At 60.4% G+C, this 57,671-nt stretch carries 43 protein-coding genes; 25 read left to right on the top strand and 18 right to left on the bottom strand.

Annotated features, from left to right (window positions below):
- Nucleotides 1-173 precede the first annotated feature (173 nt).
- From G5221_RS02250 to G5221_RS02285, 8 genes are all read left to right on the top strand, one after another.
- Nucleotides 174-623, top strand: coding sequence for a hypothetical protein (locus G5221_RS02250; RefSeq protein WP_064336286.1), 450 nt, complete (start codon nt 174-176; stop codon nt 621-623).
- A 4-nt stretch (nt 624-627) separates the two neighbouring features.
- Nucleotides 628-3,618 carry a YncE family protein gene (locus G5221_RS02255; RefSeq protein WP_421262728.1) on the top strand — a complete coding sequence of 997 codons (2,991 nt, stop codon included), beginning with the start codon at nt 628-630 and terminating at the stop codon, nt 3,616-3,618.
- Nucleotides 3,618-4,457 (top strand): FTR1 family iron permease, encoded by an 840-nt coding sequence (locus G5221_RS02260; RefSeq protein WP_421262729.1) that lies wholly within the window; start codon nt 3,618-3,620, stop codon nt 4,455-4,457. The genes G5221_RS02255 and G5221_RS02260 overlap by 1 nt, the downstream gene beginning before the upstream one ends.
- A 102-nt stretch (nt 4,458-4,559) precedes the next feature.
- Entirely contained in the window at nt 4,560-5,984 is a 1,425-nt protein-coding gene (locus tag G5221_RS02265; RefSeq protein WP_421262730.1) for an FAD-dependent oxidoreductase, read from the top strand.
- A gap of 34 nt (nt 5,985-6,018) precedes the next feature.
- Entirely contained in the window at nt 6,019-6,579 is a 561-nt protein-coding gene (locus G5221_RS02270; protein ID WP_421262731.1) for a hypothetical protein, read from the top strand.
- Nucleotides 6,580-6,779: 200 nt separating this feature from the next.
- A complete protein-coding gene (locus tag G5221_RS02275) occupies nt 6,780-8,108 on the top strand; it encodes a hypothetical protein (protein WP_421262812.1) in 1,329 nt (442 codons plus the stop codon).
- Between the two features lie 58 nt (nt 8,109-8,166).
- Nucleotides 8,167-9,861 carry a hypothetical protein gene (locus G5221_RS02280; protein WP_421262732.1) on the top strand — a complete coding sequence of 565 codons (1,695 nt, stop codon included), beginning with the start codon at nt 8,167-8,169 and terminating at the stop codon, nt 9,859-9,861.
- A gap of 116 nt (nt 9,862-9,977) precedes the next feature.
- Nucleotides 9,978-11,189, top strand: coding sequence for a Bcr/CflA family multidrug efflux MFS transporter (locus G5221_RS02285; RefSeq protein WP_201936403.1), 1,212 nt, complete (start codon nt 9,978-9,980; stop codon nt 11,187-11,189).
- Between the two features lie 76 nt (nt 11,190-11,265).
- Here the strand turns inward: G5221_RS02285 and nhaD are convergent, their stop codons facing one another.
- Together nhaD and G5221_RS02295 are read right to left on the bottom strand one after the other, a co-directional pair.
- On the bottom strand, nt 11,266-12,690 hold the full coding sequence (nhaD, locus tag G5221_RS02290; RefSeq protein ID WP_319920031.1) for a sodium:proton antiporter NhaD: 1,425 nt from the start codon (nt 12,688-12,690) through the stop codon (nt 11,266-11,268).
- A gap of 107 nt (nt 12,691-12,797) precedes the next feature.
- A complete protein-coding gene (locus G5221_RS02295; protein WP_005333716.1) occupies nt 12,798-13,265 on the bottom strand; it encodes a DUF4357 domain-containing protein in 468 nt (155 codons plus the stop codon).
- Nucleotides 13,266-13,462: 197 nt separating this feature from the next.
- Between G5221_RS02295 and G5221_RS02300 the strand changes: the two genes are divergently transcribed.
- From G5221_RS02300 to G5221_RS02325, 6 genes are all read left to right on the top strand, one after another.
- Complete coding sequence (locus tag G5221_RS02300; RefSeq protein ID WP_245094692.1) at nt 13,463-14,143, top strand: ABC transporter ATP-binding protein; 681 nt, start codon at nt 13,463-13,465, stop codon at nt 14,141-14,143.
- Nucleotides 14,144-14,173: 30 nt separating this feature from the next.
- Nucleotides 14,174-16,603: an FtsX-like permease family protein gene (locus tag G5221_RS02305; RefSeq protein WP_421262733.1), complete on the top strand. Its 2,430-nt coding sequence runs from the start codon at nt 14,174-14,176 to the stop codon at nt 16,601-16,603.
- Between the two features lie 185 nt (nt 16,604-16,788).
- Nucleotides 16,789-17,829, top strand: coding sequence for a lipocalin-like domain-containing protein (locus G5221_RS02310; protein WP_421262813.1), 1,041 nt, complete (start codon nt 16,789-16,791; stop codon nt 17,827-17,829).
- A 385-nt stretch (nt 17,830-18,214) separates the two neighbouring features.
- The gene (locus G5221_RS02315) at nt 18,215-18,979 is read left to right on the top strand and encodes an SDR family oxidoreductase (RefSeq protein ID WP_421262734.1); all 765 of its coding nucleotides are present in this window, start codon (nt 18,215-18,217) and stop codon (nt 18,977-18,979) included.
- 51 nt (nt 18,980-19,030) lie between these two features.
- Complete coding sequence (locus G5221_RS02320) at nt 19,031-19,858, top strand: bifunctional transcriptional activator/DNA repair enzyme AdaA (RefSeq protein WP_421262735.1); 828 nt, start codon at nt 19,031-19,033, stop codon at nt 19,856-19,858.
- Nucleotides 19,859-20,290: 432 nt separating this feature from the next.
- On the top strand, nt 20,291-20,854 hold the full coding sequence (locus G5221_RS02325; protein WP_288727628.1) for a hypothetical protein: 564 nt from the start codon (nt 20,291-20,293) through the stop codon (nt 20,852-20,854).
- A gap of 28 nt (nt 20,855-20,882) precedes the next feature.
- Here the strand turns inward: G5221_RS02325 and G5221_RS02330 are convergent, their stop codons facing one another.
- From G5221_RS02330 to G5221_RS02355, 6 genes are all read right to left on the bottom strand, one after another.
- Nucleotides 20,883-22,316, bottom strand: a complete 1,434-nt coding sequence (locus G5221_RS02330) for a nucleotide-binding domain-containing protein (protein ID WP_421262736.1) — start codon at nt 22,314-22,316, stop codon at nt 20,883-20,885.
- A 252-nt stretch (nt 22,317-22,568) separates the two neighbouring features.
- A complete protein-coding gene (locus tag G5221_RS02335; protein WP_005337011.1) occupies nt 22,569-22,841 on the bottom strand; it encodes a hypothetical protein in 273 nt (90 codons plus the stop codon).
- 379 nt (nt 22,842-23,220) lie between these two features.
- A complete protein-coding gene (gene guaA, locus G5221_RS02340; RefSeq protein ID WP_149153088.1) occupies nt 23,221-24,810 on the bottom strand; it encodes a glutamine-hydrolyzing GMP synthase in 1,590 nt (529 codons plus the stop codon).
- A gap of 84 nt (nt 24,811-24,894) precedes the next feature.
- A complete protein-coding gene (gene guaB / locus G5221_RS02345; RefSeq protein WP_005345006.1) occupies nt 24,895-26,358 on the bottom strand; it encodes an IMP dehydrogenase in 1,464 nt (487 codons plus the stop codon).
- Between the two features lie 264 nt (nt 26,359-26,622).
- On the bottom strand, nt 26,623-27,246 hold the full coding sequence (locus G5221_RS02350; protein WP_100654792.1) for a YitT family protein: 624 nt from the start codon (nt 27,244-27,246) through the stop codon (nt 26,623-26,625).
- Between the two features lie 622 nt (nt 27,247-27,868).
- Nucleotides 27,869-31,075, bottom strand: a complete 3,207-nt coding sequence (locus G5221_RS02355) for an alpha-amylase family glycosyl hydrolase (RefSeq protein WP_421262737.1) — start codon at nt 31,073-31,075, stop codon at nt 27,869-27,871.
- A 330-nt stretch (nt 31,076-31,405) separates the two neighbouring features.
- Between G5221_RS02355 and xseA the strand changes: the two genes are divergently transcribed.
- Nucleotides 31,406-32,779 carry an exodeoxyribonuclease VII large subunit gene (gene xseA / locus G5221_RS02360; RefSeq protein ID WP_421262814.1) on the top strand — a complete coding sequence of 458 codons (1,374 nt, stop codon included), beginning with the start codon at nt 31,406-31,408 and terminating at the stop codon, nt 32,777-32,779.
- Between the two features lie 103 nt (nt 32,780-32,882).
- On the opposite strand, the gene G5221_RS02365 is transcribed toward xseA, so the two are convergent.
- The gene (locus G5221_RS02365) at nt 32,883-33,602 is read right to left on the bottom strand and encodes a GntR family transcriptional regulator (RefSeq protein ID WP_005337027.1); all 720 of its coding nucleotides are present in this window, start codon (nt 33,600-33,602) and stop codon (nt 32,883-32,885) included.
- Nucleotides 33,603-33,849: 247 nt separating this feature from the next.
- On the opposite strand from G5221_RS02365, the gene mngA reads away from it, so the two are divergent.
- Nucleotides 33,850-35,796, top strand: a complete 1,947-nt coding sequence (gene mngA / locus G5221_RS02370; protein WP_421262738.1) for a PTS 2-O-a-mannosyl-D-glycerate transporter subunit IIABC — start codon at nt 33,850-33,852, stop codon at nt 35,794-35,796.
- An 86-nt stretch (nt 35,797-35,882) separates the two neighbouring features.
- Complete coding sequence (mngB, locus tag G5221_RS02375) at nt 35,883-38,537, top strand: mannosylglycerate hydrolase (protein WP_421262739.1); 2,655 nt, start codon at nt 35,883-35,885, stop codon at nt 38,535-38,537.
- A 163-nt stretch (nt 38,538-38,700) separates the two neighbouring features.
- On the opposite strand, the gene G5221_RS02380 is transcribed toward mngB, so the two are convergent.
- Both G5221_RS02380 and G5221_RS02385 read right to left on the bottom strand, forming a co-directional pair.
- Nucleotides 38,701-39,690, bottom strand: coding sequence for a D-alanine--D-alanine ligase (locus G5221_RS02380; RefSeq protein WP_167556622.1), 990 nt, complete (start codon nt 39,688-39,690; stop codon nt 38,701-38,703).
- A gap of 204 nt (nt 39,691-39,894) precedes the next feature.
- Nucleotides 39,895-40,503: a 2OG-Fe(II) oxygenase gene (locus G5221_RS02385; protein WP_019445550.1), complete on the bottom strand. Its 609-nt coding sequence runs from the start codon at nt 40,501-40,503 to the stop codon at nt 39,895-39,897.
- A gap of 350 nt (nt 40,504-40,853) precedes the next feature.
- On the opposite strand from G5221_RS02385, the gene G5221_RS02390 reads away from it, so the two are divergent.
- The gene (locus G5221_RS02390; protein ID WP_042080383.1) at nt 40,854-41,330 is read left to right on the top strand and encodes a glutathione peroxidase; all 477 of its coding nucleotides are present in this window, start codon (nt 40,854-40,856) and stop codon (nt 41,328-41,330) included.
- A 182-nt stretch (nt 41,331-41,512) separates the two neighbouring features.
- A complete protein-coding gene (locus G5221_RS02395) occupies nt 41,513-42,916 on the top strand; it encodes a DEAD/DEAH box helicase (RefSeq protein ID WP_021230569.1) in 1,404 nt (467 codons plus the stop codon).
- 111 nt (nt 42,917-43,027) lie between these two features.
- On the opposite strand, the gene hutW is transcribed toward G5221_RS02395, so the two are convergent.
- Complete coding sequence (gene hutW / locus G5221_RS02400) at nt 43,028-44,389, bottom strand: heme anaerobic degradation radical SAM methyltransferase ChuW/HutW (RefSeq protein WP_421262740.1); 1,362 nt, start codon at nt 44,387-44,389, stop codon at nt 43,028-43,030.
- A 256-nt stretch (nt 44,390-44,645) separates the two neighbouring features.
- Between hutW and G5221_RS02405 the strand changes: the two genes are divergently transcribed.
- Nucleotides 44,646-46,241 (top strand): methyl-accepting chemotaxis protein, encoded by a 1,596-nt coding sequence (locus tag G5221_RS02405; RefSeq protein ID WP_421262741.1) that lies wholly within the window; start codon nt 44,646-44,648, stop codon nt 46,239-46,241.
- A gap of 134 nt (nt 46,242-46,375) precedes the next feature.
- Here the strand turns inward: G5221_RS02405 and G5221_RS02410 are convergent, their stop codons facing one another.
- Nucleotides 46,376-47,392, bottom strand: coding sequence for a S66 family peptidase (locus tag G5221_RS02410; RefSeq protein ID WP_421262742.1), 1,017 nt, complete (start codon nt 47,390-47,392; stop codon nt 46,376-46,378).
- Nucleotides 47,393-47,657: 265 nt separating this feature from the next.
- Here G5221_RS02410 and G5221_RS02415 point away from each other — a divergent pair, with 265 nt between their 5' ends.
- From G5221_RS02415 to cysG, 5 genes are all read left to right on the top strand, one after another.
- Nucleotides 47,658-48,500 carry a patatin-like phospholipase family protein gene (locus G5221_RS02415; RefSeq protein ID WP_042053080.1) on the top strand — a complete coding sequence of 281 codons (843 nt, stop codon included), beginning with the start codon at nt 47,658-47,660 and terminating at the stop codon, nt 48,498-48,500.
- Between the two features lie 200 nt (nt 48,501-48,700).
- Complete coding sequence (asrA, locus tag G5221_RS02420; protein ID WP_421262743.1) at nt 48,701-49,759, top strand: anaerobic sulfite reductase subunit AsrA; 1,059 nt, start codon at nt 48,701-48,703, stop codon at nt 49,757-49,759.
- Nucleotide 49,760: 1 nt separating this feature from the next.
- Entirely contained in the window at nt 49,761-50,600 is an 840-nt protein-coding gene (gene asrB, locus G5221_RS02425; RefSeq protein WP_421262744.1) for an anaerobic sulfite reductase subunit AsrB, read from the top strand.
- A gap of 11 nt (nt 50,601-50,611) precedes the next feature.
- Nucleotides 50,612-51,601 carry a sulfite reductase subunit C gene (gene asrC / locus G5221_RS02430; protein ID WP_421262745.1) on the top strand — a complete coding sequence of 330 codons (990 nt, stop codon included), beginning with the start codon at nt 50,612-50,614 and terminating at the stop codon, nt 51,599-51,601.
- 197 nt (nt 51,602-51,798) lie between these two features.
- Nucleotides 51,799-53,190: a siroheme synthase CysG gene (gene cysG / locus G5221_RS02435; RefSeq protein ID WP_421262746.1), complete on the top strand. Its 1,392-nt coding sequence runs from the start codon at nt 51,799-51,801 to the stop codon at nt 53,188-53,190.
- Between the two features lie 99 nt (nt 53,191-53,289).
- Here cysG and G5221_RS02440 read toward each other — a convergent pair whose 3' ends face one another.
- The 5 genes from G5221_RS02440 to accD all read right to left on the bottom strand — a co-directional run bounded on the left by G5221_RS02440 (nt 53,290) and on the right by accD (nt 57,633).
- Nucleotides 53,290-53,892: a hypothetical protein gene (locus tag G5221_RS02440; RefSeq protein WP_421262747.1), complete on the bottom strand. Its 603-nt coding sequence runs from the start codon at nt 53,890-53,892 to the stop codon at nt 53,290-53,292.
- Nucleotides 53,893-54,143: 251 nt separating this feature from the next.
- Nucleotides 54,144-54,461 carry a heavy metal-binding domain-containing protein gene (locus G5221_RS02445; RefSeq protein WP_005333757.1) on the bottom strand — a complete coding sequence of 106 codons (318 nt, stop codon included), beginning with the start codon at nt 54,459-54,461 and terminating at the stop codon, nt 54,144-54,146.
- A 171-nt stretch (nt 54,462-54,632) separates the two neighbouring features.
- Nucleotides 54,633-55,433, bottom strand: coding sequence for a cell division protein DedD (dedD, locus tag G5221_RS02450; protein ID WP_279489274.1), 801 nt, complete (start codon nt 55,431-55,433; stop codon nt 54,633-54,635).
- A gap of 74 nt (nt 55,434-55,507) precedes the next feature.
- On the bottom strand, nt 55,508-56,767 hold the full coding sequence (gene folC, locus G5221_RS02455) for a bifunctional tetrahydrofolate synthase/dihydrofolate synthase (protein WP_421262748.1): 1,260 nt from the start codon (nt 56,765-56,767) through the stop codon (nt 55,508-55,510).
- A 2-nt stretch (nt 56,768-56,769) separates the two neighbouring features.
- Nucleotides 56,770-57,633 (bottom strand): acetyl-CoA carboxylase, carboxyltransferase subunit beta, encoded by an 864-nt coding sequence (gene accD, locus G5221_RS02460; RefSeq protein WP_042053089.1) that lies wholly within the window; start codon nt 57,631-57,633, stop codon nt 56,770-56,772.
- Between the last annotated feature and the right edge of the window lie 38 nt (nt 57,634-57,671).

The following is a 57,671-nucleotide window of genomic DNA, read 5'->3' on the forward strand; positions in this document are numbered from 1 at the left end:
CTCGCCCCATAGGTGGCGGCCAAGCGGATAAGGAATTATCAATCGTCGTGTTAGGTCACCCCGTTCATTCAGGCTTGATTCATTATCAATGGAATTGATAACACTTTTCATTACTCTTACTGCGTTATAAACTTGCTCCCCCCGGGCGGCCCCACCCGGGTGCTGGAGCCTTTATGACAAGCCTTTCTCTCTCACCCCGACAATTCTGGCAGTGGCTGGCCTACCACCATCAGGCCGCCGAGGGCACCCTCTATCTGATGTTCTTCTCCGGCCTGCTGCTGTGGGAGCCGCTGACTCCGCTCTGGTCGCTGGCACGCTGGAATCTGTTTTTCCATGTGATGCTCTCGCTCACCCTGTTTCCGCTGCTGTTTGGCGCCTTCTGGTTCTCCCACCGCAGCTTGTTGAACCGCAGCAACAAACCCTTTTTGCGCACCACGGGGCGAATTATTGAAGCCCTGCTGCTGATCTGTCTGGCCAGCGGCCTGCTGCTGGTGCTGCACGGCACCCCGGGCGATGCCATGGGCAACCTCGCCAGCTGGGCCCACTGGTTGAGCGCGTTGGCGTTAACTCCTCTGGTGCTGCGCCACGCCTGGCGCTGGACCATCTTGAAATGGCGCTCCTGATCCCATGTTGAAGTCATCGTTCTCTGCATATTTGTCACCCCTGCTGGCCTTCGTCCTGCTGCTGGCCAGCCCCTTCGCATTGGCCCAGCAGATGGGCGCCGGGATGCTTGCCTATGAGGAGGGAAGCGCCCCGCGCCTCGTCACCGCCAACCTGAGCGCAGGCTCGGTCACCCTGCTTGAGCGCGATAGCGGCAAGCGGCTCAAAGAGGTGCAGCTGGGTGGCGATCTGCGCCAGCTGGCCCGCGCCGATGACGGTACCCTGCTGGTCACCGACTACAGCGGTGATCGCCTGTTGCTGCTGGATGATGACCTCGATCTGGAAAAGGCGCTCCCCACCGGCCACCGCCCCTATGGGGTCATCTTCGATGCCAAGCGGCAGTGGTTCTGGGTCACGCTGTTCGAATCCGCTCGCCTGCAGGCCTACGACACCGCCGGCAACCTCCAGCTGGATGCAGAAACCGCCGAGACTCCCCGTGGACTGGCTCTGACCGACAACGATCGCCTGCTGCTGACCCACGCCATGACCGGCCAGCTCGCCATCTATGATCTCGCCAAGCTTGAGAAGGACGCGAAGAATGCTGCCCTGCCCAAGCCCAGACTCATCACCCTGACCGAGACCCATAGCGACACGCCGAGCGACTCCCAGGGCTTGCCGCGCCTGCTCGACGGCATCGCCCTCTCCCCAGATGGCAGCGAAGCCTGGCTGCCCCATGTACTGTGGAGTTTCGACCACCCCTTCCAGTTTCAAAGCACCGTCTTTCCGGCCGTCTCCATCATCGATCTCGATGAGGAGAAAGAGCGGGTCGATGAAAGAAAACAGCTCTTTTTGCAGATCAACCTGCCAAGCGTCGGCAACCGCAGCCAGATCGTCTCCAACCCGTTCGCTGCGCGCTTCGCCGCTGACGGCAAGCGGGTCTATCTGACCCTGGCGGGCTCGGAAGATCTGCTGGTGTTTGACCTCTCCCGCAGCGGCAAGTCCAACAACAACCGTCACCGCCGCAAGAAGTTTCAGGGGGGCGCCAAGGCGACCCAGCTCTTGCGTCACCTGCCGGGCCAGAATCCGCGGGATCTGCTGATCGATGGCAACCATATTCTGGTGCACAACGCCATGGGGCAGGATCTTACCCGCCTCAATAGTGGCGGCAGCGGCCCGTTTGCCCGAGTCACCGTCGATGCGCCCCACTTCGCCAAACTGGTAGAGACAGATCCGCGCCCCGAACCGCTCAAACGCGGCGAGCGGCTGTTCAACCTAGGTAACACAGCGTCCAACTCACGCTTCCCCATGGCGGGAGACAACTGGATGAGCTGCAACTCCTGCCATCTGGACGGGTTCCACTTCACCAACCGCTATCTGATGGCGGCCCATCGCCAGAAGAGCGGCGACAACGCCATCAACGGCCACGCCAACCTCACCAACATGGTGGCGGGGGATTTTGTCGGCGAATACCTGCGCATGACCCAGCAGACCCAGGGTGGCATGGGCCATGACACCCGCGATGGGGCCGAAGCGGTTGACCCCGCCAAGCCCCAGCCCGAAGTGAAGGCGATGATGGAAGATCTGCACGCCTTCGTCACCGCCGATGGCAACCTCCCCTATCTCGCCAACTGGCTGCGACTCGATGCCCCGCGCACGGATCCCGCCAAGGCGCCGACTACCCACCCGAAGGAGTGGCTCAACTCCGCCTCCTGCCAGAACTGCCACCAACAGGCGTTCAAGGACTGGAGCGAGAGCAACCACCGACTGATGGGCAACTCCCACCCCTACTACAAGGTGGTGCAGGCGCTGGCCCGCGAAACCGAAGGGGAAGCGTTCGGTCAGTGGTGCCAGGGCTGCCATATGCCCCAGCAGGTAATGACCGGCCAGCTGGATCTACCCAAGGGCTCCCATATGTTCGAGCAGGGTGGCGCCTCGCTGATTGCCGCTCACAAGGCGGGCGAACCTGTGGTGGAGGAAGGGACCGGCTGCGTGCTCTGTCATCGCATCACCAAGGTAGAAGACGCGGGCGGCAACAGCGCCTTTACCGTGAATTTGAAAGACCGCGAGAGCTATGTGTTCGAGGATGCCGCGGGCGGCAGCCTCCAGCACTGGCTGGCCGAGCGGCAGATCAACGCCCGTCCGGCGGCCCACAAAGCCTCCTATCAGAAGGATTTCTACCGCGATGCGGCCCTGTGCAAGTCGTGCCACAACGAGTTTGCCCCGGGCACCGGCGCCAACATCGTCAACACCTGGGACGAGTGGGAAAAGTCCAGCTTCGCCAAGGCCGAGGATCCTGCCAAACGGCGCACCTGTATCGACTGCCATATGAACCCGGAGCCGGGCAATGGCGGTGCGCCGGTGGCGGGCGAGTCCACCGAAAACGGCACCATGAAGGCGCGGCTCTATCGCCACAACTTTACCGGCGCCCAGCACCAGCTGGTGGGGCTGCGCAATCCAGAACTCGAGCAGGAGAGCCTGGCGCTCTTGCGCTCCAGCGCGACCCTCTCCGCCCGTATCGAACAGGCTACCGATAGTCAGCAGCTGGTGGTGCGGGTCGCCAATACCGGCGCGGGCCATGCCCTGCCCACCGGGGTGGCCGATTTTCGTGAACTCTGGCTGGAGCTGACCGTCACCGACGCCAGCGGCAAGGTGGTGCTTGCCAGCGGCCAACCGGTGGATGGTGCTGTCCCTGAGGATGCGAGACTGTTTCGCAAAGTGTTCGGCGATGCCGAGGGCAAGCCGGTGGGGCTCAAGTTCTGGCGCTACGCCAAACTGCTGGAAGATACCCGCATTCCGGCCGATGGCTGGCGCGATGAAGCCTGGTCGCTGCCCGCAGAAGCCCAAGGGCCCTTCAAGGCCGATATCAAACTCAATTTCCGCACCTACCCCAAGTGGGTCAATGATGCGGTGCGCGCCGCCGAGCCGAGCTTGCCGGAGCCACCCATAGTGCAACTCAATCGGCTGCAACTGACCCTGCAGCCTCTCTCCATCACGCCCGCTACGGAGCCTCAATCCTGATGTTTGCAAGTTTTCTGATTACCCTGCGCGAGGGGCTGGAAGCCTTCCTGCTGGTCGGCATCTGCCTCTCCTACCTCGCCAAGCTGGGGGCGAGCCGCTACAACAAGTTCATCTATCTGGGGGTGGCGCTCGGCCTTGTCGCCTCCCTTGTGGTCGCCTTCCTGTTCCAGGTGGTGGTGAGCCAGTTCGAGAGCGAGCGCTACAACCACCTGTTGATGGCGGGGATCCTCATCTTCGCCACTCTGGTGCTCACCTATATGGCGATCTGGATGCAAAAACAGGCCAAATCCCAGGTGGGGGCCATGACGGCGCGCATCGATGCAGCCATCGATGGCGGCAACCTGTTTGGTCTGGTGCTGCTCGCCTTCCTGGCGGTGATGCGCGAAGGGTTTGAAACCGTGCTCTTCTTCTCCGCCCTGCTCTACTCGGGCCAAGGGGTGGATCTGCAATCGGGCCTGATGGGCGCGCTGGCGGGGCTGCTGGTCTCCATCGCGCTGGTGTGGGGGCTGCTGCGCTCCACCCGCAAGGTGGCGCTGGCCCCCTTCTTCCGCTGGACCGGCCTGCTTATCATCATCATCGCCGCAGGTCTGCTATCGTCTGCCGTCAACATGTTGCAAGCGGCAGATATCATCACTTTCTGGACCACGCCGGTATTCGACATCAGCCACATTCTCGACGATCAGGGGGTATTTGGTACCTTCCTGCGCGCCCTGTTTGGCTACAATGCCTCACCCGCTGGCTTGCAGCTGCTGACCTGGGCCCTCTATCTGGCGATCTTCGTTACCCTCTGGCAGCGCAGCTATCGCCCGCAGGTGAGTGCCGCGACTGGCAAGGTCTGAGCCAACTCGCCCTGTGGCAACAAGGGCACGGGGTAACAACACTATTCAGGAGCCGCGCCTTGGCGCGGTTCCCTTATCTATCAAGCAGTTTCGGAATAGGTCATGAGCGATAACAACAAGAAAAGCATTGCGGTGCTGGGCGCCGGCCCCGCCGGTCTGATGGCTGCCTGGCGCCTGCGCAGCGCCGGTTTTGCAGTCACCCTGTTCGAGCAGGAGCCGGTGGTCGGCGGCATGTGCGCCACCCAGACCTTCAAGGGGCGCGATGGGGAGTATCGCTTCGACTACGGCGGACACCGCTTTATCACCAAGAACCCCGAGCTGCTCGCCTTTATCGACGAGCTGATGGGGGACGACCTGCTCCACGCCGAGCGCAAGAGCGTGATCCGCTTTGGCGGGCGCACCTATGACTACCCCCTGAACCTGCCCAACTTGCTCAAGACGGCGCCGCTGGCCCTGATGGCCGGTGCGGTAAAAGACTTGCTGCTGTTGCCCTTTAGCAAGAAGCCGGCTGATTTTGCCAAGGCGAGCTTTGCCGAGTGGATCCAGAGTCACTTCGGCCGCACCCTCTACCGCCAGTTTTTCGAGGGCTACACCGGCAAGCTCTGGGGCATCAACCCGGACAAGCTCTCCGCCGACTGGGCCGGTCAGCGCATCAGCCTGATCGATCTCAAAGACGTGGCCCGCCGCCTGCTGCCAAGACGCAACGGCAGTATCTCGGTGCGCACCTATGCCCGCAAATACCGCTACCCGAAATATGGCTTCGGCCAAATTTTCACTACTCTGGGGGCGCGACTGGTGGCAGAGGGCGTTGAGCTGAAAACCGGCGCCACCATCACCCGCCTTGAGCAGGCCGATGGCCGCATCGAACAGGTGTATTGGAAACAAGATGACGTGGAGCAGAGCGAACGCTTTGATCAGGTGATCTCCACCCTGCCGCTGCCGCTCACCTGCCAGCATCTGGGCTTGCCGTGCGATCTCCAATACCGGTCGCTTCGCTTCGTCAATATGCCCCTCAAGCAGGAGAACCTGTCGGACAACACCTGGCAGTACCTCTCAGACCCCCACATTCTGGCCACCCGCCTGCAGGAGCCGCGCCGCCGCAGCCCCTTTATGGCGCCCCAGGGTCAGACATCGGTGATGCTGGAGATCCCCTGCAATCCGGGGGATGCCACCTGGCAGGCACCGCTCTCTGATCTGCGCAGTCGGGTTACCGCTGATCTGGCGAGCCTCGGCGTCGATACCCAGAAGCTTGGCGATGAAACTTTTGAAGCCCGCAGCGAGTACGCCTATCCGCTGATGGATCTCGGCTATCAGGCCCGCCGCAACGAAGCCATCAAGGCGCTGATGCCCATCACAAACCTCATCATGACCGGCCGTCAGGGGACATTCCGCTATATCTTCACCGACACCGCTATGGAGATGGGGATGATGGCGGCCGACATGGTGATCGACGGGGTGGACCGACGCCACGCCATCTTTAACCATCGCAACGAAAATACCGTGATCGAAACCCAGAGCGTGGCCTGATGGCCGCGCCATTGGCATAAGTAAGGAGAACAGGATGACTATCCGCCCGGGTTTACTCGCCCTCACCCTGCTGCTGACCCTCTGCGGGCAGGCGCAGGCTTACTCCTACGCCGCCGCCGGCAAGGAGCCGCTGATCGACGCCCGCGAAGCGCTGCTGGGCGCCGCCACTGACGGCAAGGATGCCAGCGCCACCTTGAGCGAGATTGCCGACGAGCTGACCTATCTGGAACAGCACCACAAGGTGGAGCTGCAAGGGCCGCTGGCCGCCGCCATCAAGGCCAAAGATGCCGCCGCCACCGCAGCCCTGCTCAACCGGGCCTACAAGGCGGAGATCGAGCGCCGCCTCGAAGGGGCCAGCCAGAATCTTGGCGACTACCAGACCGCCAAGGTGCTGGTGGTCAAGAGCAAGCGCTTCCTCGACTTGATCCTCCCATCACTCAATGAAGGGGATCGCAAGGCGGCCGAACAGGCGCTGGCCAGGGTGCTGGATGCCATCGGCAACCCGGGGGTATTCGGGGTGGGCGCCAAGCCCGCCGACCCCGCCGCCTTTGCCGCAGCGGAAAAAGCGCTGATGGCCGTGCTGGCGCCGCTTTGATGGCAACCTGCCAATCATTGTGCCACCTCGCTGTGACAAACGGTGGGTTTCGCTGCGCTCTACCCACCCTACGCACGGCCTGCCGATAGATGCACCCGAACGCCGGTTTGCCCCCTTCTCCCCTGGCGGGAGAAGGGCTGGGGATGGGGGGGAAGGCAACGGCCCGGCGTTTGGCTTCCCTCTGCTCCACCACCATTTGGCTGCTCATTCTGCTGCAACTGGCCTGGCTTGGCTGGCTACAGGCCTTTCCGGTGGCGCTCGATTCCGACGATGCCCTCAATTTTGCCCATGGGGTAACGCGCTTTAGCGTGCTGGAGTTCTCCCCCCACTTTCCGGGCTACCCCGCCTTTATCTGGCTGGCGCGGCTGATCAATCTGGCGGTAGACGATCCCGCCCGTGCGGTGCAGTGGGCAAGCCTCTTGGGTAGCAGTTTGCTGGCACCGCTCGCCGCCTGGCTGGCGGTGAGGTTATGGCAACGGCCCAGCCTGCTTGCCCCCATCTGGCTGCTGGTGCTGGCCCTGCCGCTCACCCCGACCCTGGCGCTCTCCGGCCTTTCGGACGGACCGGCACTCGCAGCCTGGCTGGGCGCGCTCTTGGCTTTGCAGCAGCGCAAGCTAGCGCAGGCGGGTCTGTTACTGGGCCTTATGCTGGCCCTGCGCCCCTCCTACTTCGTGCTGGTGCTGCTGCCCCTGTGGCTCGGGCTGGCACAGCAGGAAACGCGCGTCAGATTTGTGTTCCCTATCGCGCTGGTGGGGCTTATCAGCCTGCTGTTTGTCTGGCAGGCCGATGGCTGGGCCTATTTCAGCGAGGGGCGGCGTTTTACCAACGGCCACTTTACCCTCTGGGGCAACACGGCGGCGGCCCACGGCGATCGGCTGCTGAGCTGGGCGCGCACTTTCAACGATCAGCTCACTCCGCTTTGGCCCTTGGCTGTTGGGGCGCTGCTGGTACTGCCGCTTTGGCAACGCTCAAAAGGCCAAGCTGCAACCCTCTCCCCACTCTGGACGCTCTACTGGCTCGCCCTGCTGCTCTGGACCCTGTTTGGCCAGAATCCCGACAATCCCCGCCATCTGGCCCCCTTCACCCTGCTCGGTATCGTGCTGCTGGCAGGCTGGCTGCCGCGCCGTGGCGAGGGGGTGGTCGTGGTCGCCGGATTGCTGCTGCTCGGCATAACCTTCACCCTGCCCCGTCCGCCCGCCATGGTGCAGGCGGCAAAACTGGCAGAAAAAGTGTGCCCGGCGCTGGTGACCCAGTGGGGAGTGCGGCTGCTGCGGGAGACCACAGCCTTGGCCGTCACCGATGGCTGGTACAAGGGGGATGCGGCGCTGGCGCTCTCTCGGGGAGCCTGCCGCCTCAGTCGCCGCCCCATCGCCGCGAACGAAATGCCCAGCGCGGTGCGCCAGCACTGGTTTGCCCCACGCTTTGCCGCCGAGCCCGGACTCTGGCTCGCCATTCCCTCGCGGCAGACAACCCATGGGGAAAGTGACAAGAAACATATAAAGAGCACAAAAATCCGCCAAGGCAACTAAAAAAGAGGGGAACAACTCGGGTACACTCACAGCGCATCCATAACAGACGAGTCTCCTTATGCGTGTAACCAGAGAGTGGCTGTGGGTTTTGTCGGTGCTGACCGGGGCCTGTGCCCTCCTGTTGCTACCATTCTGGCTGCGCGGCGGCAGTCAGGGCCATGATCTGTTTCACCACCTGCTCTCCGGTCACTTCTTTGCCGTGCAACTGTGGCAAGGTGAGCTCTATCCGCGCTGGTTGATGGAGATGAACGGCGCCTTCGGCAGCCCGGTCTTTTTCTTCTATCCCCCCCTGCCCTACTATGTGAGCGCCCTGTTCGCCGGCCCCACCCCACTGGCCCACGAGGCGATGACGCCGCTGCTCTGGAGCAGCAGCGTGGCACTCTGGCTCTCCGGCCTGTTTGCCTATCTCTGGTTGCGCCCCTTTGCCGGCCACGGACGGGCGCTGGCGGCCAGTTTGCTCTATATGGCGCTGCCCTATCATCTGGCCATCGATATCTACGCCCGCTTTGCCCTGGCGGAGAGCTGGGCCTTCGTCTGGGCACCGCTGGCACTGCTGGCGCAGGATCGACTCTGCCGCGGCGCCCCCTTTGCGCTACTGCTGCTCGCACTGGCCGTCTCCATGCTGACGCTTTCCCATCTACCAAGCACCCTGCTCATTCTGGGCTTGCTCACCCTGCGCAGCCTGCTGCTGGTCTGGCGCTACAAGGGGAGCACAACGCTTGTCAGTGTCCCTGTCACCGCCGCCCCGCTTATCGGCACCCTGCTGGGCCAGCTCTGGGGGTTGGCGATGGCCAGCCTGTTGCTGCTGCCCGCTCTGCTGGATCAGGGGGGGATCTCCATGGAGCAGATGCGCACCGGCATGTTCGAATTTCAGCGCAACTTTCTCGATCGTTTGCCCCAAAGCCGTGATGACTGGCGCTTTCGCGGCCATCTCGCCTGGCTGACGCTGCTCACCCTGGCTCTGCTACTGGTAGCTTGGGCTGCCGCCCGCGAGCCGCGCCATCCCGAGTTGCTGCTCTGGGGGGTCATTGGCACCCTGAGCTTTCTGATGATGCTGCCTCCAAGCGAGCCCCTGTGGCGCCTGCTCACTCCGTTGCAACTGGTGCAATTTCCCTGGCGCCTCAATCTTCTGCTGGTCATCGCTACCGTCGCCGTGGTGGCGCTGGGTACCCCCACCTATCGCCCGTGGCAGTGGGTCTGGTGGTTACTGCTTGCCCTAACCCTGCTCTCGCAGGGACTCTATGTACGCGAGGCGCCGCTCACCCAGGCTCCCGTAAAGAGTCAGCTCGACGGGGAGTTCGACAGCAAGCGCAGCGCCCGCGAATACCGACCAAAGCAGGTGCCACGCGGCATGTTTGCCCCCACCCTGCTGGCCTGGAAAGAGGAATTCCAGCCCGCCATCACCAGCGACCATCAGGGGGTGAACTGGCAGATCCAGCGCTGGCAGCCTCGTCATATCGAATTGACGGTGGATGCCCCGGCACCCGCCAAGCTGGTCCTGCACCAGTTTGATTACCCGGGCTGGCAGGCAAGGCTCGACCAGCGCCTGCCGCTGAGCGTCAGCAGCACCCGCAACGGGTTGGTGCAGGTCTGGGTGCCCGCCGGACAACACAGCCTCACCTTCACCCTCACCGCCCGCTGGCCGGAGCGGCTCGGTTACGCCATCTCGTTGCTGGCCTGGCTGCTCTGGCTGGGGGGAGTGATCCGCGCAGCGCGCCGACATGACCGCAAGCGTGATCCCCAAGGTGCCTGAGCGATCGGACCCCCCCCCCCCCTTTTGAGGGGGTAGGAACGTCATGCCGAGCGGGGGCAAACCTGATAGACTCGCCCTTCTCCCTTTTTCAACCAAGGTTCACCAGCGGATACCCTATGCCCCACGCACAGTCCCCCCAGGCCACCATGCTCTCTCCCCGTTTCCTGTTTATCCTGCTCGGCGCTCTGGCGGGTCTGACCCCGCTGGCGGTGGATATGTATCTGCCCGCCATTCCGGCCATCGCTCGGGATCTAGCCACCAGCATCGACGGTGCCCAGCTCACCATCAGCGCCTTTCTGGGCGGTTTTGCCATCGGCCAACTCTTCTACGGCCCGCTGGCCGACAGCTATGGCCGCAAGCCGGTGATCTTGGCGGGGCTGGTGATGTTTGCCATCGCCTCGGTGGGCTGCGCCATGGCGGACTCCCTGCCCGAATTGCTGGCCTATCGGATGTTGCAGGCAGCGGGCGGTGCGGCGGGCTCGGTGGTGGTCAATGCCCTGCTGCGCGATCTGTTCGAGAAGGATGCGTTTTCTCGCGCCATGTCGTTCGTCATTCTGGTGATGACCTTGGCGCCGCTGGTAGCCCCTGTGGTGGGCGGCTATATCAGCGCCCACGCCGATTGGCGGGTGATCTTCTGGCTGCTGGTGGGGATCAGCCTGCTGATCTGTCTGGTGATGCAGTGGAAAATTCAGGAGACCCTGAAACCCGAGCACCGTCAGCCCCTTAATCTGGGCCAGATCCTCAAGAACTACTGGGGGGTGCTCTCCCATCGCGGCGCCATGGGTTACGTGCTGTGCGGCTCCCTCTCCAGCTCCGGCATGTTCGCCTTCTTAAGCGGCTCCCCTTACGTCTATATCGAGTATTTCAAGGTGCCGACCGAGCACTACGGCTGGCTGTTTGGCCTCAATATCCTGCTGATGATGGTGGTCACCTTCGTCAACAGCAGACTGGTGAAAGGGGTGGGCGCCGAGCGGATGCTGCAATACGGCCTGCTGGTGCTGCCCTGCGCGGGCGCCCTGCTGGTCTACAACGCCTGGAGCCAGACCGGCGGCCTGTGGGGCATCGTCATTCCGGTGGTACTGTTTGTCGGCCATATCAGTCTGGTGGGCGCCAACGCCATGACCGGCCTGATGGGCCACTTCCCGCAATCTGCGGGCACCGCCTCGGCACTGGCGGGCACCCTGCGCTTTGGCATCGGCGCCCTGGTCGGCATTCTGGTCAACCTCAATCCGCCCCACTCGCCACTGCCCATGGCCATCGCCATCGCCTGCTGCGGCGTGGGTTCCACCCTGAGTTACTGGCTGCTAACCGGCAAGCGAGGCGATTGATCCCCCTCCCCCCTGTCAGGAAAACGAAAGAGGCTTCCGTCAACGGAAGCCTCTTTTCGTACTGGCGCCAAGACGTTCAGAACTGGGCACTGTTGAGCCAGAGGTGCGCCCCTATGCTCACCAGATAACCAAGCAAGATAGCAGGCAGCCACTTCAGGTGGCCAAAGAAGGTATACATGCCGTGGGCCTGTCCCATCAGGGCCACCCCGGCCGCAGAGCCGATGGAGAGCAGGCTGCCGCCCACTCCGGCGGTCAGGGTCACCAGCAGCCACTGCCCCAGCGCCATGTCCGGGTTCATCGACAGTACGGCAAACATCACCGGAATGTTATCCACGATGGCCGACAAGCCCCCGATGAAGATGTTGGCCATAGTGGGATCCCCACCGGCATACAACCAGTGTGACACCAGCTCCAGATACCCCATAAAGCCCAGCCCACCGACACACATCACCACCCCGTAGAAGAAGAGCAGGGTATCCCACTCCGCCTTGGCCACCTTGTTGAACACATCAAATGGCACCACAGAGCCCAGACTGCGCAACCGCACCTCATCGCCATTGCGTTCATAGAGCGCACGCTTGCGGGCAAGGGATCGCGGCAGCGACTTGCGCAAATAGAAGCCGAAAAACTGCAGATAACCGAGCCCCAGCATCATGCCCAGTACAGGTGGCAGATGGAGGAAACTGTGGCATAGCACCGCCGTGATGATGGTCAGCAAGAACAGCGCGACGATGCGACGGGCCCCCCGCTTGAGATCGACCACCTCGTTATCAGCCTCCGGCACATGACGCGGCACCATCAGGCTCATCAGGATGGCGGGCACCAGAAAATTGAGCAGGGAGGGAATAAGCAGGGTGAAGAACTGGCCAAATTGCACCTTGCCCGCCTGCCACACCATCAGGGTGGTGATATCGCCAAAGGGACTGAACGCCCCTCCGGCGTTGGCGGCGATCACTATGTTGATGCAGGCAAGATTGACAAAACGCCGATCACCGTTGGCCACCTTCAACACCACAGCGCACATCAATAGCGCAGTGGTCAGGTTGTCTGCCACCGGCGAGATACAAAAAGCAAGCCCACCGGTCAACCAGAACAGGGTGCGCAGGTGAAAGCCGGATCGCACCAGCCAGGCGCGCAGGGCATCGAACAGCCGCCGATCTTCCATGGCGTTGATATAGGTCATCGCCACCAGCAGGAACAGCATCAGCTCGGCATATTCCAGCAGGGTATGGCGAAATGCCTGCTCGGCGACAGGGCTCATCCCCTGCTGTGCATAGGCGATACCGATCAGGATCCAGATCACCCCGGCGGCCACCAGCACGGGTTTGGACTTGCGCAGTTGCAGATACTCTTCAGCCATCACCAGGGCGTAGGCCAGCACAAACAATCCGACACAAAAAAGTCCGATGGCGGAGGATGTCAACAGAACAGGGCCACTACTGGCATGGGCGGGAGGGATAAACAGGGAAAGCAGCAACATAACAGGGGTGAGCGCAGACATGGTCTCTTCCTTTTAGAACCGTCTGGCAACCATGCTAGCACCTGGATGAAAAGAAGAATTCATCCAGGTCAATTAACGATTAATTGGTGTGCTGTCAAAACGCGGGATTATTTCTTGCCGAAACCCGACTGCTTGAGGGTATAACCTGCGCTGTTCTGCCAGGCATCCAGCCCGCTACGGTTGTTGCCCGCCACCAGACTGGCCGCCAGACTCGGGCTGTTGAACAGCTGATCGGCGGTAAAGACAAATCCGCCCTGACTGCGGGGCACTATGACCCCCTTCTCCAGCAGTTCGTGACGCAGCTCGATCACAGCTTCACGCAGGGAGGCGGCATCCTCGCCATTGGCGGTGGAACCGGCCAGCACCATAAAACCCGGATTTTGCCGCTTGCCCACCGGATAACCGTGGGCCTCGGCCCCTTTGCCATTGAAGTGGTAGAGCTCGCGCTCCCCCGGCCGGTTGTCGGAGAGTGCCTTTTGCAGGGTCATCAGCTCGTTGTAGATCTCGATGGGGACGACGGCAGCCTGCTTGTTGCCCTTGCTATCGATGATAAAACTGACTTGCTTGTGTAACATCCTTGCTCATCCTGTGACCCATGGAAGCCCCTATTCTAACCACCTCGGGCAAGCGGGATCCAGCGAGGATCCACTGCTCTTTTGCCGCCTTGATCACTAACTGGCACTCTTGATCAGCCGTAAGGGGTGTTGATCAATGCTGGCCGTGCTAGCGTACCAAGCATGATGAAAGCCATTGACCATCAAACGGTTATCCCATGCTGACCCTGCGCAACCTCTGCAAGAGCTTCGATAACGGCAGTGAACGACTGCCGCTGTTCCACCATCTCGATCTCGCCCTCCCCGCTGGCGAGACCACCCTGCTGCTGGGCCAAAGCGGCTGCGGCAAATCGACCCTGCTCAATCTAATCGCCGGGCTGATTGCGCCGGATGAAGGAGAGGTCTGGCTGGGGGAGACCCGGATCGACAACCGCTCACCCGACGAGCGGGCGCGCCTGCGGGGCCGCCATTTCGGTATCGTCTATCAGGATTTCAACCTGCTGCCGACCCTGAACGTGGCCGAGAATCTGGCACTGCCGCTCGCCATCAACGCTCTGCCACCGGATGAGACAAAGATTGACCAGTTGCTACATCGGCTCGATATGAGCCACAAGCGCCATGCCTGGCCGGAGCAGCTCTCTGGCGGTCAGCGACAGCGGGTGGCACTGGCCCGCGCCCTCATCCATCAGCCCCAGTGGCTGCTCGCCGACGAACCCACCGGCAGCCTCGATGAGCACAATGCCGAACAGGTGATGGCGCTGATGGTGGCGGCAGTGCGCGATACCGGCGCAGGCTTGCTGCTGGTGAGCCACAACCCGGCCTATGCTGCCTTGGCCGACAGGGTGCTACGCCTCGAAGGGGGTCAACTTATCGAGCTCAAGGGGCCCCGTCATGACTAAACAGCAACTGCGTCTGTCGGAGGCACGCTGATGCTGCCACTCAAAGCGCTGCTGCGCCTCTATCGCAGTCACCCCTGGTTGCTGCTGATGAGTCTGGCCGGGCTGGTATTGGGAGTGTCGCTGGTGGTGGCCATCGAGCTGCTCAATCACAGCGCCAGCACCAACTTCGTCGCCGCCCGCAGCCAGCTGGCAGGGGAAGCCAACTACCGGCTGGCCCCCGCTGGTGGGCTGGATGAACAGCTTTATGTACAACTGGTGACCAGCCAGCCCGCCCTCAATGCCATGCCCCAGATCCATGGCTGGCTCAAGGATGAAGAGGGGCGCAGCTTTCAACTGCTTGGGATGGATCTCTTCAACCCCGGCCCCCTGCGCCAGCTGTTTGGCGCCACTCGGGAGAGCGAGCCCGCGTTCTCCTTAAACCGCGCCGACAGCATCTGGCTGGCGGCCCCCGAGGCAGATCGCCTTGGCTGGCAAGCGGGCCAGAGCCGCCGCTTTGTATTGGGCGGCAGCGATGGCGCCAGCGCCCGCCCCCTGACCCTGACACTGGCGGGCACGTTCGAACCGGGCGCCGTGCCCATGGAGCGGCTGCTGATAACCGACATCGGCCTCGCCCAGCCGCTGCTGGATAAAGCGGGTCGGCTCGATCGCATCGTCTTCAAGCTAAGCGAATCAGAAGCTCGCACCCTGCAGGCCACCCTGCAAACCGATTATCCGAACCAGCCCTTGTGGCTTGAGCCCATCAGCCCGGCGCTCGATGCCAGCCAGCTTGGCGATGCGCTGGCCCTCAATCTGACGGCGCTCTCATTGCTCGCCATGGCGGTGGGATTGTTTCTGGTGTTCAACGCCCAGCGATTTGTCCAGAGCGTGCGCCGCCCCCAGCTGGCCCAGTTGATCATTCTGGGGATGGGGCCGAGTCGGGTGCTACGCTGGCTCATCCTGGAGCTACTTATTCTCGCCACCATCGGCACCCTGCTCGGGGTGCTGCTGGGGAGCCTGCTGGCGCTGGCGCTGATGGGGCAGCTCACCCAGGCGCTGGCCGATCTCTATGGGCCAAACCCCATCGACCTGTTGCGCCTCTCCCCCGTGAGCCTGCTCAAGGCGCTGTTGATCGGGCTGCTCGGCACGCTGGCCGCCAACCTGCCCGGCTGGTGGCAACTGCTGCGCCAATCCCCCCTCGAACTGCGAGCCGGGAGCAGCCGTCCCCCCGCTCACCCGTGGCGACGGCGCGGGCTGGCCATCGCCATCTTGCTGCTGTGCGCCCTCTGCCTGTGGCTGCCGAAAACGGGTCTGAGTGGCGCCCTCTTTATCGCCGGCGGCTGGCTGCTGGCCATGGCGCTCTGGCTGCCCGATGCCCTGCGCGGCCTGCTTGGCTGGTTGCGACGGCGCGCGGGCGGCCCCCTCACCGCCCGGCTCGGGGTGGCTGAGACCCTCTATCATCTCGACCGCACCGCCATCGCGGTGATGGCGTTGCAGCTCGCCATCGCGGCGGCCATCGGCATCGGAGTCATGGTGTCGAGCTTTCGCTCAAGCGTGGAGATCTGGCTCGGCCAGCGTCTGGCCGCCGATCTCTATGTCACCGCCCCCAAGGGGGTGGCGGGCAACAAGGGCACTTTGAGCGACGCCACCCTCGAGACCCTGCTCGCCAACCCGCTGGTAAGCGCCGCCTCGCGCCGCTCGGTGCACCCTGCCCGCTGGCGGGGGCAGCCCATCGAGTGGGCGCAGATGGATTTTATCCCCCAGCTTAAAGCAGCCTATCCGCTGCTGGCCGGACGCTGGCCAACCCGCCCTGACGAGGTGCTGGCGAGCGAACCGCTGACGGTGCGCCTCGGGGTCAAGGTGGGCCAGACATTGGCAATCAGCGGCGAGCAGGGGCCAAGGCAGTTCACCGTCACCGGCGTCTATCAGGACTACGGCAGCGACAAGGGGCAGATCCTGCACGCCTTCGAGGCGGGAGCGGTGCAATCCCTCGCCCTTTTTAGCAACGACCCCGAGCAGTTGGCCGATCGCCTGCGCGAGCGCTTTGGCGAGCAGCTCAATCTGCTCTCCGCCCCCGCCATTCACAGCGCGGCCCTCAAGGTGTTTGACCAGACCTTTGTGGTGACCGAACTATTGAAACTGCTGATCCTCGGCATCGCCTTTGTCGGCATCGGCTCGGCCTTTATGGTGCTGGGGTTGGCGCGCCGTGGCGAGCTGCAGACCTTGCAGAGTCTGGGCTTGAGCCCTCGCCACTGCCGCCAGCTGCTGGTGTGGCAAGGGGCGGGATTGGGGCTGCTCACCGCCCTGCTGGCCCTGCCGGTGGGGTATGGCCTCGCCTGGGTGCTGATCGAGGTGGTCAACCCCCGCGCCTTTGGCTGGCGCCTCGCCTTCGAGGCCGCCCCCCTTCATGCGGTCACCGCCCTGTTGCTGGCACCAGTCTGTGGCGCATTGGCCTCCTGGTATGCGGCAAGGAGAGTGGTATGAAATATCGGTTAGCGCACTGGCTCAGCCATGGCTTGAAGCTCCCATCGACCACTTCCCTCTCTCCGCCCCTTCTTCAGCACAGAGAAGAGCTGAGTGCGGCATTGAACCATCCCCTCTCCCTTCGGGAGAGGGCCAGGGTGAGGGGGATCTTGTCCTCCTTACGGCCCCTGTGGCTCGCCACCCTCTTGCTCCCGCTGATTGCCATGATTGGCAGCTCGCAGGCCAGCGATCTGGGCGCCCTGCTCGGCGGCGGCAACGACAACTTTAAAAAGGTGCTGCCGGGGCAAACCATCAAACTGCCGGAGGAGCACGCCGCCCACCTCGATTACCGCTCCGAGTGGTGGTATCTCACCGGCAATCTCAAGGATGAACAGGGGCGCGAATATGGCATGCAGTGGACCCTGTTTCGCCAAGCTATCGAGCAAGAACTCCGCACCAGCAACCCCTGGCTCACCCCCCAACTCTGGCTGGCCCAATTTGCCATCACGGATCTCGAGCGTGGCAGCCACCAGCAAGATGAACGGGCCAGTCGGCAGGGGCCGGGGCTGGCGGGGACCAGCGGCGGCCAATATTGGCTCAGGGAGTGGCGGCTTGCCTCGCAAGGAGCGGCGCTCTTCCCCGCCACCCTCAAGGTGCAGAGCAAGATTGGCGAGCTGAACCTCACCGTCACTGCCGCCAAGCCGCTGGTGCTGCAAGGCAAGGCCGGTTACAGCGAGAAGAGCCCGGGCAACGCCTCCTTTTACTACTCCTACCCGCGCCTGCATTTAAGCGGCACGCTGATCCGCGATGGTGAGACCCGCACCGTCACCGGACAAGGCTGGTTTGATCACGAGTGGAGCAGCTCGGTATTGGCCGAGTGGCAATCGGGCTGGGACTGGTTTTCGCTCCAGTTGAACGATGGCCGCGAGCTGATGCTGTTTCGCCTGCGCACCAAATCGGGACGCACTGAGCCTGAGAACCGCTACGGCATGTTGATTGAGCGCGACGGCAGCAGCCGGGTGCTCGCCCCTGACGCGATTCGCCTTACGCCGGGCAACACCTGGCGCGGCCCCAAGGGGCAGAATTACCCCGTCGAGTGGCAGCTAAACGCCGCCGGAATGAGCCTCACCATCAAAGCCCGTCAGCCCAATCAGGCCATGACAGGTCGCTTTGACTACTGGGAGGGAGCTGTCTCTGTCTCGGGGGATGCCAAGGGGGTCGGCTATCTGGAGATGACGGGCTATTGATCCAGGAGCGTGTCTGTTGATTGCAATCGCCGTCAATGCCCTGCCAGGCGGGCTTGATGATGCACGCAGCCACCATGGCGCCGGGGCTCTCGCCCCTCACTGCAGCACACAGGGCGCGCCGCACCTGGAGCCGGCAGTTTTAAAGGGGGGCATTATAAAGAATTCGGGGCGCAGTTCGCCCCTTTTGTTGCCGCAAAGGCCTGTATCGACATGTAGCAAAACAAGTTGGAGAGAAAGAGAGCAAGATTCGGGTCGTCCCAGCAAGGAGTGGTTGCCATAGTGGGGGCCAAACCCAAGTCGGTTGGAACCTATTGGGGTTCCAATCCACTGCCAACTTTGTGCGCCTCTTAATCTGGCGCACAACACACTCAGCGAGGGAACTGCCATGTCATTACTGTCCAACAAGGTCGCCATTATCACTGGCGCCAGCTTCGGCATCGGTCGCGCCAGCGCCATCCTGTTTGCCCGTGAAGGGGCCAGCGTCGTCGTCGGTGCCCGCCGCCAACCCGAGCTGGATCTGCTGGTGGAGGAGATCCGCCATGAGGGGGGCCAGGCGGTGAGTCTGGCGGGAGATGTGAAAAGCGAGAGTTACGCCCGCGCCCTAGTGGATCTCGCGCTAACCCGTTTCGGCGGGCTCGATATCGCCTTCAACAACGCCGGTACCACAGGCACGCCGGGTAGCGTAGAGCAGCTTGAGCTGACGCAGTGGCAGGAAACGCTGGATACCAACCTCACCAGCGCCTTTGTGGGTGCCAAGTATCAGATCCCCGCCATGCTGGCGCGTGGCGGCGGCTCGCTTATTTTTACCTCTACCTTTGTCGGCCATACCTTGGGGCTGCCCGGCATGGCGGCCTATGCCGCGAGCAAGGCGGGCCTCATCGGCCTGACCCGGGTGCTGGCCGCCGAGTATGGGGCACAAGGGATTCGGGTCAACGCCCTGCTGCCGGGGGGCACCGACACTCCCATGGGGCGGGCTTTTGCCAATACGCCAGAGAGCCTCGCCTTTGTGCAGAATATGCATGCCCTCAAACGGCTGGCCCAACCGGAGGAGATCGCCCGCTCGGCCCTTTATCTCGCGTCCGATGCATCCAGCTTTACCACCGGCATTGCCCTGCTGGCCGATGGTGGGGTATCAATTTGTCGCACATGACCTTGTCGCCCCCAACACACTGCGACCGCAAACTTATCGTGAGAGCGCCTTATGTCTGATTACGCCCGCATCGCCGATGCCATCCGTTTTATCGCAAGTCAGGTGGAGCGCCAGCCCACTCTGGACGAGATAGCGGCGCACGTTCACTTAAGTCCCTTTCACTTCCAGCGGCTGTTCAGCCGCTGGGCCGGAGTGACGCCCAAACGCTATCTGCAGGTGCTGACCCTGGAGCGGGCCAAGGTGCTGCTGCAGGAGTCGCGCCCACTGCTTGAGGTGGCCGATACCCTGGGCCTGAGCAGCGGCTCGCGGCTCTACGATCACTTCGTGCAGCTCGAAGCGGTGACGCCGGGCGAGTACAAGCAGCGCGGGGCCGGGCTGGTTATCGATCACGGGGTGCATGACACCCCCTTCGGTCAGGCATTCGTCGCCCTCACCCCGCGGGGGGTGTGCAACTTCTCGTTTCTCGATGACCAGACTCCACAGACGCCGCTGGCCGCCCTCGCCCACAGCTGGCCTGAGGCAAGGCTGCAAGAAGCGCCATCACGCACTCAAGGGGTCATCAACGCCATGTTCGATGGCAGCAAGGCGCCTGATCGCCCCATCTCCTTGCACGTGAGCGGCACCAACTTTCAGATCAGCGTCTGGCGGGCGCTGCTGCAGATCCCGCCCGCCAAGGTGGTGAGCTACGCCCAGGTGGCGAGCGCCGTCGGCAATCCCAAGGCCGCCCGCGCCGTGGGTCTGGCGGTGGGCGCCAACCCCGTCGCCTTGATGATCCCCTGCCACCGGGTCATCCAGCAAAACGGCAAACTCGGCGGCTATCACTGGGGCGAGACCCGCAAACAGGCGATACACGCCTGGGAAGCGGCGAGGTATGAGTAAACGTGGCCTTTTTCTGCCCGGCCTGATAAGGGTGACGAAACAGGAGTGTTAGTAGTGACTCAGCAGACAATCAGGCTGCGCCAGACAGCGTGCGGCGATATAAAGCGGGGACATAAGAAGAATCGGGACGCAGATCGCCCCTTTGGTTGCTTTGGCAAGGCTCCGCGCTCAGCCGCCCCACCCCAGCAAATTAACGAAACAGGTAGGGTGCAATAAGCGCAGCATGTTGCTCTAATTACAAAACAACCCTCTCATAATACATAACCCAATAATAAATGTATGTTATTGATTATTCCCATTCATTTGATATGTTCAGATACAAATAAAAATCAACACGACAATAGTAAAACCATCAGCTTTAATGATACAATTAACGAGCAGGAAATTTTATTTTGATAATAACTTCAGCAATTATAAAAAAGGATCATTTACATGTCAGAAAAAACTCAACTGCTACTTGAAGGTCTGAGAAGGACTGACAGTTTCATTTTAGCTGCAGACCAAAAATCATCGTTTTGCTTAGCTGCTGGACTTGCATTTCTAGGAATATATTCAACATTATTTTATTCTGTACTATCAGATGAAAAAACTGTAATACAGCCAACGCTGACGTGCACAATTTTAGGGCTGATATTAATCCCTTGGATTATGTTCTTTAAATATATACAAAATGTTTTCTCTCCAAATCTCAAGCAATCTAAAACAAAATCTATAATTTCGTTTTCATCTATCAAAAGCAGCCATGCAAATCTAGATGAATTTAAATTAACTTATAGGAGTTTACATGATGATAATGATTTTAACTGCTTCACGGAGAATGATATTCTGGAAAACCATTGGATCTGTTCTGAGATCTGCTTTGATAAAATGAAGAACTTTAAAAAAGGATTGTATTGGTTATGGCTCTCTCTATCATCATCCATTTTAGGATTAGCTATCCTTATATTTTTTAGTGAATACTCTGACTTTGTAAAACTTCTTGGAATTTGTAAATAGAATAGGGGAAACCCTATTCTATTTTGTTTTACTTTATAAACACAGCTATTATGTTTTTATATAAAATAACATTTGACTTATTAGGGTATAAAATAACTTCCATTGTATGGAGCCCTCTATACGCTGTAGCCTCTGGAATATCAAGCACAAGTTGGTTTTGGTATTGAGAATTGTTATAATCTATCTTTCTTTCAATTTCATAAGACCCTTCACTATTTTTCTCCCTAGCCTCCTTGCCATGATTTGTTTTTTTGAACACAACCTTTAAAGGATAGAAAACCTCTAACTCTCGAGGATTGGATATCTGTACTTCAAACTTCAAAGCAACATCTTTCTCCAAGAAAGATGATGCAGACCTATATTCACAGAAAGAGCTATCGCTTTCCATTTTATAATAACATGTAAAAATAACATTAGGATGAGGTATTACACTATTTATTCCATTTTTCCAATCCGTAGGGATGGGCAATACAGCTTGATACATGTCCATATTCAGCAATCGGCAACGACGATTAATTGGTTTACCAACAGCATCCATCATATTTGGCAATATATAAAGTTCTTCTTTTTCAACTCCATTCTGTATAACTTTTTTTATTTCAGAATAAAGTTCTGGGAAATCTATATGCTCTAAAATACCTTGTCCCATCATAGCAGTGTTGGTTTTGGCCTGTGACTGAGCTTTGGATGCCAAATCTACCGGAAGTCCAAGAGCTGTGACTTCAGAAGCGTCACCATATCCATAGTTAGCCCATATAACCTCATCATCATTGCCATAGTCCATTCCAATTCTAACACCCAAATTTACATCTTTACCGAGAATGCGATTCAATTCAGGGAATACTGATTTAGTTAATATCAACTTTAATGATGCAGCTGCATTTAACGCATTTGCTATTGCATCTTCCGAAGATGTTTTTTTATCTCCAAAAAATGCCATTACAGCATCCCCCATAAGGCGGTGAGGATAACCATCTAACGCTCTAATAACATCAACACAAGCCTGAAGAATACGGTTTTTCACCAAATATGCTTTTTCAAGAGGCATTAACAATGACAGTCTCGAGCTCCTTTTTATGTCCACAAACATTGTCACAATATGGTGATTTTCAATATCACCTGAATTTTTCAAATCAGCAAAATCCGGATGAGACCCTATTTTACTAAAGTTAATCCCACTCTTATTAAAGTACGGGCGTAAGATATTCTGATAGGTAAACTCCTTGGGTTTAACCAAAGATTTGAGGGTATCACCATATATTCGCACTCGACCATTTTTAAATAATTCAATAGATTCATTAACATTCCTGATTGACTCATTTCCAGCGATAGACTCCATCCCAAATGAATAATTACCTTCTAGGTCAGAAAAATATTCCTTTGTGATACTATCTAAATTAATTTTTCCCATACGCCCTCTAAATATCAAAACATACAAATCATTAACAATATCAAACACCACCTATATTACTATCTTTAAGGCTCGTCCGAAACCCTTAATTCAATAATTACTTTCATCATCATGTTAAAAATGTTGGTGCTTTCATAAGTAATACCACCATAATTTAAAAAATTACCTATATTGAATCATTTTTTTGTGCTGTACATTTAATAGAGCAATAAGAAAGACGCCCTAAGGCGTCTTTACTTTTATCTGGTATCTGGAGCAAACCGGTTAGGAGATCACCCCCTGCCCGCTTTGCCCCGCACCCAATCAGATCGGGGTAATGGAGGTGATATGGGCATCCCCGTCCAGTGATTTGAAGATCTGTACCACGGCTTCGCCATGGATCGGTTTGGCAAGCGGCACAGTGCTCTTGCACTTGAAGCGGTAGTTGGTGCCAGCCACCACTTGAGTGGAGACTTCAAAGGGTACGTACTGCACCCCGACAAATCCTTTCAGCGCCTGATCAAATACCGCCTGATCCTCAGCGGTCAGCTTGTGATATGCGGTCCATCCACCCACCAACACTGCTTGTTCTGACATATCAAACTCTCCGTGCTCTATGATCCCGACTCGTTTGGCCGTTCGGGCTGCGCCCCGTTGATTCAAGTGGTTTCCGGTCTCCACCGGGGTGTCATCACTGCCGGTTGGCGCGATGACAATGGGCCCGTTTGCGCAGCTATCTGCAACTGGATCAGCCCTCCCCCCAGCCACAAGCCGCTGTTGACAGCAGGCTCAATTGGCATGAGAGAGCCTAGTGCGAGATCGCAAAAATGCCCCTGTCACATATGACAGGGGCAAGGTGGCGAAAAAGCTGCTCGAACAAAGAAGATGTGTGGCGCAAACGATTGAGAAAAGAAAAGACGCCTCAAGGGCGTCTTTTTGCATTTTTATGCTCTAAGGGCAGAAGGGCGCGAGCCGCTTATTCCCATTCGATGGTTGCGGGCGGCTTGCCGGAAACGTCGTACACCACGCGGGAGATACCGTTGATCTCGTTGATGATGCGGTTCGACACGTGACCGAGGAAGTCGTATGGCAGGTGAGCCCAGTGGGCAGTCATAAAGTCGATGGTCTCGACGGCGCGAAGCGCAATGACCCAGTCATATTTGCGACCATCGCCCATGACGCCAACGGAGCGCACCGGCAGGAAGACGGCGAACGCCTGGCTGACCTGGTTGTAGAGGTCGGCTTTGCGCAGCTCTTCGATAAAGACCGCATCGGCGCGGCGCAAGATATCGCAGTACTCTTTCTTCACTTCGCCAAGGACGCGCACGCCCAGACCCGGGCCCGGGAACGGGTGACGGTAGAGCATGTCGTAGGGCAGACCCAGCTCGAGGCCAACGCGGCGCACTTCGTCTTTGAACAGTTCGCGCAGCGGTTCGACCAGACCCATCTTCATCTCTTCCGGCAGGCCGCCGACGTTGTGGTGAGACTTGATGACGTGGGCCTTGCCGGTCTTGCTGGCAGCGGATTCGATAACGTCCGGATAGATGGTGCCTTGCGCCAGCCACTTGGCGTTTTTCAGCTTTTTCGCTTCATCATCAAACACTTCGACGAAGACGCGGCCGATGATCTTGCGCTTGGCTTCCGGCTCGTCAACACCGGCCAGGGCAGAGAGGAAGCGCTCTTCCGCTTCAACCTTGATGATGTTGAGACCAAAGTGGTCACCAAACATCTCCATCACCTGGGTGCCTTCGTTCAGGCGCAGCAGGCCGTTGTCCACGAAGACGCAGGTCAGGCGATCGCCGATGGCGCGGTGCACCAGCATGGCAACCACGGAGGAGTCGACACCGCCGGAGAGGCCGAGGATCACTTCATCGTCACCCACCTGCTCGCGGATGCGGGCAACGGCGTCGTCGATGATGGTGGCCGGGGTCCAGAGGCATTCGCAGCCGCAGATGTCTTTGACGAAGTGCTCCAGCATGCGGGCACCCTGACGGGTGTGGGTCACTTCCGGGTGGAACTGCACGCCGTAGAAGCGCTTGGCTTCGTTGGCCATGGCCGCGTGCGGGCAGGTCGGGGTCTGGGCGATGGTGGTGAAGTCGGCCGGAATGGTGGTGACCTTGTCACCGTGGCTCATCCAGACATCCAGCAGGGCATTGCCGTTGTCGGCGATGGCATCTTCAATATTGCGCAAGAGGGCGCTGCTCTTGCCAGCTTCGCCCAGCACTTCCACCTTGGCGTAACCGAATTCACGCTCGGTAGAGGATTGCACCTTGCCACCCAGCTGCTCGGCCATGGTCTGCATGCCGTAGCAGATGCCGAACACAGGGACACCGGCGTTGAATACATACTCGGGGGCGCGCGGGCTGCCCGCTTCGGTGACGGACTCGGGGCCACCGGAGAGGATGATACCGCTCGGATTGAATTCGCGGATCTGCTCTTCGGTTACGTCCCAGGCCCACAGTTCGCAGTAAACGCCGATTTCGCGCACGCGGCGGGCGATCAGCTGGGTGTACTGGGAACCGAAGTCGAGGATAAGGATACGGTGCTGGTGAATGTCTTTAGTCATTTTATTCCTGCATCAGGCTGATGTTGTCACAAAGGGCACGGGATAAAAAAAGGGTGGAAAAACGGGGCGCAGGGCCCCGTTTTATCAGCCCATCCGATAGTTGGGGGCTTCTTTGGTAATGGTCACATCGTGGACGTGGGACTCTTTCATCCCGGCGCCGGAGATGCGCACGAATTCAGCTTTGGTGCGCATGTCGTCGATGGTGGCGCTGCCGGTCAGGCCCATGGAGGAGCGCAGGCCGCCCATCTGCTGGTGGATGATCTCTTTGAGGCGACCCTTGTACGGCACGCGACCTTCGATACCTTCCGGTACCAGCTTGTCGGCGGCATTGTCGGTCTGGAAGTAGCGATCGCTGGAGCCTTTGGACATAGCGCCCAGAGAACCCATACCACGGTAGGATTTGAAGGAGCGACCCTGATAGAGCTCGATCTCGCCCGGCGCTTCTTCAGTACCGGCGAACATGGAGCCGACCATGACGCAGCTGGCGCCCGCGGCAATGGCCTTGGCGATGTCGCCGGAGAAGCGGATGCCGCCATCGGCAATCACCGGAATACCGGTGCCTTCCAGCGCGTCAACGGCGTCGGAGATGGCGGTGATCTGGGGCACACCCACGCCGGTCACGATACGGGTAGTACAGATGGAGCCCGGGCCGATACCGACCTTGACGGCGTTGACACCAGCAGCAGCCAGCGCCTTGGCGCCCGCGGCGGTCGCGACGTTGCCACCGATGATCTGCAGATCCGGATAGGCGTCACGAGTGGCCTTGATACGATCCAGCACGCCCTGGGAGTGGCCGTGGGAGGAGTCGATCAGCAGCACGTCTACACCGGCTTCTACCAGCGCAGCGACGCGCTCTTCGTTGCCGGCACCGGCACCAACCGCAGCACCGACCCGCAGACGACCCTTGTCATCTTTACAGGCGTGGGGCTTGCGCTCGGCTTTCTGGAAATCTTTAACGGTGATCATGCCCTTGAGTTTGAAGTCGCCGTTCACCACCAGCACTTTTTCGATACGGTGCTTTTGCATCAGGGCAACCACCTCTTCGCGAGGGGCCCCTTCACGCACGGTGACCAGACGATCTTTCTGGGTCATGATCTGTTCAACGGTCTGGGAGAGGTCAATCACGAAGCGCACGTCACGGCCGGTGATGATACCGACCAGCTGATTGCCGTCAGTCACCACGGGGTAACCGGCGAAGCCATTCTTGTGGCTCAGCTCCTTGATTTGGGCGATGGTCATGTCAGGGCGCACGGTGACGGGGTCGGTGACCACGCCGCTCTCGTACTTCTTGACCTTGCGCACTTCAGCAGCCTGCTGCTCGATGGACATGTTCTTGTGGATAAAGCCGATACCGCCTTCCTGGGCCAGTGCGATAGCCAGACGGGCTTCGGTCACTGTATCCATGGCAGCGGAGATCATCGGGATGTTCAAGCTGATGGCGGAGGTCAACTTGGTACGCAGATCGGCAGTATTGGGAAGAACTTCGGAGTGGGCGGGAACCAACAGTACATCGTCGAAGGTTAACGCTTCTTTGGCAATCCTGAGCATGGCAATATCTCACCGTTGAGGAAGTGGGGGTGTAAAATATTGCCGACGAAGTTTACTCACGCATTGGTCACTGGTAAAGAAGTTTTTTGAATTTTTTATGGCATAGCCCTCTTTTAGGCGGCCAACGGCGCAAAAAACTAATAAATTCAGCTGTAATCATGCCTTTTTTCACGACAAGATGATCTTTTTTGTCGTTGAGCCCCTTTCTCCCTCCAACCTCCCGGAACAGCATTTTCAATGATCCAATTATGTGCAGCCGGGTGTTCAGTTTCCCTGATAGCGACCTGGCTTGTGCCAATTCATCAGCATGGCGTTCATCGCCAGCGCACTCAGGGTGGACCAGAGCAGCAAGGGCAGTGGCAAGGTGAGCAGGGAGAGTGCAAACACCAGCACATCAAGCACCATCTGGCTCTTTCCCGCGTTGATGCCAACGCGCCGTTGCAGCCAGAGCGTTACCACCCCGGTGCCACCTACGGAGGCATTGTGGCGCGCCAGAGACAACACCCCCATGCCGAGAAAGGTCCCCCCTACCAAGGCGGCAAACAGTGGGTGGACATAGCTCACCGTCAGCAGCAGCGGTACCGCCTGGGTGGCCGCCGAGAGGGTAACGTTGACGATCAGCGTCTTGATGGTAAAGGCGCGCCCCATGGTGAAGTAACAAAACACCATGAAGGGCATGTTGACCATGAAGAACAGAACCCCGATGGGCAAACTGCTGACATGGGCGAGCAGCAGGGCGATGCCCGCGATGCCACCGGTGATCATGCCGGAACACTTGAGCAGGTTGAGACCGACCGCGATAAACATGACCCCGAGCACCATGCCATAAACATCGTCCTTGAGGGTGTGGGCCAGGGCTTTGGTCGCCGGCACGGGCGACATGGTCATTTCACTCTCCATATGACTCCTCTCCATGTTTGCTGTGACATCAGGGCACCAGTCACTGGGCCGAAGGGGTCGGCATACTCGGGCGCCCTGGCCATTTCCCCTGCCGGTCCCCCTGCCGACATCACAAGACTCAGCAAAAAAAGCGCCAATCAACACAAGCATCCAGGATAAGCTGAAAAATCAAATTTAAATTCCGACATTCTGCCTATGACAGGAGCAACACACCCATTCATGGGACAAACATCAGGCTGCATCAGCATGTTTGACCAGCCACACTGAAGGCAGCTCACCATCTCCCCTTTTAAAGCCCGTTATTAAGTGGATCATGTTGATATGGTGCCACATGGCAGCATGAATCATGCTCGTCACAGGAGGGGCATAGGGTGGATACGGCATATTTCTCCAAGGTGGGTTCCTGCTGCCAATGTCGATGATGCGCACCACTTTGGGGCGAAAGCACCATAACAGAGCAAGCCACCCTCGGATGCCGCTTGCTCCCAAGCGATGTCGACGCTACTGCTTATTGCCTTCCCCGTCTGGTCCATCTCCCTCGATCCCTTGATATGCGGCATAAAAAAGTCGGCCCCAAGGCCGACTCGCTGCACACTGTGACAGGCTTTCCTTATTTGAGATATTTACCGTCAACGCCCACCTTGCCCGGGCCGTTCAGTACCCAGACCCGTGCCGAATAGGCGGGCACCGCAAAGCTCAGACTGCCGTTGCTGACGTTCTGACTCGCGCCGGTCACCGCATCCGTATAGGTGCCGTTCTTCAGGCCACTCAGGTTTATTTGCTGGGCCGAACTGGCCGCGAGGCCCACGGCAGCGTAGCTGCCTTGAGCGCTCAGGTCACGCACGAAGCTGATGCCGCTGCCCCACTCGTTCACCTGGCTCATGGGCGCCTTCTGCAGGGCTGGCACCGCCTTGCGGATCTGGTTCAGGCGCTTGATGTGCTGGTAGAGCGGGTGGCTCGGAGTGGCCGGGTTGTCCAGCACCTCCCCGTAGTAGGCACGACCAGTCTGATCCACCGTCATGGTGGCCCCGTCGATATCCTGAGGCTTGCCCGCCTGGAACATCACCTCCTCCCCGTAGTAGAGGGTCGGGATGCCCCGTGCCGTCCAGAGCAGGTTGTAGGTCATGGCCGCATTGCCCTCTTCCCCGCCGTAGCGGTACTTGAAGTCGTTGTCCGGCCCCACGTCATGGTTCTGGAAGAAGGTGATGAGCTTGGTGGCATCCCCATAGACCCAGTCCATGGCAAAGATCCCGCCCACCCCGCCAAAGCTCCCCCGGGTGACGTTGTCACGGAAGGTGGAGAAGAGGGAGAAGTCCAGCACAGAGAGGCCGGAATCGCCCCCTGCCCGGGGATCCGCCGGGTTCGGCGTGGTGCGGGTATACCACCAGGGACGGATCACCGCCGAGGCATTGTCGTTGGCCAGCTCAGAGCCCCAGCCGGTGCCCTTGACCAGGTTCTCGCCAAAGACGAACAACCCCGGCTTGTGGGCCTGCCAGTCGTGGACATAGGTCAGCAGCTCGTCCCGCTCGATGTGCTTCAAGGTATCGATGCGAATGGCGTCAACCCCCATGTCGAGGTACTGGCGGATGGCGCCGTTGAGGTAGTCCTTGACGTTCTGGTTGCCGGTGGCGAGATCGATGCAATCCCCCGCCATGTGTTTGCGCTGCAGGGCGAGCGGGCTCTCCCAGTCACCGCCTGACATGAAACCGTCCAGGTGATACCAGGCGGGATCCAGGGTCTGGGCGTCGATGCCGAAGAAGCGGTTGGGGTTGTAGCCAGCACTCGGCACGGTGGCGCCTGTCTTGGGGTCCACCAGAGGCTGGGTGCCCGCCGGATCGGACTGGCAGCGGGCCTTGTACCAGTCGGGAGCCACCGGGTTGTCGTCGTCACAGCGGTTGGCGCTAGCGTAGTCCCCGAGGTTGCCCTGATAGGGGCCGTTGTTGATGAGCCCCTGGCTCGACCCCGCCGGTACGTAGTATTTGACGGGCAGGCGATCGATCCAGGTCTTGCCGCGCAGGCCGTACTGGCTCGAGTGGTTGAGCACCACATCCTGGATCACCTTGAGCCCCTTGGCGTGGGTCGCCTGGATGAACTCCCGGTAACCCGCCCCCGGCGACTCCAGACGGGGATCGACCCGGTAGAAGTCGTAGGCGTGGTAGCCGTGGTAGTCTAGGCCGGAGCGATTCTCCACCGGTGGCGTCACCCAGATGGCGGTGAAGCCGAGATCCTTGATGTAGTCGAGCTTGGCGATCAAGCCCTTGAAGTCGCCGCGCCAATGGGGATCCCCCGCCTTGTAGCGATCCCGGTTATGGTAGTTGTTGCTGGCATCGCCATCATAGAAGCGGGCGGTCAGCAGGAAGTAGATGCTCTCGGCACGAAAATCGCCGCTCGCCACCCCCTGCTCGCCGATACGGTACTCGAAGCGCTGCTCGCGCTGATTGCCGCTGGCGTCAATGGCAAGGGTGCGGATCACCAGATCGGTGCCGCTCCCCTTGTCGCTCGCCACCAGGGGCTGGCCTGCATAGCGGGCCGACGCCGTGGTGGGCTGGCTGCCGTCCGTGGTGAAATGCACGGCGGGGGCGCTGTCCTGATCGTCGCTCACCCCCAGGGTGATGGACTGGTTGTCCAGATAACTCCCCGGGGCCGGGGTGACCGTCACCGTGGGGGCCTGCAGATCGGCCCCGGCCAGCGTCTCCACCTCGATGGCCTTGCGAAGGCTGTCAAAGCAGATGCGATAGCGGGTGTTGGCGCTGACCAGGTAATCCTGGGCCGGATACGCCTCGGTCCAATCCCCCTTGTGATCAATCTTGAAGCGGGGGTTGTTGCTGCCAAAGGCCTGCTCGGTGCAGAAGGTGGTGCCATCCTCGCTGGTCATGGGGGTGAGTCCCCAGTTGTTGGTCGTGCCCCGGAAGTACCAGCTGTCGCTGCTCTGTCCTGCCCCGACCACCACGCTCACGCTGCTGCTGCCCTTGGCGCCCTGATCGTCGGTGACCGTGAGGCCATAGGTGAAGGTGCCGGTCTGGGTGGTGCTGACGACGATGCTCTCCGTGGTCTCGCCGCTGCTCCACAGATAGCTCGTGATCTGGCCGTCGGGATCCGTAGAGTCGCTGCCGCTCAAGGTCAGTGACGCCCCCTGGGTCACATTCACCGTGCCCCCCGGGGTGATGACCGCGAGCGGCGGCTGGTTGTCATCCCCAAGGGGGGTGATGCTGTAGACCAGGGTCTGGTCGTTGACCTGGATGCGCACCGTACCCACGGCGCTCCAGAAGATGTCGCCGCCACTTTTCTCAAGCACGCCGTCGCCGTTGCTGTCGCCAAAGTTGACGGCCCAGTCGCCAGCCTGATCAAACTTGAGGCGCTGGCTCGCCTTGCCATCCATGTAGGCTTCCACCTGCCACAGGTGATCCCCTACCAGAGTCATGGGGAGGCTGGCCCAGCCGTTGAAGGTGCCGCGTACGTTGAGCTGCGGCAAGGTGCTGGCAAACCCCGAGGCCTCGCAACTGGCCACCGCCGTCGCGCTCACCGCCTGAGTGCTGGCGTTGATGCGGATCTGGTACGCCGTGTTGGCATTGACCCCGTAGTCGGCCGCCGGGTAGCTCTGCTGCCAGTTGCCGTACCTGTCTATCTTAAAGCGCGGGCCGCCGCTGGCATCCCCGCTCACGAAGCGCTGGCAGGTATCAAAATTGACGCCGTCCGTCGACGTCATGGCGGTCGCCGCCCATCCATTCGCGGTGCCCCGGAAGAACCACTCCGCCGCCGACGTCGGCGCCGTGATCAGGGTTCCCAACAATCCGGCCGCGAGTATCCATCTAGCCATTGATAGTCCTTTATTTTCATTGTTTTGTGTGTGATGCCGGTGTGCCCCGGCATTCCCCCATCCGCTACAGTCCCGCCTTCGGATGAGCCCGATCAGTCTAGAGTTCCCCATAACCAATTCATGGCGAATGCGCGCAAAATGTGACCACCATCGACTTCGCTATTGGCTGTATGTGATTGATAGCGCTTTCATTTCCATGCAACACCGATTTGCAGGGAGGAGTGACCAACCTGATCCATTGACTCGGCGGACGAGGTGAAGTGGGGTAAGATGGCGACATTGTTTCTCTCCTCCGCCTTCGCTGGCGAGGAACCGTGCGCAGGAACCGCCTTGAACTATCGCAACGAATCCGGCCAAAACAGGCAACAGCAGGTCTTTACCGTCACCCGCCTCAACAGCGCCGTGCGCATGATCCTGGAGCAGGATCTGGGGCTGGTGTGGCTGACCGGCGAACTCTCCAATCTGGCGATGCCAAGCTCCGGCCACTGGTACTTCTCCCTCAAGGACATGTCGGCGCAAGTGCGCTGCGCCATGTTCAAGGGCAACAACCGGCGGGTGGCCTTCCGCCCGCAGGATGGCATGCAGGTGCTGGTACAGGCGAGGGTTTCCCTCTATGAGCCGCGCGGCGACTACCAGCTGATCATCGAGTCGATGCAGCCTGCAGGCGACGGCGTATTGGCCCTGCGTTTTGAAGAGCTCAAACGCCGTCTCGGCGCCGAGGGGCTGTTTGACGAGAGCCGCAAGCGGCCGCTGCCCCGCGAACCTCGGGCGGTGGGCCTTATCACCTCCGCCACAGGCGCCGCCCTACACGATATGCTGACGGTGCTTAAACGGCGCGCGCCGGATCTACCGGTCTTTATCTACCCGACCCAGGTACAGGGGAGCGCCGCCATCAGCCAGATTGTCGCGGCGATCGCCAAAGCGAACCAGCGCGCCGAGGTGGATGTGCTGATCGTCGGGCGCGGCGGCGGCTCTCTCGAAGATCTCTGGTGCTTTAACGAAGAGGCGGTGGCGCGCGCCATTGCCCACTCCGCCATACCTGTGGTGAGCGCAGTGGGCCACGAGGTGGATGTCACCATCAGCGACTTTGCCGCCGACTTGCGCGCCCCTACCCCGTCGGCTGCTGCCGAGCTGGTGGCGCCAGACAACCAGGCCCGCATCCAGCGCCTCGCCCACCTTAAACAGCGACTGCTGCAGGCGATGAGCCGCCAGCAGACCGCCGCCCGCCACGATTTAATCCTGCTGCAAAAGCGGCTCGACCATCAGGACCCGAAGCGGCGACTGGAGCAGCAGTCCCAGCGCCTCGACGAGCTTTCCACCCGTTTGCAACAGCTATTGCGCCAGCGGCTGCATCAGGGAGAGCGGCGCCTCACCAACCTTGAGCTGCGCCTGCAGGGCAAGAGCCCGGAGCGCTTGCTGGCCGCCGGCAAGCGCCGACACCAACTGGCCGAGGAGCGGCTCTATGCCCTGATTGCCAAGCGGCAAGACCTTGCGAGCCACCGCCTCGCCATGCTCACCGCCCGCCTCGACGGGGTGAGCCCGCTTGCCACCCTGGGTCGCGGCTACTCCATCACCCGCACTGCGCGTGGTGAAGTCATCAGCCGCGCCGATCAGGTCAGCAGCGGCGACCAGCTCGTCACCACCCTGGCACAAGGGAGCCTGCAGGTGCGGGTCGAGGGGATCGTAAAGGACTCTGCGCAGTAGGTCGGCTGCATCAAACCACCAGCCAATCTGTCATTCAGCCAAAAAAAAGGCCACCACCGCAAACACGGTGGTGGCCTTTTTTATCTCGGGTGCTGGCGACCGCTCACCCCTTGGCGCGGCGGGCGACCAGGGTGAACTTGTAATCATCGCTCTTGAAGAAGTTGCGACTGAACTCGAACACGGTGCCATCTTGCAAGAAGCCACGGGAAACCTTCTCGATAATGGGTTTGGCGGGATCGATACCGAGCGCCTCCACTACCTGCGCCGAGGGGAGCACCGGAATGATCTCCTGCTCGCTGCGGTCGATCACCAGCTGCTTCACCTCTTCGATGTAGTGGTACTTGGAGCCCTGCATCACCGCATAGCTGAGGTCGGGGAAGAGGGCGAGCGGCATCCAGGTCTCCTCCAGCGTTACCGCGATCTGGCGAATAAAGCGCACCCGCTTGACGTAGTAGACCAGCGCCCCTTCCAGCAGATTGAGCCGCTCGGCCAGCTCGCTGCTCGCCTTGATCACCTCGAAGGCAAGAATGTCGCTGTGGGTCTCGGCCGCCGGATCAGTCACCTTCTCATAGAGGCTGGTGAGCTGATAGATGTCGTAGTTCACCTTCTCCTGCCGCACATAGCTGCCGCTGCCCTGAATGCTCTCGATGACGTTGAGTTCGGTCAGCTGCTTGAGGGCCTGACGCACCGTCACCCGGCTCACCCCGAACTGCTCGCGCAGCTCGGCTTCGGTGGGCAGGGCATCGCCGGGGGCCAGCTCCCCTTGCGCAATCCACTGCTGGATGGTGTCGGCTATCTGGCGATACATGGGTTTTTTCGACACGAAAGGCCACCTCGTCGGCTCTGCGCCATGATAAATGGAAGAGGCGCCATTCTACCCCAGTTGCCCGGCAGACAAAACGGCTCGGCCCCATTTGACCTAACAAATCACCTTGAACAAACAATACAAAAACAATACAAATAACGAATTGTATGATACCACTCACAAAAATCCGTCGGCCGGTTTGTTAGCATCGCTGTCACTTTCACCATGACGGCTTGCTGGCAAGCCAACCTGACAGAGGATCATCATGAATCTGACCAGTCTTACCGGCCCTCATCTCATCACGCTGCAAACCCGGTTTGCCGATCGGGATGCGGCCATTCATGCCCTGGCTGATCGGCTCGATCAGGCCGGCAAGCTGCACGACAAGGCCGCCTTTCTGGCCGCGGTCATGGCCCGCGAGGCACAGGGCCCTACCGCCCTTGGCGAAGGGCTGGCGGTGCCCCACGGCAAGTGCGATGCGGTGCGTGAAGCGGCCTTTGCCGTCGCCACCCTGAGCGAAGAGCTGGGTTGGGAGGGGATCGACGGCACCGAGCCGGTCAACCTGATCTTCATGCTGGCGATCCCGACCGATCAGGCGGGCTCCACCCACATGCAGCTGCTCACCACCCTCACCACTGCCCTGGTGGATGACGATACCCGCGAGGCGGTGCTGGCAGCCAAAAGTGCCGAGCAACTGATGGCGCTGCTTGATGGTGAGGGGGATAGTGGCAAGCTACCAGAAAAAGAAGACAAATCAGATACAAATAAACCCACAGTGGTCTGTGTCACCGCCTGCCCGGCGGGGATCGCCCACACCTATATGGCTGCCGAGTATCTGGAAAAGGCGGGACGCAAGCTAGGTATTCGGGTACTGGTCGAGAAGCAGGGTGCCAACGGCATTGAGGATCGCCTGCCGCAAGAGGCGCTCGATGCTGCGGTGGCCTGTATCTTCGCCGCCGAGGTGGCCATCAAGGAGCAGGAGCGTTTTGCCGGTATCCCCCGGATCGAGACGCCGGTGGCCGAGCCCATCCGCCATGCCGAGCGGATCCTGAATGATGCGCTGGAAGCGGCCAAGGCCGGTCGCACCGCCCCGACGCCCAACACCAGCCAGAGCGACGCGCAGACCGGCAAGAAGGTGAGCCTCAAGACCGAGCTCAAGCAGGCGCTGCTGAGCGGTATCTCCTTTGCCGTGCCGCTCATCGTGGCGGGCGGTACCGTGCTCGCCGTCTCTGTGCTGCTGGCCCAGATCTTCGGCCTGCAACATCTGTTTGATACCGAGAACTCCTGGCTCTGGATGTACCGCAAGCTGGGCGGTGGCATGCTGGGCACCCTGATGGTGCCGGTGCTGGCGGCCTATACCGCCTACTCGCTGGCAGACAAACCGGCGCTGGGCCCGGGCTTTGCGGCGGGACTGGCCGCCAACATGATTGGCTCCGGTTTTCTCGGTGGCGTGGTCGGTGGTCTTATCGCCGGTTACCTGATGCGCTGGGTCAAGCAGCATGTGCGCCTTAGCCCCAACTTCAACGGCTTTCTCACCTTTTACCTCTATCCGGTGATCGGCACTCTGGTGGCGGGCAGCCTGATGCTGTTTGTCATCGGCCAGCCGGTAGCCTGGCTCAACAACAGCCTCACCGAGTGGCTCAACGGCCTCTCCGGCACCAATGCGCTGGTACTAGGCGCCCTGCTCGGCTTTATGTGCTCGTTTGACCTGGGTGGCCCAGTCAACAAGGCGGCCTACGCCTTCTGCCTCGGCGCCATGGCCAACGGGGTCTACGGCCCCTACGCCATCTTCGGCGCGGTCAAGATGGTTTCGGCCTTTACCGTCACCTTCTCCACCCTACTGGCACCGCGCCTGTTCCAGACCTTCGAGATCGAGACCGGCAAATCGACCTGGCTGCTGGGGCTGGCGGGGATCACCGAGGGCGCCATTCCGATGGCCATCGAAGATCCAATCCGGGTGATCGGCTCCTTCCTCGCAGGCTCGGTGGTCACCGGCGCCATGGTGGGAGCCATGGGGATTGGTCTCTCCACCCCGGGGGCCGGCATCTTCTCCCTGTTCCTGCTCCACGATGGCGGCCACGGCGCCCTGATGGCGGCCGCCGTCTGGCTCGGTGCGGCGCTGGTGGGCACCCTTATCTCTACTGTGGTGCTGATCGGCTGGCGCCGTCACGCCATGCAGCGCGGCACCTATCAGGTGGTCGCCGCAGAGTAAGGCTCATCTTCACCACCGCTTTTTCAACAGACTATTTTTCCGCACGGCAGGCAAGGGCCGCCGTGCGTCAGCAAAGGATCATTGTCATGACAGTTTCACGAGTTCACATCACGCCGCACATGCACTGGGATCGGGAGTGGTACTTCACCACCGAGGAGTCCCGCATCCTGCTGGTCAACAACATGGCGGAGATCCTGGCGCGGCTTGAATCCGACCCCGACTACAAGTTCTATGTGCTGGACGGCCAGACTGCGGTGCTGGAGGATTACTTCGCCATCCAGCCCGAGAACAAGGCCCGGGTGAAGGCGCTGGTGGAAGCGGGCAAGCTCATCATCGGCCCCTGGTACACCCAGACCGACACCATGCAGGTGAGCGGCGAGTCCATCCTGCGCAACCTGCTCTACGGGATGCGCGACTGCCTCAGCCTTGGCGAGCCGATGAAGATCGGTTACCTGCCAGACTCGTTCGGCATGTCCTCCCAACTGCCCCACATCTTTAACGGCTTCGGGATTGACCGTGCCATATTCTGGCGCGGCTGCTCCGAGCGTCACGGTACCGACAAGACCGAGTTCCTCTGGCAGAGCAACGACGGTAGCGAGGTGACCGCCCAGGTGCTGCCGCTCGGCTACGCCATCGGCAAGTACCTGCCGGAAGATGAAGCTGGCCTGCGCAAGCGGCTCGAATCCTACTTCGAGGTGCTGGAGAAGGCCTCGGTGACCAAGGATATCCTGCTGCCCAACGGCCACGACCAGATGCCGCTGCAACAGAACATCTTCGCCATCATCGACAAGCTGCGGGAGATCTACCCCCAGCGTGAATTCCACATGAGCCGCTTCGAGCAGGTCTTCGAGCGCATCGAGGCGTGCCGCGACCAGCTGGCCACCCTCAAGGGGGAGTTCAACGACGGCAAATACATGCGGGTACACCGCACCATCTCCTCCACCCGGATGGACATCAAGCTGGCCCACGCCGCCATCGAGAACAAGATCGTCAACATCCTCGAACCGCTGGCGAGCATCGCCTGGGCGCTCGGCTTCGAGTACCACCATGGGCTGTTGGAGAAGATGTGGAAGGAGATCATGAAGAACCACGCCCACGACAGCATCGGCTGCTGCTGCAGCGACAAGGTGCATCAGGAGGTGATGACCCGCTTCATTCTGGCCGACGACATGGCCGAGAACCTGATCCGCTTCTACATGCGCAAGATTGTCGACAACATGCCGGTGGTGCTCTGTGAAGACGGGGTACAGGTGGCCGACAAGCTCTGCCTGTTCAACCTGATGCCCTTCCCCCGTCAGGAGGTGGTCAACACCAGCATCCGCATTCGCGCCCAATCCTTTGCCCTGCGTGATGAAGCGGGCCAGCCGGTCCCCTACTTCATCCGCGCCAGACGCGAGATTGACCCGGGACTGGTGGACAGGCAGATCGTGCACTACGGCAACTACGACCCCTTTATGGAGTACGACATCCAGCTCTACCATCCCCTGCCCGCCATGGGCTATTGCACTCTCCATATCGAGGGCAACCAGTCAGGACTGGAGCAACCGGTGACGGCCAGCGGCGAGCTGCTGGAGAACGATTTTTACCGCATCGCCCTCAATGACAACGGCACTTTGCAGATCCTGGACAAGCTGCGCGGCACCACCTTTGATCAGGTGCTCACGCTGGAAGAGGGCTCCGATGATGGCGACGAGTATGACTACTCGCCATCGCGGGATGAGTGGCTGCGCTACTCCACCGAGTTTGCAGTGACCCGCGAGGTCACCCATGAAGCGTGGCAGAGTATCGCGACCCTCAAACTGCGTATGGCCTTGCCTGCCAACCTCGCCGAGCGTGCCAACCGCCAGTGCAGCGGCCACCTCGATGTCACCTGCCGCATCACGTTGGCGCATCAGAGTCCGCGCATCGACATCGAGCTGGAACTCGACAATCAGGCTGATGACCACCGGGTGCGAGTGCTGATCCCCACCCCCTTCCCGAGCGACACAGTTGTTTCCGATAACCAGTTTGGCTGCATCACCCGCCCTACCCGCGACAGCGCCATGGCGAACTGGGAGGCAGAAGGGTGGAAAGAGGCACCCATTCCGGTCTGGCAGCTGATGAACTTCGTCGCCCTGCAAGATGGCAAGCAGGGGCTGGCGGTACTGAGCGATGGTCTGCGCGAGTTTGAAGTGATCGGTGAGCAGTGTGACACCCTAGCACTCACCCTGCTGCGCGGGGTCGGCGTACTTGGTAAAGAGGAGCTGCTGCTGCGCCCGGGTCGCCCCTCCGGCATCAAGCTGCCCACCCCGGACTCCCAGGTGCGTGGCAAGCTCAGCTGCCGTTTCAGCCTGCTGGCGTTTGCTGGCGATCACATCAGCGCCAACGTGATGCAGGCGGCGCGCAGCTACCTCACCCCGGTGCGCTGCTACAACAAGATCCCGTTCGATGCCATGAAGCTCAACAAGGCGAGCTTCACCACCCCGCTGCACTTCAGTCTGCTCGCCATGGATCCCTCCGGTCCGGTGCTGAGCGCCCTGAAAAAGGCCGAGGATGAAGAGGCGCTGGTGATCCGGGTCTATAACCCGAACGAGCAGGCGATACTGGAGGGTGGCAAAGTGAGCTGCGAACACGCCCTGAACGACTGGCAAGCGGTGCGGATGGACGAACAGCCCCTACCCCTTGAACTGGCCGCTGGCGAGTTTGGCGAGCTGGCGCCGTGCCACTCCCGCAGCGTGCGCTTTCGGGTGGCTCGCGGCTAACCGCCGGTAACACCCACAGGTAGCAACAGGCGGGGAAGAGTCATCCCTGCCTGTTTATCCCTTCAAGCTGGCCTGCCCCGCTTGATAAAGACATAAAAAATCCCCGCCAATTGGCGGGGATTTTTATTGGGTTCTGCTTCATCCCGCGAGCGGGAGAGCACGCTTAGCTGGCCTTGCGCAGGATCTGCTCAAGGTAGCGGGCGAAGTCGTGACCGTGATGCTCCAGCAGTTTCGGGAACATGGAGATGGAGGTCATGCCCGGGAAGGTGTTGATCTCGTTGAGCAGGATCTCGCCCTCCTCAGTCAGGAAGAAGTCGATACGGGAGAGGTGAGTCAGTTTCAGCTGACGGAACGCCTTGAGAGCGTACTCGTGAATGGCGTCAGCCTGAGCCTCGGTCAACCCCTCGGCACGTAGTGCGGTCTCGGTATGGCTGGCGCTGCTGTACTTCTCTTCATAGGTGTAGAACTTGTCCTGCGGCACGCAGATCTCGCCCGGATAGGTGGCCACCAGCTCGTCGCCGTACTGGTAAACCGCCACTTCCAGCTCGCGCGGCTTGACCGCCTTCTCGATCAGAACCTGCTCGGAGTAACCGAAGGCATCGGCAATGCCCTTCACCAGATCCGCTTCGTTGCTGGCGGAGTAGCAGCCAACGGAAGAGCCCTGGGAGGCGGCCTTGATAAAGACCTTGCCCCATTTGGCCAGCGCCGCTTTCGCCTCAGCCAGCGCCGCCTCATTTTGCTCGGTCAGGAACAGGTACGGGGTGTTGGGAATGCCGATGGCGGAGAGCCACAGCTTGGTGCTGATCTTGTTGAAGCAGATCTTGCTCGCCTCGGCATCGCAACCGAGATAAGGCAATCCGGCCAGCTCGAGGAAGGATTGCAGATCGCCGGTCTCACCCGGGTAGCCGTGGATGCAGGGCACCACGTAATCCACCGGACGGGCCACGCTGTCAAACGAAAGCAGCTTGTCGAGCCCCAGCTTGCACTCGCGGCCATCGGCACTGAGCCAGCGATCGGCGAACATCTCGACGCGGGTCACTTCGACACCGGGCAGAAGGCCCAGTTGTTGCTCGAGGAAATTGGCGCTGCGCAGAGAAACCTCGTGCTCGGAGCCACCGCCGCCGCACAGCAGCAAGACATGCATGTTCTTCATTAGATGTGATCCCTTGGGAAAAGCGGCCTCGTCATGACCATTTGATAAGCCAACCACCATAAAAACCGGACGAAGCCAGATACGAACATAAGTGCGCGCCAGTGTAGCAAGGGAGATCAACCCTTGTCAGCTGATGGGAGACCCATGACCCCACTTCTTGCAGTGAAAAGCCTCCCCTGTGTCAAAATCGGGACACATTGCCCCTCAGCGCGGGGGATCGACCCTTCCCATGCCGTTGCCATTGACCCGAAACCAGCCGGCAATACTGTAGCGCTCCTGATTGGCAGGCAGTACCTCGTGGGGAAACTCCTCGGAGAGAAACATGACCAGCCGCCCCCCCTTGGGGCTGACATCCATCAGAAACTGCTCCTTGTCGTCATACATGCGCAGCACTCCACCCGCTTCGGGCAGCCAGTCGTTGTTGAGGTAAAACACGGTGGTAAGACGGCGGTTGGAGCGACCGGCAAAGGCATCCCGATGGGTGGCGTAAAAATCCCCGCTGCGATAGCGGGCGAAGTGGGCCTCGTAGTCGAACAATCCCAGCATCAGCATCCGGTTGGCGGCAAGACGCAGGGACTCCATCCGGGCGAGGTAGTCAGCCACCGGCGCACCGAGGGAGGGCTCCAGCCAGTGGATCTGGTCACGGCGAATATCGGGATTGCCCTGATGCAGGGCGTCACGGCCGATCCCGGCCGGTTGCCATTCGCCTGGCAAACAGGCTTTGAGGGCATCCACCTCGGCGGCGGTCAAAAAATCATCCACTATCACCCATCCCCGGGTGTAAATGGCATCCATGGCAGCTTGATAGTCCAAGATTGGCTCACAATGAGTGGAGAGAGGGCGCTTTGTAGCGACTTACCGGCAAAGTCACAAACCGGTTTGCTTCTCTTGAGAAGTCCCAACATCAATACGCGAGTTGCTGCCCGCCTCCCCGCATTTTTGTCGCCAGTTGTGATCCCGCTCTGCCAAGGAGCGTATTGGTTGTCGAAACTGTGATGACCCTTGCAATCGGGACGAGGAGGCGCCGCGGCCTCCTTGCGGTACCAAGAGCCAGCCGATACCGTATCCGCATCGCCATGTTGCTGTTCATCCGGCGCTTGTCTCTGTCACCGACCGAACCACTCACGGCACAACCCGCGCATCACCCACGAAAGGAGCTTCTTATGCCTCTGCCCGATCTCACTTTGCAACGACTGGATGGTACCCCCTACCCGCTGACTCAACTGGCGGGCAAGGTGGTGCTGGTGGTCAATGTGGCCAGTCGCTGCGGCTTTACTCCCCAATATGAAGGGCTGGAAACGCTCTATCGGGAGCTCGGCCCCAAGGGGCTGGTGATTTTGGGCTTCCCCTGCAACCAGTTTGGCAATCAGGAGCCGGGGGATGCGGACGAGATCGCCCGCTTCTGCTCCCTCGACTATCCGGTCACCTTCCCCATCATGGCCAAGTGCGATGTCAACGGTGAGCATGCCCACCCCTTCTACCAGTGGCTCAAGCAACAGAAACCGGGCTTTCTTGGGCTGGAGAATGTCAAATGGAACTTCACCAAGTTCCTGATCGACCGCGATGGCAATGTGGTAGAGCGTTTCGCCCCCCAGGCCAAACCGGAGAGTCTGGCCGAGCAGATCCGCGAGATGCTCTGATGCTCCCGCACCGTTTTACGCCACTGCGTTGAACGATTGTATGGCGGCCGGTGCGACAGCTACTGCGCAGCGGCCGCTCTTTTGCTATATTACGGCCCCACTATCTTTTCCATATCGTGGCTGGCCCCAACACGCTGGCTGCCCGTTGAGCCAAAGGCTCATCTCAGGAGTTTCTCTCGAACATGTCATTCAACGAACTGGGTCTGTCTCCGCATATTCTGCGGGCCGTCAAGGAGCTGGGTTACGAACAGCCAACCCCCATCCAGCAGCAAGCGATTCCGGCCATTCTGGCCGGTCAGGATGTGCTCGGCGGCGCTCAGACAGGCACAGGCAAAACGGCCGGTTTCACCCTGCCGATGTTGCAGCGTCTGCTGGCCAACCACGGTCGTGGCCGTCGTCAAGTACGCGCACTGGTACTGACCCCGACCCGCGAACTGGCGGCACAGGTGGGCGAGAGCATCATCAAGTATGCCCACCACCTGCCATTCAAGACTCTGATCGCCTATGGCGGTGTCAGCATCAAGCCCAATCTGGACGCCATCAAGCTGGGTGTGGACATTCTGGTCGCCACCCCGGGCCGTCTGCTGGATCTGCTGACCCAAGGCGCCCTGACCCTGAGCCAGCTGGAAGTACTGGTGCTGGATGAAGCGGATCGCATGCTCGACATGGGCTTTATCGTCGACATCCGCCGCATCATGAAGGCGCTGCCTGCAGAGCGGCAAACCCTGCTCTTCTCTGCCACCTTCTCAAACGACATCAAGGCGCTGGCGGATGACCTGCTGAACGACCCTACACTCATCGAGGTGGATCCCAGCAATACTGCTGCCGAGCAGGTGACCCAACGCATTATTCAGGTGGATCGGGAACGCCGCCGCGAGCTGCTCTCCCACATGATTGGCCGTGGCAACTGGCAGCGGGTACTGGTGTTTGTTCGCACCAAGCAGATCGCCGACCGCCTCGCCCAGCAGATGCAAAAAGATGGCCTCAATACCGTGGCGATCCACGGTGACAAGAGCCAGGGTGCCCGCAACCGGGCGCTGGCCGATTTTCGCAGTGGCGAGGTGCGGGTGCTGGTGGCGACCGATATCGCCGCCCGCGGTCTGGACATCGATCAACTGCCCTACGTGATCAACTTCGAACTGCCCCAGATGGCGGAGGATTACATCCACCGTATCGGCCGTACCGGCCGCGCCGGTCGTGGCGGCGAGGCCATCTCGCTGGTCAGCCAGGACGAGCTGGGTCAGCTCAAGGCGATCGAAGCCCTGATCGGCCAATCCCTGACCGTGGAAATCTTGGAAGGGTATGAGCCCAGCGGCAAGCCGAGTCGCCAGACTCTGCCGGGCAGCAAGCCGGTGCAGAACCCGCCTCGGGCTCGCGGCCATGCCAACGCCAAGAGCAGCAATGCCAAGGGCAAGCCTGCCGCGGGCAAGGGCAAAGCCAAAGGTGATGCCAGCAAAAATCCCGCCCAGTCTCCTCAAAACAAGTCCCGCAAGCGGGAAGTGGTGGGCGAGGATATCGGCTTTGCGCCAATGCGCCGCTTGCCCAAAGCAATGCGCGACAGCTATCAGGAGAGCAGCGACGAGTAAGCTCGCGCGACGCTAACTGCCAAGCCAAAAGAGGGAGCCTGCAAGGCTCCCTCTTTCGTTATGGATCGCACTGAGCCGTGCAAGTGCTCCTTGCAAATGCTCCGCTCGGGCTCAAACCAGCGAATGGCGTACCGCGGCAGTACCATGGCTGGGCGGCGCAGAACCATCGAGCGGATTGAGCTGCAAAAACTCGAACAAGCCAGCCTGCATATTGACGTTCCAGAAGCGGCCGGCGAGGGTGAGTTGCAACCGTGCGTTCTCGATCTCGGCCAGCCCGTGCTGCTGCCAGGCGGCAAAAAGCGGCATCAGATGGGTCAGCAAAGGCGTTGGCAGACGATCCAGCGCCAGCATACCGCTGTCGAGGGCGCCACGCAGCAGACCGTCCATCCTTGCATTGGGATTGCGCCCCATCACCATCCCGGGCGCCCGCTTGCCACTGGCCAGCGCGTCGTGCCAGGGGGCCAGATCCCGCCCATACATCAAGCCGTGGCCAAGAATGCTGCCCCCTGCCCCGGCACCAAAGGGGAGGATCTCCGCACCGCGCTTGGCCATCTGGTTATAACGACTCTGCTCGGCCGGGCTGCGCCGCCAGTGGCTGCAAGAGAGACGCTCCCAGCCGTGAGCTTCCAGTTGCGCCCCGCCATAGGCATACATGGCCGCCCGCTGCTGGCCATCGGCGAGCCAATCCAGGGTGCCCTTCTCCTGCGCCCGCTCCAGATTGGTGCCCTGCATGGCGATGAGCTGGTAGAGATCGACCCCGTGTACACCGCTCGCCATTACATCGCGGATATCCTGCTGCCACACGGCATCATCCTGACCGGGCAGACCAAAGATGAGATCCGCCACGATCACAGCCGCATCATCCCGGGTCAGCTCACCCAGACGGGTCAGCAGCGTCTCCCTGTCATCGAAACGGGCCGCCTGCTGACGCACCCAGGAATCAAAGCTCTGCACCCCGAATGAGAAGCGGTTGAAGCCCCCGGCCAGCGCCACCTGCCATTTCTCATCATCAAAGCCGTTGAGCCGCCCCTCCAGCGTCACCTCGGCATCGGCCGACAACGGAAAACGGCGGATCACTGCAGCCAGCATGGCCAACTCGTCGGCGCTCATGTCGGTCGGCGTACCGCCCCCCACATAGACGGCTGAAAACGGCATGCTCTGCGCCAGCGGGGTGTCAGCCGCCTGCGCAAGTGAGACGCAGAGGGCGTTGACATAGCGGTTTATCCGCGCCGGATTGGCGCCATTTTCAAAGAAATTGCAGAAGCTGCAGCGCTTTCGGCAAAACGGAATGTGGATGTAGAGGGCGCGCTCCTCAGCTTCACTCTCTCGCTGCCACCAGCTCTGCCAGCCAGCCTCATCCAGCGGGAAAGGGCGCATCCCTCCCCGACTGGCGTGAGCCGAGGTCTTGGCGCTAAAAGCAAACTTGAGGGGATCCGGCGTGGCAATGCCGGTCATGGAAGGGGTCAGATTCATGATGGTCACTATTATCAGCAAATAATGACAATGATAACGATTATCGTTACCGGCGATTTGTTCTGGATCAACCCGAGGAGCAGCGCCCCTCCCGAAAGGCATTTTGGCAACCTGCATTACCGATCTGCTTAACAGATTATTTACTCAAGAGTGGTTATCGTGTGCCGATAGAGAACCATCTCCCGCCGTTTCTTCGTCTACGATCAAGATGATACGGGATCACATAACAACACCAAGCGCATGGAACTTGCCCAAAATGCATAACCTCTCCTTGAACTGGAAAATATTCCTCCCTCTTGCGCTGGTCATCAGCACCACCTTTGGCCTCTGCTTCGAACTCTCCGCCTGGCTGCAACGGGATCTCGCCATCCGGCTGGCAGAGGAGAAAGTTGAGAGCATGGCAAACACCTATATGGATCAGGTGAACGTGCTGATGATGACAGGTGGCATGGCCAACCGGCAGATAGTGCAGACCAAACTCAAGAGTGAAGCGGGCATCGTTGAAGCCCGTCTGGTACGCGCCCCCGCCGTCAGCAACCTGTTTGGCCCGGGTCACCCGGATCAGAAAGCGCAGGATCCCCTCGATGAGCGAGCCATCAATCAGGGCGAAGCCATTCTGGAGCAGCAGGGCAACCGGCTCACCCTGATCAAACCGTTCAAAGCCTACAAGGAGTATCGCGGCACCCAGTGCCTCACCTGTCACCAGGTCAATGAGGGGACCGTGATGGGGGCAGTGCGGATCAGTTATGACCTCAGCCACACCTTTGGCGAGATCCGCCACAACAACCTGATCCTGAGCGGCAGCCTGGCCGCCGTCTTCAGTCTCGGCTTCGGCTTGCTCTGGTGGGTATTGCAACGCTACGTGAAACACCCCCTGCGCCAGCTGCAGCTCACCATGATCCGGATGGCCAAAGAGCGCGATCTAGCCCTCCCCCTGGTCAATCACAGCCGGGATGAACTGGGCCAGATGACCCGCGCCGTCAATGACATGGTGCAGGGCTTCCGCCACAGCCTGCAGGAGGTGGAAGGGGCAACCCACCAGCTCTATCAGGAGTCAAACCAGATCCGTCAGGTGGCGACCCAGACCGAAAACTCGGCCCGCCAGCAAGAGGGGATGACCACCCAGGTCGCCGCCGCCGTCAGCGAACTGGCCGCCAGCTCTCATGAGGTGCGCGAACATGCCCGTCACAGCGCCGAGCTCTCCGCCCTCACCAATCAGGATGCCGCTGACACCAGCCGCCTCGCCCAGCACTCCATCACTGACATGGGCGAGATGTCGGCAGAGATCGATCGGGTGGATCAGGTGATCCAGCAACTCGACAGCCGCTGTCTTGCGGTTGACGGTGTGCTCGAGGTGATCAAGGGGATTGCCGATCAGACCAACCTGCTGGCCCTCAACGCCGCCATTGAAGCGGCCAGGGCCGGCGAGCAAGGCCGTGGCTTTGCGGTGGTAGCCGATGAAGTGCGGGCCCTCTCCAACCGTAGCCGTGCCGCCAGCGAGGAGATCTCCCAGATGATCGCCGCCCTGCAAAACGAGGCCCAAAGCGCCGTTGTGGTGATCGGGGATGCAAAAAGCAAAGCCGGTGAGAGCATCAGCAAGACAGAGGCGACCTTGGCGGCCATGCAAAACATCATTGGACGCATCGCCAGCATCAATGACCTCAACGCCCAGATGGCACAATCAGCAGAAGAGCAGGACAGGGTCTGCAGCGAAGTGGATCACGCGGTCAGCGACATTCGCAATACGTCAAATGACACTCTGGGTCAGGCCCATGCCGCCAACCTCGCCAGTATCCAGCTGGTCGAGCAGTGTCAAAAACTGGAGGCCTTGCTGAAAACCTACCGCTGGTAATCCAGCCAATGGCAACAAGCGCGCTCCCGAGTCGCGCTTGTTGCCGCAAACTACCCTTGATGGGCGGTGTCGAGCATTCATCAATCCTCTTCAGCACATAGCATGTGTGCTTCATCTCCCTTGGCAACATAGCCTCAACAGTCATCCCACCAGGGATCCAGCAAGGTGAGCTGCTGGCGGTCGAGATCGAGCTCCACCTCGATACCCAGCGGCAACGTCAGCATGGGGTGGGTATGGGCGCAATCAAACTCCGCCAGAATGGGGAAATCCGGCTCCCCCACCACCTCCAGCAGGATATCGAGAGGGCGTTTGCCGCTGCCCTGATCGTTGAACAGCTCGTGCTTGCCAAGGATAAGGGCGCCGATCCGCTCAAACACCCCGCACAGCTTGAGATGGGCAAAGGAGCGCTCCACCGTCTCGGCTGATTTCAGGCTGTCCTCCAGCAGCAGAATGTCGCCGCGCTCGATGGGCGGCATATAGGGGGAGCCCCAGATCCCCGCCATGGTGTTGAGGTTGCCGCCAATCAGTCGTCCCTCAACCCGACCTGAACCCACCGAGATCAGCCAATTGGGCTGGCACTGCTTGGCCCGGGTCTGATTCTCCCAGTCCAGCCGTTCATCACTCCATTGCACCGGGGTGGGCAGCGTGCAGGGGACGCCAGCTTCGTCGGCCAACGCAATCTGTAAAAAACTGGCCAGCGTCTCATCCGCCAGCGGCGGCAACTCGCCAAAGGAGGCCACCAGCGCCGGGCCATAGAAGGTAACCAAGCCTGTTTGGGCATAAATACCGAGCAGCAGCGCCGTCACGTCGGAATAGCCGACGATGATTTTGGGGTCGCGCCTCAGCGCCTCAAAATCGAGGTAGGGCAGCAGGGAGTTGGAGTTGCTGCCGCCAATCACCGACATGATGCAGCGCACTTCGGGGTCGCGAATAAGGGCGTTGAGCTCCTCGGCCCGCGCGGCGATGGAGCCGGAGCGCCAGTGATCCTGCTGGCCGGTGAGGCTGCCCGCCTTGAGCCTAAAGCCCTGCCCCTCAAGAAAGGCTTTTGCGCGGGCAAAACGCTGCGGAGCCCAGGCGGTCGCCGCGCTGGAGGGGGAGAAAAAAGCGATGGTATCGCCACGTCGGAGCAGCGGGGGAACCAATAACGTCATGACACACTCATCCTTGCCAATATCCAGCCATCACAGAGTCGTTGAGACTCCTACACAATCCCTTTGATCACAACGGGTTTATTACGATCGTTTAGAAATACAAAACTCTTGATTCATTATTAACAGATATTCTAAACACCATCCCCTTCCTAGAATGACCTCATCGCGATGGCCAACCCCGGTTGGTTGTCAGAATGGTCGGCCTGACAGCCCGAACGTTCTCTTTCCCACTTTTTCTCTCTGACTTATCAATGAGGTGCCTGTCATGAACAAAAACGCATCCCCCAGCGCATTGGTTGTAGAAGGCGGCGCCATGCGCGGCATATTTGCCAGCGGCGTGCTGGATGCGTTTATCGAGCATGACTATCGCCCCTTTGACTTCGCCATCGGCGTCTCGGCGGGGGCCACCAACTTGCTGGCTTATCTCGCCAGCCAGCATGGCCGCAGCCACGAGATCCTGACCAAACTGGCGTGCAGCCAGCAGTTTATGGATCCCCTGCGCTTTGCCAAGGGGGGCAATCTGGTGGATATCCACTGGCTGTGGAACACCAGCTGCAGCAAGTATCCCCTCGACATTCACGCCTACCGGGAGACCGGCATCCCCTTCTATGCAGTGGTGACCAATACCCTGACCGGCAAGGCGGAGTACATCCGGGTCAAGCCGGAGAACATGAACGAGGTGCTGCCCGCCAGCTGCGCCATTCCCCTCGCCTCCCATGAATACCCGGAGGTGCACGGGGTACCGATGACAGATGGCGGGGTGGCCGACTCCATACCGGTGATCGAAGCCTACCGCCGCGGAGCCCGTCACCTGACGGTGATCCTCTCCGAGCCCCTTGGCTATCGGCTCAAGCCGATGCCCTTCCCCTGGATGATCCGCACTCTGCTCAAGACCCGCCCCGCGCTGGCACAGGCGCTGGAGCAGCGGGATCGCAGCTACAACGAGGCGCTCGATTTTATCGCCAATCCGCCGGAGGACTGCCAGATCGAGGTGATCGCCCCGGCTGACTACTTCCCCGTTTCCCGTTTTACCCGCGATATCAACAAGCTGGAGATGGGATACGTGATGGGCAAGTGCGCAGGCTATCAGGCCGCCCTGCTCAATTGATAAGGGTTTTACAGGCATGACCCGACCTGCCGCGACGCACGCGCCGCCAACACAATAACAATCGGGTCAGTTGAGCAACATGAGTCATAAAAACAGACCGTGGCGAGGCAAGCGCGGCCAGAACCGATGCCAGACATCCTGACCGGCCCGCTCCTCATCCCTATGCCAGGGCATCTCACCCTCATACAAGGTGTTTATTTATGTCGTTTCTTCTCACCCATCCCGCGCTGGCGCAGCTGTTCGAGCGGCTGCTGCCCGATTACCGGATCATGGCGCCCGCGGCCGAATATCGGGGTGGCCGCTTCTCCGACACCGACAACGTCACCTACCACAACATCCGCCATCCGGCCGATCTGGTGTGGCAGGAGAAGTCCCACTTCTCCCCGAAAGAGGTGGTGCTCCCCATCACCCAGACCCTGTTCCACTTCGACAATCTGGAGCTGCGCGAATCCAAGGTGGAGGCCAAGCCCACCCTGCTGTTCTTGCGCAGCTGTGATATCCACGCCCTGCGCAGGCTGGATCAGGTCTACCTGAAAAATGGCCAGAACAGCGACGTCTACTACGCCCGGCTGCGCAGCAAGCTCAAGCTGGTACTGCTGGAGTGCAGCGAGAGCTTCGAGAACTGCTTCTGCGTTTCCATGGGCAGCAACGAGACCCGGGACTACGCCGCCGCCATTCGTCTGAGCGATGAGGGTGCCCGCATCGAGGTGAAGGATCCCGAGCTGCTCGGCTACTTTGCCGAACTGGGTGAATCCGATGACTTCACCCCGGAATTTGTCCAGAGCAACCCGGTCAAGGTACGCACCCCGGACAGCGTCTGTGACGACCCCCAGCGGATCCGCCAGATCCTCACCGCTCATCCGGTCTGGGCCGAGTACGACAGCCGCTGCATCGGCTGCGGCCGCTGTACCACCTCCTGCCCGACCTGCAGCTGCTACAGCGTGCACGACCTCACTTATGCGGAGAACCCCAAGCAGGGTGAGCGCCGTCGCCAGTGGGCCAGCTGCATGGTGGATGGCTTCAGCGACATGGCCGGTGGCCACGGTTTTCGCGCCAAGCATGGCGAGCGCCTGCGTTATCGCGCCCTGCACAAGGTCAACGACTACAAGGCCCGTCAGGGGGAGGAGCACATGTGCGTTGGCTGCGGCCGCTGCGACGATCGCTGCCCTCACTACATCTCCTTTAGCAACATCATCAACAAGATGACCGATGTGGTCGAACAGACCATCGCAGCCGACAACGCGCAGGGGGCGAACTGATATGTGCCAGTGCCAGCAAACCGCAACAGCAGAACCGCAGCAGGGCGTGGTCGAAAACCGCCTGCTGCCCAAGGCCTACACCATTCTGGCCATCGAGCGCCACACCGAGCTTGAGTGGAACTTTCGGGTCTCCCGCGACTTTGATGTCCACTACGGCCAGTTTGTGGAGATCTCCCTGCCCACCGTCGGCGAAGCGCCCATCTCGGTCTCCGACTATGGCGATGGCTATGTGGATCTGTTGATCCGCAAGGTCGGCAAGGTGACCGATGCGCTGTTTGCCCTCGATGTGGGCGACAAGGTGTGGATGCGCGGCGTCCACGGCAACGGCTATCCGCTGGAGACCTACCACAACCAGCACCTCATCGTGGTAGCGGGCGGCACCGGCGTCGCGCCGGTCAAGGGGCTGCTGCGCCGCTTCAGCAAACATCCGGAACAGGTGAAATCCCTCGACATGATCCTCGGCTTCAAGAACGAGCAGGCGGTGCTCTATTGCCACGAGATGCCGCTCTGGGCCGAGCAGCAGAACCTCATCGTCACCCTGGACGAGGGCAAGGAGAGCGAGCAGTTTCGCATCGGCCGGGTTACCGACTACATCGACCAGCTGGATCTCGCTGACAAGGAGGATATCCAGGTGATCGTGGTCGGCCCCCCCATCATGATCCGTTTCGTGGTGCTCGCCTTCCTCGAACGGGGCATCCCCAAGGATCGCATCTGGGTCGACTACGAACGCCGCATGGCCTGCGCCGTGGGCAAATGCGGCCACTGCCGGATGGGCGACACCTATATCTGCGTGGATGGACCGGTCTTTCGTTTTGACCAGGCCCAGCATCTGATCGACTGAGGGAGAACACCATGAGTCTCGATATCGACATCATCAAGGCCCGCGCCAAGAACGAATACCGCCTCTCCAAGGTGCGCGGCGAAGCGATGATCAGCGTACGCATTCCCGGCGGGATCATGCCCGCCCACCTGCTGGCGGTGGCCCAGCAGATCGCCGAACAGTACGGCAACGGCCTGATCCACCTCACCACCCGCCAGAAGCTGGCGATGCCCGGCATCAAATATCAGGACATGGACAAGGTCAACGCCGCCCTCGAACCCTTTATCAAGGAGATCGAGGTGGAGACCTGCGGCATCGAGGTAGAGGACACCACAGCCGGTTACCAGACCATCGGCGGGCGCAACATCGTCGCCTGTCAGGGCAACACCATCTGCCAGAAGGGCAATATCGACTGCACCGGGCTGGCTCAGCGGATGGAGAAACACCTCTACCCCAACCCCTATCACCTCAAGATGGTGATCGCCGGCTGTCCCAACGACTGCGCCAAGGCCAACATGGCCGACTTCGGCATCCTCGGCATCGCCAAAATCCACTTCAATGCCGAGCGCTGCATCGGCTGCGGCGCCTGCATCAAGGCATGCATCGCCATCAAGCATGGCAAGGCGGTCAAGGAGGAGAGCAAGTGCATCGGCTGTGGCGAGTGCGTACTGGCCTGCCCGACCCTGGCCTGGCAGCGGGATCCCAAGCAGCTCTACATGGTCAAGCTGGGAGGACGCACCAGCAAAAAGACTCCCCGTACCGGCAAGCTGTTTCTCAACTGGGTCACCGAAGAGGTGCTGCATGCGGTGATCAAGAACCTGTTCGAGTTCGAGACCGAGATGCTGGATGGCAAACCCATCTATCTGCACATGGGTCACCTTATCGACCGGGCCGGTTATCACAAGTTCAAGGAGCGGGTGCTGCGCGGCGTCACCCTCAATCCGGAAGCCATGGTCGCTGACCGCATCTTCTGGGCCGAAGATCAGTACGTCGCCAACATGCACGTCAAAGCAGTGCCATAGGAAAAACCTCGTTTGGGGAAGCGTGATCAAGTGGCCGACACCGGTGGGGATCTGTCGTTGGCCCGGGCGTAGATCACCCTTCCCCTTTTTTATTCCCGTCGGGGGATCTTTCCCCCGACCATCCGGGGTGCGTCACGGCGCGCCCTGCTATCTCGCCCGGCGCGGCATTGCGAGCGGGCCAGCATCCGGAGCCTGTTATGGACTTTCTCCCTCTCTTTTGTCAGCTGCAAAACAAACCGGTCCTGATCGTCGGCGGCGGTGAGGTGGCGGTACGCAAGGCGCGCCTGCTACTCGATACCAAGGCGAAGATCACCATCAATGCCCCGCATCTGGAACCCCAGCTGATGAGCTGGGCCGAGCAGGGCCGCCTGACCATCTGCGCCGCCAATTTTCATCCCGAACTGCTCGATGGCAAGTGGCTGGTGATCGCTGCCACCAATAATCCAGAGGTCAACCATCAGGTCTTTCATGAGGCGAGCCTGCGCCAGATCTTCTGCAATGTGGTGGACTCTCCGGCCCACTGCAGCGCCATCATGCCTGCCATCATCGACCGCTCGCCGCTGATGGTGGCCATCTCCAGCGCAGGCGCGGCCCCGGTTCTAAGCCGCCAGCTGCGGGAAAAACTTGAAGCCATGCTGCCGCAACACCTCGGCCAGCTCGCGGCGCTGGCGGGCAAGCTGCGCGAGCGGGTCAAACTCATTCCGGACAAGCTGGCCCGCCGCCGCTTCTGGGAGCGACTCTTTAGCCATGAGCGACTGGCATGCCAGCTGGCCCGCGGCCAGCAGCAAGCTGCCGAGCAGAGCGTCGCAGAGCTATTGAATGAGCCACTGCAGAGCAAGGGAAGCGTAACCCTGGTGGGCGCCGGCCCTGGCGATGCGGGACTGCTTACCCTAAGCGGTCTGCAGCAGTTGCAGCAGGCGGATGTAGTGGTCTATGACCGGCTGGTGTCGCAGGAGGTGCTGGCACTTGTGCGCCGGGATGCCGAGCGGATCTTTGTTGGCAAGGAGGCGGGCCGCCACTGTGTGCCCCAGCAGGCGATCAACCAGCTATTGCTGGAGCAGGCCCGCCTCGGCAAACAGGTGGTGCGGCTCAAGGGGGGCGATCCCTTTATCTTTGGCCGGGGTGGCGAGGAGCTGGAAACCCTGGCCGAGGCGGGCATCCCCTTCTCGGTAGTACCGGGCATTACGGCTGCGTCGGGCTGCGCCGCCTACAGCGGCATTCCCCTCACCCACCGCGATCATGCCCAGCGGGTGCAGTTCATCACCGGCCACGACAAGGAGGGCAATATCGCCCAGGAGTGGTCGGCGCTGGCGGCCCGCCGCCAGACTCTGGTCTTCTACATGGGGCTGGCCCACGCTGCCCGCATTCAGGATGAGCTGCAAACCCACGGCATGCCCGGTCATACCCCGGTGGCGCTGGTGGAGCAAGGCACCCAGCTCAGTCAGCGGGTGGTGCGCGGCGAGCTGCAGCAGTTGGCCGAACTGGCCCGTCAGGTGAAGAGCCCGAGCCTCATCATCATCGGCTCGGTAGTCACTCTGGCCGACAAACTGGACTGGTATGGGGAAGCCAACGCCATCCACGGCATCTAACCCCGCACGGCTATCATCCAATAGAAACAAGAAAACAGAGAGCGGCCATGCCGCTCTCTGTTTTTTGCATCAATGACAAGCCGTGGCACGGCGTGTCTGTTACTCGAGCCGGATGGGGCCGGTATTCTGAACATCGCTGTCATTCCAGTCGCTCTCATCGCGAATGCGCGGATCCCCCTGCAAGGTGTAGAGGATGGTGCCCTGACGAAACTGCAGCGCACCATCGGCCCGCTTCGCCTTCACCTTGACCCCGTTAACCCACACCTGCTCCTTGCCATCCACCTGAATATTGGCCACCGTGGCGCCTGTCTCGCGATTCTTGGCGATCCACTTGCCCTGATAGGGCGAGTCCCCCTTGGCCATCGGCAGTGCGGCGGCCTTGCCCGCCGACCAGGCGTGCACGGTACAAAAGCCGTGGGCCCGGCGATCATGCTTGATGACGTAATCCAGGGTGGGTTCGCTGGCGGGCAGATCGAAGGTGATCCCGATGACCACCTTGCCGCTTGTGGCCGAATAGGCGGCGGGCGCCTGCGTTTTCAGGGTAGCCTTCTTGCCATTGATAAAGACATTGCCCCCTTGCGACTTGACCCGGATATCGGTGGGACAGGTGGCGCTGAAGTTGGGCAGCGCCGCGAGGGCACTGCCGGCATGGGCGGTCATGGCCAACATGACAAGGGTCAGCAGAGCAGGTTTTTGATTCATAGTGATACGCCTTCAAGAGAAGAGAACCTCGTCCGTGAGCGGTGTCGTTCCTGATGGCGGCACTCTAGCTTGACCCTCTCGGGCTACCCAGTTAAAAAAAATAAAACCGGTCAGTGGAATTATTAATAAATATAAATATTTAGAATCAATGCGTTGAGAAAAAATCTTACAAACAACACGTATCTGCCAAGCAATAAAAAAGCCGATAATCCGGTTATCGGCTCATTGCCAATGCAAAAGTGGATGCCCGATCAGACCACCACGGCGGTACCACTGATACTGACCATCAGCATGCTGCCGTTTTGCCCCACCACCTCGTAGTCGATATCGATGCCGACCACCGCATTGGCGCCAAGGGCGGCGGCACGCTCTTTCAGCTCATCGAAGGCGATCTCGCGGGCACGGGCCAGCTCTTTTTCATAGGCGCCAGAGCGGCCGCCGATGATGTCGCGGATCCCGGCGAAGAGATCCTTGAAAATGTTGGCGCCGAGAATGGCTTCGCCAACCACGATGCCGCGGTATTCACGAATGGTTTTGCCTTCCAGCGTGGGGGTCGTCGAGAGGATCATCTTGAACTCCTGTGAGTAGCAGAAGGGCTCAGACTACCCCAACTGCCCGAAAATCCCAACCGGGGGGTGACCTGTACGACGTCGACCTTAAAAATCACGGCAGCCAGATAAAAAAACACCGCGCACGGAGCGCGGTGTTTGTTTCAAAGGGCCATTGCCAACTGCAAGCCGTCACGGATTGTAAGAGACCACCGAGCCACTGAGGCCGGTCATCTGGGAGATCCGCCCCTGCATCCCCTGCAGTTTGGCCTTGGAGACATCCGGCCCGATAAAGACCCGGTTGAGCTGACCCTGAACCGGTGTGCGCGGCGAGGTGTGGGCAGAGTAGCCCGCCGCCCGCAGCTTGCTCACCAGCGCGTTGACGCTGTCGACGTTCTTGAAGGCGCCAAGCTGAAGGATCCAGCTGCCCTGCGCCGGTGCCGCAGCAGGCGCGGGAGTGGTCGGCTGGGTCATCTTGCTTTCAATCAGATCGTCGAGGGACTTGATCTGACCCGCCTGCGGCTTGGTCGGTGTGGGTGCCTTGGCAACTTCAACCGGTTTGGCTGGCGTCGGCTTGGGTGCTGGCTTTGGCGGTTCGACCGGTTTTTTGGCCACCACTTCCGGCTTGGGCTGTGGCTTGGGTTGAGCATTCTGTTGCGGCTGGACCGGCGCCGGTGCGGCAGGGGTTGTCGCCGGCTGCCCGCCGTTGCCCTGACCGGCGAGGGTCATGGGGTCAGCTACCTCTTCCACTTGCCACTGCTGGGCCGCAGAGGCCTGTTGCTGGCTGGCCAGATGATCGGCTGGCAGGCTGCTGGCCGCCGAGACCTGCAGCGCAGGCTTGGCAGGCTCCAGCTCGGGGCGCAGCGGGATCTTGGCAAAGGCCTCCTCCTTTTGTGCCAGCTTGTGACCATCCAGCAAGTCCGGCAGGAAAATAACAACCAGGGCCACCAGGATGACGGTGCCCACCAGACGGTTTTGAAACTTCGAGGCCAAGTTGAATCCTACCTTTACGTAACTCAATATGCGATTTGGCTCCCCGCCCGAGGGCCGGGGAGCCGGGGTGTGGCCTAGACGGCGACACCCGCCAGAATGTCGGCGACAGTGTAAAACGAACCAAACACAATGACCATATCGTCCGGACTCGATGCGGCCAACGCTGCCTGATAAGCGGCGCTGACATCATCAAACTCCCTGGCAGGCCCCTTGCCCTCTCCCAACGCCGCAGCCAGTTGCGCAGAGGTGGCGGCGCGCGGGCCGGTGAGGCTGGCCAGATACCACTCGCCAATCAAGCCATCGAGTTCGGCAAGGGAGCCCGCCATGTCCTTGTCTTTGAGCATGCCGACCACGGCGCGGCGTACACCCGAGCAGGGCATCTTGCGCAATTGCGCGGCCAGATAGGCCGCCGAATGGGGGTTGTGGGCTACATCGACGATCACCAGCGGCGCACTTTGCAACTGCTGCATCCGGCCAGCCAGCCGGGCATTGGCAAGCCCGTCACGAATGGCGGACTCCGGCAGCGGCAAGCCAAGGGATTCCAGCGCCGCCAGCACGGTCACCGCGTTCATCAGTGGCAACGCCGGTTTTGGCAGATCCCGCCACTGGTTCAGGCCGTGATAATCCCAACCGCTCTCGTGCTCATCGCCACGAAAATCGATACCGACTTGACGCAGGTTGGCGCCAAGACGCGCCGCTTCGCTCGCGATAGTCGCAGGCGGATTGGGCTCACCGCTGATGGCGGGTTTACCGGCGCGATAGACCCCCGCCTTCTCCACCGCCACTGCTTCGCGGGTATCACCCAGCCAGTCGCAGTGATCGAGGGCAATGGAGGTGATCATCGCCACATCGGACTCCACCACATTGGTGGCGTCGAGTCGACCGCCCAGCCCCACTTCCAGCAGCAGCACATCTGGGGCGGCGCGGCAGAAGAGCCACAAACCGGCCAGGGTGGCGAACTCGAAGAAGGTAAGGGCAATCTCGCCGCGAGCAGCTTCCACCTCGGCAAAGGCGGCGCAGTGATCGTTGTCGGGCAGCTCTTGCCCGTTGACCCGCACCCGCTCGGTAAAGCGCAGCAGATGGGGCGAGGAGTAGACACCGACCTTGTAGCCTGCGGCCATCAGAATGCTGGCCGCCATGGCACAGCTGGAGCCCTTGCCGTTGGTACCCGCCACCGTGATCACCTTGAACGGCAGCTGGGTGAGACCCATGCGCCGGGCAACGGCACCGACCCGATCCAGCCCCATGTCAATATTGACCGGATGGATCTGCTCCAAATAAGAAAGCCAGTCGACAAGCGACCGGCTTTGGGATTGTTGCATGTTTGAACTCATCTTCACTCTTCGATGACGTGAGTATTCAGCATTTTGGCGAGCAGGCTGGCCAGACGGTTACGCATTTCGCGGCGATCGATGATGATATCGATGGCACCCTTTTCCAGCAGGAACTCGGAGCGCTGGAAGCCTTCCGGCAGTTTCTCGCGCACGGTCTGCTCGATAACGCGCGGGCCGGCAAAGCCGATCAGCGCCTTGGGCTCGCCCACGTTGATGTCACCCAGCATCGCCAGACTGGCAGAGACGCCACCCATGGTGGGGTCGGTCAGCACGGAGATATAGGGCAGGCCCGCCTTGGACAGACGATCCAGAGCTGCACTGGTCTTGGCCATCTGCATCAGGGAGAACAGCGCTTCCTGCATGCGAGCACCACCAGAGGCGGAGAAGCAGACCAGGCCACGGCCTTCCTTGATGCACTCCTCGACAGCACGCACGAAGCGGGCACCGACCACGGAGGCCATGGAGCCCCCCATGAAGGAGAATTCGAACGAACAGGCGACAACCGGTACCCCTTTGAGGGTCCCTTTCATCACCACCAGCGCATCTTTCTCCGCAGTCTCTTTCTGAGCGGCAGACAAACGATCCTTGTAGCGCTTGGAATCCTTGAATTTCAGTACATCCTGCGGCTCCAGCTCGGCACCGATCTCGGTACGACCCTGCTCATCGAGGAAACTCTCGAGACGGGCGCGGGCGCTGATGCGCATATGATGATCACACTTGGGGCACACTTCGAGGTTGCGCTCCAACTCTGCCCGGTAGAGCACCTGTTCACAAGCACTGCACTTGGTCCACACCCCTTCCGGAATGTTGTGACGACGAGGCGCAGTGATCTTGCTCTTGGGAAGAATCTTCTCAAGCCAGCTCATGGAATTCCTTAATGCTTTTGTGCCTGACAAAACGCATC

It is taken from the genome of Aeromonas sp. 602200, from assembly GCF_049173895.1.
GTDB lineage: Bacteria > Pseudomonadota > Gammaproteobacteria > Enterobacterales > Aeromonadaceae > Aeromonas > Aeromonas veronii_A.

What these genes read in the sequence shown, in the direction of transcription:
- G5221_RS02440 (WP_421262747.1), bottom strand. Translation starts at nt 53,892, where the DNA reads ATGAATCAAAAACCTGCTCTGCTGACCCTTGTCATGTTGGCCATGACC.
- G5221_RS02320 (WP_421262735.1), top strand. Translation starts at nt 19,031, where the DNA reads ATGTCTGATTACGCCCGCATCGCCGATGCCATCCGTTTTATCGCAAGT.
- guaB (WP_005345006.1), bottom strand. Translation starts at nt 26,358, where the DNA reads ATGCTCAGGATTGCCAAAGAAGCGTTAACCTTCGACGATGTACTGTTG.
- G5221_RS02380 (WP_167556622.1), bottom strand. Translation starts at nt 39,690, where the DNA reads ATGAAGAACATGCATGTCTTGCTGCTGTGCGGCGGCGGTGGCTCCGAG.
- G5221_RS02280 (WP_421262732.1), top strand. Translation starts at nt 8,167, where the DNA reads ATGCGTGTAACCAGAGAGTGGCTGTGGGTTTTGTCGGTGCTGACCGGG.
- G5221_RS02355 (WP_421262737.1), bottom strand. Translation starts at nt 31,075, where the DNA reads ATGGCTAGATGGATACTCGCGGCCGGATTGTTGGGAACCCTGATCACG.
- G5221_RS02260 (WP_421262729.1), top strand. Translation starts at nt 3,618, where the DNA reads ATGTTTGCAAGTTTTCTGATTACCCTGCGCGAGGGGCTGGAAGCCTTC.
- G5221_RS02265 (WP_421262730.1), top strand. Translation starts at nt 4,560, where the DNA reads ATGAGCGATAACAACAAGAAAAGCATTGCGGTGCTGGGCGCCGGCCCC.
- guaA (WP_149153088.1), bottom strand. Translation starts at nt 24,810, where the DNA reads ATGACTAAAGACATTCACCAGCACCGTATCCTTATCCTCGACTTCGGT.
- cysG (WP_421262746.1), top strand. Translation starts at nt 51,799, where the DNA reads ATGGACTTTCTCCCTCTCTTTTGTCAGCTGCAAAACAAACCGGTCCTG.
- G5221_RS02350 (WP_100654792.1), bottom strand. Translation starts at nt 27,246, where the DNA reads ATGACCATGTCGCCCGTGCCGGCGACCAAAGCCCTGGCCCACACCCTC.
- G5221_RS02250 (WP_064336286.1), top strand. Translation starts at nt 174, where the DNA reads ATGACAAGCCTTTCTCTCTCACCCCGACAATTCTGGCAGTGGCTGGCC.
- G5221_RS02405 (WP_421262741.1), top strand. Translation starts at nt 44,646, where the DNA reads ATGCATAACCTCTCCTTGAACTGGAAAATATTCCTCCCTCTTGCGCTG.
- mngA (WP_421262738.1), top strand. Translation starts at nt 33,850, where the DNA reads ATGAATCTGACCAGTCTTACCGGCCCTCATCTCATCACGCTGCAAACC.
- G5221_RS02335 (WP_005337011.1), bottom strand. Translation starts at nt 22,841, where the DNA reads ATGTCAGAACAAGCAGTGTTGGTGGGTGGATGGACCGCATATCACAAG.
- G5221_RS02445 (WP_005333757.1), bottom strand. Translation starts at nt 54,461, where the DNA reads ATGATCCTCTCGACGACCCCCACGCTGGAAGGCAAAACCATTCGTGAA.
- folC (WP_421262748.1), bottom strand. Translation starts at nt 56,767, where the DNA reads ATGAGTTCAAACATGCAACAATCCCAAAGCCGGTCGCTTGTCGACTGG.
- G5221_RS02285 (WP_201936403.1), top strand. Translation starts at nt 9,978, where the DNA reads ATGCCCCACGCACAGTCCCCCCAGGCCACCATGCTCTCTCCCCGTTTC.
- G5221_RS02295 (WP_005333716.1), bottom strand. Translation starts at nt 13,265, where the DNA reads ATGTTACACAAGCAAGTCAGTTTTATCATCGATAGCAAGGGCAACAAG.
- G5221_RS02270 (WP_421262731.1), top strand. Translation starts at nt 6,019, where the DNA reads ATGACTATCCGCCCGGGTTTACTCGCCCTCACCCTGCTGCTGACCCTC.
- G5221_RS02410 (WP_421262742.1), bottom strand. Translation starts at nt 47,392, where the DNA reads ATGACGTTATTGGTTCCCCCGCTGCTCCGACGTGGCGATACCATCGCT.
- G5221_RS02325 (WP_288727628.1), top strand. Translation starts at nt 20,291, where the DNA reads ATGTCAGAAAAAACTCAACTGCTACTTGAAGGTCTGAGAAGGACTGAC.
- nhaD (WP_319920031.1), bottom strand. Translation starts at nt 12,690, where the DNA reads ATGTCTGCGCTCACCCCTGTTATGTTGCTGCTTTCCCTGTTTATCCCT.
- G5221_RS02305 (WP_421262733.1), top strand. Translation starts at nt 14,174, where the DNA reads ATGCTGCCACTCAAAGCGCTGCTGCGCCTCTATCGCAGTCACCCCTGG.
- hutW (WP_421262740.1), bottom strand. Translation starts at nt 44,389, where the DNA reads ATGAATCTGACCCCTTCCATGACCGGCATTGCCACGCCGGATCCCCTC.
- G5221_RS02390 (WP_042080383.1), top strand. Translation starts at nt 40,854, where the DNA reads ATGCCTCTGCCCGATCTCACTTTGCAACGACTGGATGGTACCCCCTAC.
- G5221_RS02255 (WP_421262728.1), top strand. Translation starts at nt 628, where the DNA reads ATGTTGAAGTCATCGTTCTCTGCATATTTGTCACCCCTGCTGGCCTTC.
- asrC (WP_421262745.1), top strand. Translation starts at nt 50,612, where the DNA reads ATGAGTCTCGATATCGACATCATCAAGGCCCGCGCCAAGAACGAATAC.
- G5221_RS02395 (WP_021230569.1), top strand. Translation starts at nt 41,513, where the DNA reads ATGTCATTCAACGAACTGGGTCTGTCTCCGCATATTCTGCGGGCCGTC.
- G5221_RS02300 (WP_245094692.1), top strand. Translation starts at nt 13,463, where the DNA reads ATGCTGACCCTGCGCAACCTCTGCAAGAGCTTCGATAACGGCAGTGAA.
- G5221_RS02315 (WP_421262734.1), top strand. Translation starts at nt 18,215, where the DNA reads ATGTCATTACTGTCCAACAAGGTCGCCATTATCACTGGCGCCAGCTTC.
- asrB (WP_421262744.1), top strand. Translation starts at nt 49,761, where the DNA reads ATGTGCCAGTGCCAGCAAACCGCAACAGCAGAACCGCAGCAGGGCGTG.
- asrA (WP_421262743.1), top strand. Translation starts at nt 48,701, where the DNA reads ATGTCGTTTCTTCTCACCCATCCCGCGCTGGCGCAGCTGTTCGAGCGG.
- mngB (WP_421262739.1), top strand. Translation starts at nt 35,883, where the DNA reads ATGACAGTTTCACGAGTTCACATCACGCCGCACATGCACTGGGATCGG.
- G5221_RS02415 (WP_042053080.1), top strand. Translation starts at nt 47,658, where the DNA reads ATGAACAAAAACGCATCCCCCAGCGCATTGGTTGTAGAAGGCGGCGCC.
- accD (WP_042053089.1), bottom strand. Translation starts at nt 57,633, where the DNA reads ATGAGCTGGCTTGAGAAGATTCTTCCCAAGAGCAAGATCACTGCGCCT.